49 protein-coding genes (1 of these 49 running past the window's edge) are annotated in these 50,331 nt (G+C 27.4%); 33 read left to right on the forward strand and 16 right to left on the reverse strand.

Going from position 1 to position 50,331, the window contains the following annotated elements:
• Positions 1-2,747, forward strand: the 3' portion of a protein-coding gene (locus tag KO488_RS07060) for a DEAD/DEAH box helicase (RefSeq protein ID WP_216058084.1). The gene continues 55 nt to the left of window position 1, outside the view; only the last 2,747 of its 2,802 coding nucleotides appear in the window; the start codon falls outside the window, past its left edge; it ends in the stop codon at positions 2,745-2,747.
• Positions 2,748-2,767: 20 nt separating this feature from the next.
• Here the strand turns inward: KO488_RS07060 and KO488_RS07065 are convergent, their stop codons facing one another.
• From KO488_RS07065 to KO488_RS07075, 3 genes are read right to left on the reverse strand one after another with little or no spacing between them, the layout of a single operon-like run.
• Entirely contained in the window at positions 2,768-3,736 is a 969-nt protein-coding gene (locus KO488_RS07065; protein WP_216058085.1) for a hypothetical protein, read from the reverse strand.
• The gene (locus KO488_RS07070) at positions 3,733-4,401 is read right to left on the reverse strand and encodes an ABC transporter ATP-binding protein (RefSeq protein WP_216058086.1); all 669 of its coding nucleotides are present in this window, start codon (positions 4,399-4,401) and stop codon (positions 3,733-3,735) included. Before KO488_RS07070 ends, KO488_RS07065 begins: the two co-directional genes overlap by 4 nt.
• A complete protein-coding gene (locus KO488_RS07075; RefSeq protein ID WP_216058087.1) occupies positions 4,398-5,576 on the reverse strand; it encodes an ABC transporter permease in 1,179 nt (392 codons plus the stop codon). The genes KO488_RS07070 and KO488_RS07075 overlap by 4 nt, the downstream gene beginning before the upstream one ends.
• A 442-nt stretch (positions 5,577-6,018) precedes the next feature.
• Between KO488_RS07075 and dksA the strand changes: the two genes are divergently transcribed.
• Positions 6,019-6,384 (forward strand): RNA polymerase-binding protein DksA, encoded by a 366-nt coding sequence (gene dksA, locus KO488_RS07080; RefSeq protein ID WP_216058088.1) that lies wholly within the window; start codon positions 6,019-6,021, stop codon positions 6,382-6,384.
• Positions 6,385-6,447: 63 nt separating this feature from the next.
• Here the strand turns inward: dksA and KO488_RS07085 are convergent, their stop codons facing one another.
• Together KO488_RS07085 and KO488_RS07090 are read right to left on the reverse strand one after the other, a co-directional pair.
• Positions 6,448-7,431 (reverse strand): hypothetical protein, encoded by a 984-nt coding sequence (locus KO488_RS07085; RefSeq protein ID WP_216058089.1) that lies wholly within the window; start codon positions 7,429-7,431, stop codon positions 6,448-6,450.
• A 9-nt stretch (positions 7,432-7,440) separates the two neighbouring features.
• A complete protein-coding gene (locus tag KO488_RS07090; protein ID WP_216058090.1) occupies positions 7,441-8,022 on the reverse strand; it encodes a hypothetical protein in 582 nt (193 codons plus the stop codon).
• A 114-nt stretch (positions 8,023-8,136) separates the two neighbouring features.
• Here KO488_RS07090 and KO488_RS07095 point away from each other — a divergent pair, with 114 nt between their 5' ends.
• The 9 genes from KO488_RS07095 to argS all read left to right on the forward strand — a co-directional run bounded on the left by KO488_RS07095 (position 8,137) and on the right by argS (position 15,469).
• A complete protein-coding gene (locus tag KO488_RS07095; protein WP_216058091.1) occupies positions 8,137-9,426 on the forward strand; it encodes a S41 family peptidase in 1,290 nt (429 codons plus the stop codon).
• An 11-nt stretch (positions 9,427-9,437) separates the two neighbouring features.
• Entirely contained in the window at positions 9,438-10,391 is a 954-nt protein-coding gene (locus KO488_RS07100; RefSeq protein ID WP_216058092.1) for a phosphoribosylaminoimidazolesuccinocarboxamide synthase, read from the forward strand.
• A 99-nt stretch (positions 10,392-10,490) separates the two neighbouring features.
• A complete protein-coding gene (gene purS, locus KO488_RS07105) occupies positions 10,491-10,736 on the forward strand; it encodes a phosphoribosylformylglycinamidine synthase subunit PurS (RefSeq protein ID WP_216058093.1) in 246 nt (81 codons plus the stop codon).
• Between the two features lies 1 nt (position 10,737).
• Positions 10,738-11,409: a phosphoribosylformylglycinamidine synthase I gene (purQ, locus tag KO488_RS07110; protein ID WP_216058094.1), complete on the forward strand. Its 672-nt coding sequence runs from the start codon at positions 10,738-10,740 to the stop codon at positions 11,407-11,409.
• A gap of 42 nt (positions 11,410-11,451) precedes the next feature.
• Positions 11,452-12,522: a hypothetical protein gene (locus KO488_RS07115; protein ID WP_216058095.1), complete on the forward strand. Its 1,071-nt coding sequence runs from the start codon at positions 11,452-11,454 to the stop codon at positions 12,520-12,522.
• Positions 12,509-13,195 (forward strand): lysophospholipid acyltransferase family protein, encoded by a 687-nt coding sequence (locus KO488_RS07120; RefSeq protein ID WP_216058096.1) that lies wholly within the window; start codon positions 12,509-12,511, stop codon positions 13,193-13,195. The genes KO488_RS07115 and KO488_RS07120 overlap by 14 nt, the downstream gene beginning before the upstream one ends.
• A complete protein-coding gene (locus KO488_RS07125; RefSeq protein ID WP_216058097.1) occupies positions 13,185-13,571 on the forward strand; it encodes a fluoride efflux transporter FluC in 387 nt (128 codons plus the stop codon). Before KO488_RS07120 ends, KO488_RS07125 begins: the two co-directional genes overlap by 11 nt.
• A gap of 62 nt (positions 13,572-13,633) precedes the next feature.
• Positions 13,634-13,870, forward strand: a complete 237-nt coding sequence (gene tatA / locus KO488_RS07130) for a twin-arginine translocase TatA/TatE family subunit (RefSeq protein WP_216058098.1) — start codon at positions 13,634-13,636, stop codon at positions 13,868-13,870.
• A 9-nt stretch (positions 13,871-13,879) separates the two neighbouring features.
• A complete protein-coding gene (gene argS, locus KO488_RS07135; RefSeq protein WP_216058099.1) occupies positions 13,880-15,469 on the forward strand; it encodes an arginine--tRNA ligase in 1,590 nt (529 codons plus the stop codon).
• A gap of 131 nt (positions 15,470-15,600) precedes the next feature.
• Here the strand turns inward: argS and rsfS are convergent, their stop codons facing one another.
• Both rsfS and nadD read right to left on the reverse strand, forming a co-directional pair.
• Positions 15,601-15,921: a ribosome silencing factor gene (rsfS, locus tag KO488_RS07140; RefSeq protein ID WP_216058100.1), complete on the reverse strand. Its 321-nt coding sequence runs from the start codon at positions 15,919-15,921 to the stop codon at positions 15,601-15,603.
• Between the two features lie 3 nt (positions 15,922-15,924).
• The gene (gene nadD / locus KO488_RS07145) at positions 15,925-16,473 is read right to left on the reverse strand and encodes a nicotinate (nicotinamide) nucleotide adenylyltransferase (protein WP_216058101.1); all 549 of its coding nucleotides are present in this window, start codon (positions 16,471-16,473) and stop codon (positions 15,925-15,927) included.
• An 89-nt stretch (positions 16,474-16,562) separates the two neighbouring features.
• Here nadD and gap point away from each other — a divergent pair, with 89 nt between their 5' ends.
• The 8 genes from gap to dxs all read left to right on the forward strand — a co-directional run bounded on the left by gap (position 16,563) and on the right by dxs (position 25,777).
• Positions 16,563-17,558: a type I glyceraldehyde-3-phosphate dehydrogenase gene (gene gap / locus KO488_RS07150; protein ID WP_216058102.1), complete on the forward strand. Its 996-nt coding sequence runs from the start codon at positions 16,563-16,565 to the stop codon at positions 17,556-17,558.
• 19 nt (positions 17,559-17,577) lie between these two features.
• Entirely contained in the window at positions 17,578-18,777 is a 1,200-nt protein-coding gene (locus KO488_RS07155; RefSeq protein WP_216058103.1) for a phosphoglycerate kinase, read from the forward strand.
• Positions 18,777-19,487 (forward strand): triose-phosphate isomerase, encoded by a 711-nt coding sequence (locus tag KO488_RS07160; RefSeq protein ID WP_216058104.1) that lies wholly within the window; start codon positions 18,777-18,779, stop codon positions 19,485-19,487. Before KO488_RS07155 ends, KO488_RS07160 begins: the two co-directional genes overlap by 1 nt.
• Complete coding sequence (gene fabI, locus KO488_RS07165; protein WP_216058105.1) at positions 19,488-20,312, forward strand: enoyl-ACP reductase FabI; 825 nt, start codon at positions 19,488-19,490, stop codon at positions 20,310-20,312. It begins immediately after the preceding gene.
• 216 nt (positions 20,313-20,528) lie between these two features.
• Positions 20,529-21,740, forward strand: a complete 1,212-nt coding sequence (gene lysA, locus KO488_RS07170; RefSeq protein WP_216058106.1) for a diaminopimelate decarboxylase — start codon at positions 20,529-20,531, stop codon at positions 21,738-21,740.
• A gap of 21 nt (positions 21,741-21,761) precedes the next feature.
• Entirely contained in the window at positions 21,762-22,829 is a 1,068-nt protein-coding gene (gene pheA, locus KO488_RS07175) for a chorismate mutase (protein ID WP_216058107.1), read from the forward strand.
• Positions 22,830-22,852: 23 nt separating this feature from the next.
• Complete coding sequence (hisC, locus tag KO488_RS07180) at positions 22,853-23,959, forward strand: histidinol-phosphate transaminase (RefSeq protein WP_216058108.1); 1,107 nt, start codon at positions 22,853-22,855, stop codon at positions 23,957-23,959.
• Positions 23,960-23,974: 15 nt separating this feature from the next.
• Entirely contained in the window at positions 23,975-25,777 is a 1,803-nt protein-coding gene (dxs, locus tag KO488_RS07185) for a 1-deoxy-D-xylulose-5-phosphate synthase (protein ID WP_216058109.1), read from the forward strand.
• Positions 25,778-25,808: 31 nt separating this feature from the next.
• On the opposite strand, the gene KO488_RS07190 is transcribed toward dxs, so the two are convergent.
• The 3 genes from KO488_RS07190 to maf all read right to left on the reverse strand — a co-directional run bounded on the left by KO488_RS07190 (position 25,809) and on the right by maf (position 28,653).
• Positions 25,809-26,666, reverse strand: coding sequence for a patatin-like phospholipase family protein (locus KO488_RS07190; RefSeq protein WP_216058110.1), 858 nt, complete (start codon positions 26,664-26,666; stop codon positions 25,809-25,811).
• A 6-nt stretch (positions 26,667-26,672) separates the two neighbouring features.
• Positions 26,673-28,019, reverse strand: coding sequence for a L,D-transpeptidase family protein (locus KO488_RS07195; protein ID WP_216058111.1), 1,347 nt, complete (start codon positions 28,017-28,019; stop codon positions 26,673-26,675).
• Between the two features lie 85 nt (positions 28,020-28,104).
• The gene (gene maf, locus KO488_RS07200; RefSeq protein WP_216058112.1) at positions 28,105-28,653 is read right to left on the reverse strand and encodes a septum formation inhibitor Maf; all 549 of its coding nucleotides are present in this window, start codon (positions 28,651-28,653) and stop codon (positions 28,105-28,107) included.
• A gap of 79 nt (positions 28,654-28,732) precedes the next feature.
• Here maf and KO488_RS07205 point away from each other — a divergent pair, with 79 nt between their 5' ends.
• The 4 genes from KO488_RS07205 (at position 28,733) to KO488_RS07220 (ending at position 32,980) form a co-directional block, all read left to right on the forward strand.
• Complete coding sequence (locus tag KO488_RS07205; protein WP_216058113.1) at positions 28,733-29,704, forward strand: ketopantoate reductase family protein; 972 nt, start codon at positions 28,733-28,735, stop codon at positions 29,702-29,704.
• The gene (locus KO488_RS07210) at positions 29,705-30,586 is read left to right on the forward strand and encodes a DMT family transporter (RefSeq protein WP_216058114.1); all 882 of its coding nucleotides are present in this window, start codon (positions 29,705-29,707) and stop codon (positions 30,584-30,586) included. It begins immediately after the preceding gene.
• A 6-nt stretch (positions 30,587-30,592) separates the two neighbouring features.
• Complete coding sequence (locus tag KO488_RS07215) at positions 30,593-31,888, forward strand: tellurium resistance protein TerC (RefSeq protein WP_216058115.1); 1,296 nt, start codon at positions 30,593-30,595, stop codon at positions 31,886-31,888.
• Between the two features lie 165 nt (positions 31,889-32,053).
• Positions 32,054-32,980, forward strand: a complete 927-nt coding sequence (locus tag KO488_RS07220) for an AEC family transporter (protein WP_216058116.1) — start codon at positions 32,054-32,056, stop codon at positions 32,978-32,980.
• Positions 32,981-32,986: 6 nt separating this feature from the next.
• Here KO488_RS07220 and KO488_RS07225 read toward each other — a convergent pair whose 3' ends face one another.
• Positions 32,987-33,565: an NlpC/P60 family protein gene (locus tag KO488_RS07225; RefSeq protein ID WP_216058117.1), complete on the reverse strand. Its 579-nt coding sequence runs from the start codon at positions 33,563-33,565 to the stop codon at positions 32,987-32,989.
• A 50-nt stretch (positions 33,566-33,615) separates the two neighbouring features.
• The gene (locus tag KO488_RS07230; RefSeq protein ID WP_216058118.1) at positions 33,616-34,134 is read right to left on the reverse strand and encodes an NlpC/P60 family protein; all 519 of its coding nucleotides are present in this window, start codon (positions 34,132-34,134) and stop codon (positions 33,616-33,618) included.
• 89 nt (positions 34,135-34,223) lie between these two features.
• Here KO488_RS07230 and KO488_RS07235 point away from each other — a divergent pair, with 89 nt between their 5' ends.
• The 3 genes from KO488_RS07235 to KO488_RS07245 all read left to right on the forward strand — a co-directional run bounded on the left by KO488_RS07235 (position 34,224) and on the right by KO488_RS07245 (position 36,246).
• Positions 34,224-34,805: a hypothetical protein gene (locus KO488_RS07235; protein ID WP_216058119.1), complete on the forward strand. Its 582-nt coding sequence runs from the start codon at positions 34,224-34,226 to the stop codon at positions 34,803-34,805.
• 83 nt (positions 34,806-34,888) lie between these two features.
• Positions 34,889-35,077: a hypothetical protein gene (locus KO488_RS07240; protein WP_216058120.1), complete on the forward strand. Its 189-nt coding sequence runs from the start codon at positions 34,889-34,891 to the stop codon at positions 35,075-35,077.
• A gap of 20 nt (positions 35,078-35,097) precedes the next feature.
• On the forward strand, positions 35,098-36,246 hold the full coding sequence (locus KO488_RS07245) for an MFS transporter (protein ID WP_216058121.1): 1,149 nt from the start codon (positions 35,098-35,100) through the stop codon (positions 36,244-36,246).
• A 31-nt stretch (positions 36,247-36,277) separates the two neighbouring features.
• On the opposite strand, the gene KO488_RS07250 is transcribed toward KO488_RS07245, so the two are convergent.
• Positions 36,278-36,757 (reverse strand): hypothetical protein, encoded by a 480-nt coding sequence (locus KO488_RS07250; RefSeq protein ID WP_216058122.1) that lies wholly within the window; start codon positions 36,755-36,757, stop codon positions 36,278-36,280.
• 2 nt (positions 36,758-36,759) lie between these two features.
• Complete coding sequence (gene alaS, locus KO488_RS07255) at positions 36,760-39,315, reverse strand: alanine--tRNA ligase (protein ID WP_216058123.1); 2,556 nt, start codon at positions 39,313-39,315, stop codon at positions 36,760-36,762.
• A 179-nt stretch (positions 39,316-39,494) separates the two neighbouring features.
• On the opposite strand from alaS, the gene trxA reads away from it, so the two are divergent.
• From trxA to purF, 7 genes are all read left to right on the forward strand, one after another.
• Positions 39,495-39,812, forward strand: a complete 318-nt coding sequence (trxA, locus tag KO488_RS07260) for a thioredoxin (RefSeq protein WP_216058124.1) — start codon at positions 39,495-39,497, stop codon at positions 39,810-39,812.
• 179 nt (positions 39,813-39,991) lie between these two features.
• Positions 39,992-41,404 (forward strand): DASS family sodium-coupled anion symporter, encoded by a 1,413-nt coding sequence (locus KO488_RS07265; RefSeq protein ID WP_216058125.1) that lies wholly within the window; start codon positions 39,992-39,994, stop codon positions 41,402-41,404.
• 103 nt (positions 41,405-41,507) lie between these two features.
• Positions 41,508-43,691, forward strand: coding sequence for an ATP-binding protein (locus KO488_RS07270; RefSeq protein ID WP_216058126.1), 2,184 nt, complete (start codon positions 41,508-41,510; stop codon positions 43,689-43,691).
• On the forward strand, positions 43,688-44,344 hold the full coding sequence (locus KO488_RS07275; RefSeq protein WP_216058127.1) for a response regulator transcription factor: 657 nt from the start codon (positions 43,688-43,690) through the stop codon (positions 44,342-44,344). The genes KO488_RS07270 and KO488_RS07275 overlap by 4 nt, the downstream gene beginning before the upstream one ends.
• A 149-nt stretch (positions 44,345-44,493) precedes the next feature.
• Entirely contained in the window at positions 44,494-45,423 is a 930-nt protein-coding gene (gene trxB / locus KO488_RS07280) for a thioredoxin-disulfide reductase (protein WP_216058128.1), read from the forward strand.
• A 17-nt stretch (positions 45,424-45,440) separates the two neighbouring features.
• Positions 45,441-46,214, forward strand: coding sequence for a 4-hydroxy-tetrahydrodipicolinate reductase (gene dapB / locus KO488_RS07285; RefSeq protein ID WP_216058129.1), 774 nt, complete (start codon positions 45,441-45,443; stop codon positions 46,212-46,214).
• A 77-nt stretch (positions 46,215-46,291) separates the two neighbouring features.
• Positions 46,292-47,641 (forward strand): amidophosphoribosyltransferase, encoded by a 1,350-nt coding sequence (gene purF, locus KO488_RS07290; protein WP_216058130.1) that lies wholly within the window; start codon positions 46,292-46,294, stop codon positions 47,639-47,641.
• 30 nt (positions 47,642-47,671) lie between these two features.
• On the opposite strand, the gene KO488_RS07295 is transcribed toward purF, so the two are convergent.
• Together KO488_RS07295 and KO488_RS07300 are read right to left on the reverse strand one after the other, a co-directional pair.
• The gene (locus tag KO488_RS07295; protein ID WP_216058131.1) at positions 47,672-49,195 is read right to left on the reverse strand and encodes a bifunctional GNAT family N-acetyltransferase/carbon-nitrogen hydrolase family protein; all 1,524 of its coding nucleotides are present in this window, start codon (positions 49,193-49,195) and stop codon (positions 47,672-47,674) included.
• A gap of 85 nt (positions 49,196-49,280) precedes the next feature.
• A complete protein-coding gene (locus tag KO488_RS07300; RefSeq protein ID WP_216058132.1) occupies positions 49,281-50,177 on the reverse strand; it encodes a LysR family transcriptional regulator in 897 nt (298 codons plus the stop codon).
• Positions 50,178-50,331 lie beyond the last annotated feature (154 nt).

Raw genomic sequence — 50,331 nt, forward strand, 5'->3', positions numbered from 1 at the left:
AATCGCTTCTTAAATGTAATAGTTTTATATTTAACGTGGCTTTTATAAACTTCTCAGGACTTCAACTCTTACTTGATACTTTAAAAACTTTAGAACAAAAAGGTGTAAAGGGTAGAGTTTTAACATCTACTTATTTAAATTTTACAGAAGTCAAAGCCTTAGAAAAAATAAAAGAGTTTAAAAATATTGAATTAAAAATCTATGATAGTAGCAAAACAAATATAGGCTTTCATTCAAAGGCTTATATCTTTGAACTAGATAGTAGTTATGAGTTGTTATTAGGCTCTTCAAATATAACAGCAAGTGCTTTTAAAACAAATATTGAATGGAATATAAAAACAATATCAAAAAAAGATGATGTGTTTTTAACTGAAGTAGTAAATGAGTTTAATATTTTATGGGAAAATTCTTATTTTGTAAATGAACAGTTTTTAAAAGAGTATAAAGAGTTTAAACAAACTCTAGAAAAAAAAGCTTTTAACAATACTTTTAATTTTGAAAAATTAAATATAAACTATATGCAAGAAGAGGCTCTTTTAAATTTAGAGAGTTTAAGAGAAAATGGACAAAGAAAAGCTTTAGTAATTGCAGCAACTGGAACAGGAAAAACATATCTTAGTGCTTTCGATGTAAAAAAGGCAAGACCCAAAAGAGTTCTTTTTTTAGTTCATAGAGAAAATATTTTAATAAAAGCAAAGCAGAGTTTTGAAAGTATCGTTGATTCTTCTTTTACTTGTGGTTTATACACAGGAAATAAAAAAGAGCTAAATAAAAAGTATTTATTCTCTACTATTCAGACTATGAGTTTAGACTTTTTAAAGTTTGAAAGAAAAGAGTTTGATTATATAATAGTAGATGAAGCACATCATGCAGTTTCTCCTTCATATAAGCGTGTTCTAGAGTACTTTGATACAAAGTTCTTACTTGGCCTTACTGCAACATCAAATCGCATGGATGGTAGCTCTATTTATAAAGTTTTTGATAACAATATAGCTTGTGATATTAGATTAAATGATGCTTTGGAAAATAAACTTGTAGTACCTTTTCATTATTATGGAATTACTGATATTAGTAGCATTGATTATTCAAGTCTTGATATGACAAAGATTGAAGAGATTACTAAAGTTTTAAAAGTGAACCAAAGAGTTGAATATATAATTGAAAAGATGAATTTTTACTCGTATTGTGAAAATGATGATAACTGTGGAAATAAAAGAAAAGTACTTGCATTTTGTGTATCAAAAGATCACTGTATCTATATGAGTGAGCAGTTTAATAAAGCAGGTATAAATTCTACATATCTTATAAGTAATAACACTATATCTCAAAGAGAAGAAGCTATAAAAAATCTTGAAGATGAGACAAATACTTTAGAAGTAATCTTTACAGTTGATATTTTTAATGAAGGAATTGATATCCCTTCAATAAATACAGTTCTAATGCTTCGTCCTACTTCCTCTCCAATTATCTTTACTCAACAACTAGGTCGCGGTTTACGTAAATATAAGGGTAAAGAGTTTCTAACAGTTTTAGATTTTATTGGTAACCATAATAAAGCATATTTAATAGCACTTGCTCTTATTGGAAATAAAGCAATTGATAAAGAGAGTATAAAAATATCTTTAAAGAATAATTTTGCAAATATGCAAAATGTATTTATCAAAATGGATGAGATTTCAAAACAAAGAATATTAGAACAAATTGATAAAGAAAACTTTAATCATTTAAAATATTTAAAAGAACAGTATTTTGAGTTTAAATCTATTTTAGGAAATAGAAGACCAAAATTAGTAGATTTCCTACAGTATGAAGATTTACTAACGCCATTAAATTTTATAAGTGATTCAAAGTCTTATATAGAGTTTTTATCTAAGGTTGAAAGAGATGAAGAGATTAATACTTTTTGTAAAGATGAGGTATTTACAAAAGCGATTAGATTTATAGAGTATTTACTTCCTGTAAAAAGAGTTTATGAGTTTGTTGTTTTAAGATATTTACTTTCAAATGATTATATAGATGAAGAAATTGCATTTGTAAATTTAAAAAAATATTTAAATAAAATCAATAGAGATATAATACTTCATAGTTTTAATTTTTTAAATCAAGACTATTTTGATAAAGCGCAAGTTAGCAGATATTTAAAACTTGTGGAGTTTAAAGATGACAAATTAGTAAAATCAATAGAGTTTGAATCCTTAGTTGAAAATAAAGAGTATAAAAAAATATTTGAAGATAGTTTAGATTATGGGATTATGCACTATGAAAAAGAGTTTGGAAGAGAAGATTATTCCCTACCATTTTTAAAATTATATACTAAATACAATATGTTAAATATCGCACAACTTTGTAATTTTAATAAAATACATTCTTCTTTTAGAGGAAGTGGATTTTTAAAGTATAAAGATGATTTCTTCTTATTTATAAATCTAGAAAAAGTGAAGTTCTCTAAATCTTCATATTATGATAATACTTTTTTATCAAAAGATACTTTTACATATCAAAGTAAGCCAAGTACTTCACAAGATAGTATTGATGGAGCTAAACTTATAAACAATAAAAAGTTAAATGTAAAACTACATATTTTTGTAAGAAAATTTGTACTAGTTGATAAAAAGACTCAAGGCTTTATTTATTTAGGTCTTGCAAATACTATTAAATATGAAGGAAATAAACCTATAAGCGTTCATCTAAAACTAGAAATTGCTTTAGATGATAAACTTTATGAAGAGTTTACAAAAATAGTTTAATAAAATATATTTTGTAAATACTATAAAAAAACACCATTTACAAAATAGTATTTAAGAGTATAAAAAGTACAAATAAGAACAAAAAGTGTATTAAAAATCAGTGAATACTTTAATGTATAATCAAGACTTTTATTTATAAGTAGTTTTAATACTGCATGTGCAAAAGCAAAAAATACACCTAAAAATAATGATCCCCAAATAAAATATCCAATATAAAAGTACTCATGTTGTAACATACAAAATGGACACTGATGAGTTGGAAGTTGATATACATAAGTGCCAAAAAAGTATGTAACGGCATAATATGCAATGTAAATAAATAAAATATTTACAATAATATTTAAATACGGATTTTTTTGAATATTTACAAAAATACTTAAAAAATATAATAAATAAAATAAAACTAAAAGCATAGGAATATTTAGATTAAATGGTATTTGTCCTCCTGTTGAACTTGCACCAAAAATTACAGAACAACAAAGTACTGGTTCTTGCGTAGAGATATTTGTTAAGTATAATATATCAACTGTTGTTTCAATAATTACAAGTAAAAAGATTAGAATAAAAAAATAAAACTTTTTCTTTGTATATGGATATGTTTTTTCTTTTAAATCTAGTGTATTTAAAATCATCCAAATACCTATAAAAAATAGAAGAACAACTTTAAAAGTTAAAAGAGGTTGTCCATACTCATTTGCACCAATAACTCCCGCTGCACACATAGCACCAGGTACTATATGCGATAAAATATCTATACTATATGCAAAATAGGGCATTAAAAATATTTTTATAAGCATTGTAAAACTAATTATTAGTATTACTAAATATGAACGTTTCTCAAGTTTATATTGTTCTTGAGTAGTCTTTGTATAATCCCAGTTTTTTATAATAGAAAGTGAATAAAAAAAAGAGATAGTAAGAAGTGATAAAAGTATTATTTGAGTAAACAAAAATACAATTATTTCATTTGATAAAAGTACATTATTCACGTAATTTTTCCATCCTTTATATTTATAGTATTATCAACAAAATCAAGATTATCAAAAATTGGATCATGTGTTGCTATTATAATTGTTTTATTAAGCTTTTTTAAGTTTCTCATAACTTCAATAAATTTTAATGAATTATCATTATCTAAATTAGCTGTTGGTTCATCACAAAGAATAATATCAGGATTATTAACTAAAGCTCTTGCTATTGCTGTTCTTTGTTTTTCTCCACCTGAAAGGTTTGATACAGTTTCATGTTTTTTATGTTCAATATTTGCAAGAGTTAAAGCAGTTAGAACTTTTTGATTAATTTCTTTTTGACTAAGACCTAAAGGAACTAAAGGAATCGAAACATTTTCTTCAACAGTTAATTCATTAAATAGATTATAAGATTGGAAAATAAATCCTAAATTCTTTGCTCTAAAAGCTGAACTATGTAAGTCAGGTAATTTTGCAATACTATCATTATTTATAATTACATCCCCAGATGAGGGTTTTGATAAAGCACCTAAAATAGAAAGTAAAGTAGACTTTCCACTTCCACTAACACCTTTTAATATAACACATGAAGAAGTTTGAATTTCTATATTTATATCTTTTAAAGCTTTGAACTCTTTTTTTGTATTTTGATTAAATACTTTATTTAAATTATTTACTTTTATCATTTCATACTCTCACTTGGCTCAATTACTGCAATTTTCCATGTAGGGATTAAAACAGCAGAAATAAAAGGAATTATAAAAAATAAAAACAGTGTTGTAATAGTTGAAAAATCAATATTTGGTGAAAATGAAACACTATTCTCTAAGTTTCCAAAACCTAAAAAGATATTACTTAATATGGGAGCATCTAAAAAGAAAACAAAAATATAAGCAATAATAACACCAATTAGAAAAGAAATAAAAGCAATGATAAAAGTTTCCCAAATCTTTAGTCTTATTACATCTTTTATACTCCAACCAACAGCTCTTAAAATACCAATTTCTTTTCTATCACTTGAACTAATCATCGTATATCTTTGGTAAAGAATTAAAACAAAAGTTATCATAACAATAATAAATAAAATCAAGAAAATACCACCTTTATAGTTATATAGATTTTCATAGGCTTTTTTAATATCCTCTTTTTGAATAACTCTTATATCTAGGTGTTTTAAAATAAGTTCTATTTTGATATTGGAATGTTCTAATTCATTTGGTATATTTAAAACTATATCAGTGGATTCATCTTCATTTATATTTAAAATCTCTTTAGCAAGAGAAATATCCATAATAATTAAATCATTTGCAATTATATTTGCATCTTTAGGTAAGGCTTTAAAAATTGATACTTCTTTTAATTCTCTATTATATAATTTAAATGAGTAATCATTAAAATAGTGAAATTCTTTGAGTACTTCTTTTACTCCATTTCCTATAATCATTGAATCTTTTTCTAAGAAATTCTCAATATCTAGTATTTTTAAAAGCTCTTTTATATTTTTATTAGTTGATTCTTCAAATAAATCAATACCTACAATTGTAAAATATTTTTCTGAAGGTTCAAAGAAATATTGTCCATAAACTCTTTGTTGGATATTTGAAATACCATTTATCTCTCTAAAATCTTCAATCCATGAGTTAGGTGTATTTACTATTTTACCTGATTTTATTCTTTGAACTACAAAATCGCTTTGTGCATCTAGAGTATTAAAGACTTCTTTTTGAACTGATGATGATATAAAAAGTATTGAAGATATTAAAAATACAATTAAAATTGATATTAAAGAAATTGCTATATGTTTTGATTTATGCTTATAAATCAATAAAAATAAAAAGTTTAAAAAAGTACTAGTTTTCATATACGAAATCCAAATAATTTATTTTTCTTTGTCCAGGATAAGTAATATGAGAAAAATCTTCATATACTCTAATCCTTGGCTCATATTCTGAAGTAGAAAGTGATATTCCAGGAATCTTTATAAGAGTTGAAATACTTTTTGTGAATAAATTACTTTTCTTTTCAAAATTAGCATGAATAAAAATAAAGAAAATTAATAAAGAAAATAATGATAATATTGTTAATAAAAAGTTTTTACTTAAAGTAGTGATTTAAAGCTCCTATAATTTATTAGTCATTTTATCTTTATAACATTAATAAAGTGTTAAATTTTTAGTTTTTATTACTCTTGAAGAATAAAACTTTTCTGTTTAGAAGTACCTAAAAATAGTGACTTGTAAAGCTCTTATATTATATATATAATAAAAAGTATATAATTATATATATAACTAAGGAGAACTTTAATGCCCAATAGACAACAGATTAGTGAATTAAAAGAGACATTAATCCAAAGACAAGAGACAATTCTAAAAAATATAAATGGAAGTAGAGATAATATTGATCAACTAAAAGATCAAGACATTAAAGATGATCTAGATTATGCGGAAGTAATAAGTGATTCATTTACAGAAGGTATGATAGCTAATCATCAATTAGCTGAGTTAAAACAGATTGAAGAAGCAATTAAGAAAATTGAAGATGGTTCTTATGGAACTTGTTCAATGTGTGGTATTACTATTCCTATTGGTAGATTAAAAGCTAAGCCATTTGCTAAGTTTTGTACAGAGTGTAGAGAAGTTTTTGAAAAAGAACAAGCTAAAAAACATTAGTAGTTAAAGATAGTATAAAATAAAATACTATTAGGTCTTATCCTAATAGTATTTTCTAGAAGATTATGGAAGTGTTATTACTCTTGAGTCAGTATATATTTTATTTCCAATAACGATTAATCTTTCTTCATTATCAAAATCAAAATTATAAACTTTATCATTTGTAAAATCATCATTTATATTTATAATAAATTCTTGTGATTCAATTGCATATAATGAATTTGTAAATGCAAGTGCATGAATTTTTGAGTACTTGAATTTTTTACTATGTATCTCTTCTAATGCTAGATTTAATTGAACTAGTCTTCCATCAATAGTTGCAATATAAACATTTTCTTTATTTACAATAATATCTCTAATCTCATAATCTTTTGAAAGAATATTTTTTGTAGATATTGTTACGATTTTATTTGCAGTTGCTGCAATTAAAGTTTGTTTATCTTCAATTACCTTTAAAAATATAATATTATTGAATTCATTGTCTAAGTCAACAGATATATTTTTTACAGATTCATTTGTTTTTGTTGATATAATAATAATCTTTCCATTTAATGTAGGGAAAAGAACTAAATTTCCCATAAAGTGTGGATTTGCAATTCTTGTATCATTTGCTAGAGATATTGATAAATATTCTTTAAAAAGTGTCTTCTTCGTTTCAATATCAAATAGTTCAATAGAATTATTTGAATAAACTAATGCAAGTTTATTATCTTTTAAAGAAGCAGCAACTACGATATTCTCTACTTTTAACTCTTCATTACCAATTAATAATGTATCTTTATAGTTAGTTGCAAGAATTTTTCCTGTATTACTAACATTTAAAAAATCAAAATTTTCAGGAAGTTTAAAGTCAGAAATTCCATCTCTTGTAAGAATCGTACCGTCTTCTAAAGTTGCACCATCTCTATTCATGGATTTTATAGAAGAAGATAAAGTTGACTCATCTACTTTTAAAGTACTTTTTACATTTTCTGGCTCAAAATACTTTTTACTTCCACATCCTGTTATTAAAAATAATGTAGCTAATAAAATTAAAAAGTGCTTCATAATATTCCTTTATTTTGTAAGTAAATAGTGTTCTAATAATGTAGATAATTCAGAGGCTTTTGATGACTTTTGGATTAGTGTAAGTGCAACTTTTGCCTCTTTATATTTTCCTTCATTAGCTAAAAGTAATGCTTTGTTAAATATTGCAAACTCTTTAAGTAAAAAATCACTTTTCATAGATAATTCATTTAACTTTGCAACATCATTACTTATTAATGCTTTTTGATATTCTGATAATTCTTTTAAATAAGGAATGTTTGTTTCAGGATAATTACCATCTTTTTTAGCTTGTAAATACATAGCTACTTCATAAAGTTTATTATTTGTTTCTTTTAAAGTATCTAGTGCTTGGGTATCTTTTGGATTGGCAATTACTTTGTCAAATGCAATATTTGATGCTGTTTTATTTCTTTCATTATTATAACTATTAATACCTATAGCAATTGCTGCAATTATTCCAATTGAAACAAGACCTATAATTAAAGCTTTATATCTTTTATAAAAGCTCTCAACTTTTACAACGCTTTCTAGGAATTTTTCTTCACTATTTAGCTCATCTTTAACAAAATCAACATTTTCTTTCATACTCATATTTATAAACCTTTTTTAAAACTAGATGATATAGTACAAAAAAGTTTATAAAACCTTACTTTTATAAACTTTTTTGTATAATTTATCTTTATAAATTTAAAAGGTTATATACATATGAAGAAATTATTAGTAGCAATATCTCTTGGATTATTATTCTCTCAATCTATCGTTGCAGATGAAGAAAACGAAGAGAAATCGAGATTTGAGTCATTATCAAAATTAACAAAAGTAATCGGTACAGTTGAAAAATACTATGTTGATGATATAAAATTAGAAGAAATTGTAAACAAAGCACTTAAAGGGCTTATGCAAGAATTAGATGCTCATTCAACTTTTTTAGATGCTAAATCTTCAAAAGAGATGAATATTCAAACAAAGGGTGAGTTTGGTGGTTTAGGAATCACTGTTGGAATGAGAGATGGTGCTTTAACTGTTATTTCTCCAATTGATGATACTCCAGCTTTTAAAGCAGGAATAAAATCTTCTGATATTATTTTAAAAATCGATGAAACATCAACTTTAAATATGACTTTGGATGAAGCTGTTTCCCTAATGAGAGGAAAACCAAAAACTGATATTTTATTAACAGTTGTTCGAAAATCGGAAAATAAACCCGTTAAAATTAAAATTACAAGAGATATTATTAAAATTCAATCAGTATTTTCAAAAACATTTGAAAATGAAAATTTATTATACTTAAGAGTTTCAAGTTTTGATAGAAAAGTAGTTGATGGTTTAGAAAAAGCTATCAAAGATAATCCAGATGTAAAAGGTTTAGTTCTTGATTTAAGAAATAATCCAGGTGGTTTACTTTCACAAGCAATTGGAGTAGTTGATCTATTCGTTGATAGAGGTGTTATTGTATCTCAAAAAGGTAGAGATGAGGAAGACGAAGAAAAATTTGAAGCAACAAGTTCTAACACTGCTTCAAGACTTCCTATGGTTGTTTTAATAAATGGTGGTTCAGCCTCTGCCTCTGAAATTGTTTCAGGAGCATTACAAGATCATAAAAGAGCTATTTTAATTGGTGAAAAAACATTTGGTAAAGGTTCAGTTCAAGCCATTTTACCTATTACAAAAGATAGAAAAGAGACTATAAAACTTACAATTGCAAAGTATTATTTACCAAGTGGTAGAACAATTCAAGCAGTAGGTGTTACCCCTGATATTATTGCCTTTTCAGGAAAAGCTACACAAGGTGAAGATTCTGAGTTTAAAATAAAAGAAGCAGATCTAAAAAAACATCTTGAAGGTGAATTAGAAAAAGTAGATGAAAAAGTAAAAAAAGAACAAGAAGAAAATAAAGAAGATAATAAGATTATTACTAAAGAAGATGTTTTAAATGATAATCAACTAAATACTTCAATTGGTATTTTAAAAAGTCTTATAATTATAAATGAATAACAGGAGAATAAATGAAAATTAGTGATATTGTTGCATTGGGGCTTTGGCCAGAATCAAAGAAAACAACATCAAAAAAAGGTATAGATGAACTTGAAGAATTAGGATATAACCTTTTTTATATTGGGAAAAATGCAGATTTATATACTTGTCCAGGTGAAGATCGAAAGGTTTTATTAGTAAGAAGTGATAGATGTTCAGTTTTTGATATTCCTTTAAATTTAGAAATTGAAGGTAAGGGTGTGTCTCAAACTGCAATTTCAAATAATGGTGCACTATTTGCAAAAAAATCTGGCATTAGAACTGCAATATTATCTGAAAAGATTGACCAAAGCTTAAGCATCGCTCCTAGATGTCAACTAATGGAATTATGTAAACCTTTGGAAGCTGAAATTGATGGTGAGCTTGTACAGTTTGAATTTATTTTTAGAAACTATTTAACAGGTTCATTATTTGATGCTTGTCAAAATGGAAGTGATCCTTATGGTTTAGATTTATCTTCTGATTTAAAACAATGGCATAAATTTGAAACTCCGTTATTTACTCCAACTACTAAGGGTATTAAAGATGTACCTTTAAACTCTAAAATTGTTAGAGAAAAATTTCCAGAAATCATTTCTAGTATGGAAAAATTATTTAAAGACTTTACAAAATTTGCATATGATAATGGAATTGTAGTTGTTGATACAAAATTTGAAATATTTATTGATGAATCTGGACAATGGGTTTTAGGGGATGAAGTTTTAACACCTGAAAGTTCAAGATTTATTGCACGAGAAGATTTTGAGAATGCAAATTATATTTCTATGGATAAACAAATTTTAAGAAATTTCGGTAAAGAAAATAACTGGAAAGAAAAATCAAAAGATTTAAAAGGCGGTGAAAAGTTAGAAGTAAATGTACCTGATTCTATTAAGAATACAATTTTAAATGGGTATACTACTATTCTAAATAGCTTAAGTAAGTAGCTTAAAAATAGATGTAGTCATAAATATAGAGTGTTTTTTTCTAAACTACCTAAAGGTAATTTTAGATATAATCGCAAAAATATAAATTGAAGGGAATAAATGAAAGCAATTGTAAATGTAGCATTAAAGCAAGGCGTATTAGACGATCAAGGTAAAGCAACTCATCATGCTTTAGATACTTTAGGATTCAAAGAAGTAGTAAAAGACGTAAGAATTGGTAAACAAATTATTATTGAATTAAACTCTTCAAATGAAACTGAAGCTAAAGAAGAAGTTGTAAAAATGTGTGAAAAACTTCTTGCTAATACTGTTATTGAAGATTACGATATCGAAATAGTAGGTTAATATGAAAGTTTCAGTATTACAATTTCCAGGAACAAATTGTGAGTATGATACACAATATGCTTTTGAACAATTAGGTGCAGACGTAGAAATTGTTTGGCACAAAGAAAAGAATATTCCAAAAGATACAGACCTTTTAGTAATTCCTGGTGGATTTTCGTATGGTGATTACTTAAGATCAGGCGCAATTGCTAGATTTGCAAATATCATGGATTCAGTTCAAGCGTATGCAGCTAGTGGTGGTAAAATTTTAGGAATTTGTAATGGATTCCAAATTTTATTAGAAGCTGGTTTATTACCAGGAGCTATGAAGAGAAATGATTCTTTACATTTTATTTCTAAATTTCACAATTTAAAAGTTATTGATAATAATAATACATTTTTATCACTACTTAAAAAAGATGAAGTTGTTAATGTTCCAGTTGCTCATCATGATGGTAATTATTTCATTGATGCAAAAGGTTTAAAACAATTAGAAGAGAATGGTCAAATATTATTAAAATATTGTAATGAAGATGGAACTACAAGAAATTTAAATGGTTCTGTTTCTAATATTGCAGGTATTTGTAATAAAGAAAAAAATATTTTTGGTTTAATGCCTCATCCAGAAAGAGCAATGGAAAATTTGCTTGGTGGTGATGATGGAGTAAGAATGCTTAAGGGTTTTTTACAATAAAGATATAGCTTTGGCTATATCCTTATTCTGAAAAAGCTAATTATGAAAAAAATATTATCTCTAATAATTTTAGCAAATATTTTATTATCAATAAACTTATTTGCTGCAAAAAACTTATATGTATCATATAAGGAAATTCCAAAACAAGTTTATAAAAATCAAAAGTTTGAAGTAACTATAAAAGCTCTAGTAACAACGAAAAACTTTGATTATATTACAACATCTTTTTCAAATGCAAGAAATATAAAAGTACTTAATCCAAATAGTAAGTGGGTAAATACATCTGGTGCAAATTATGAAAATAAGTTCTTTTTCAAAGCTGATAAGGGAAGTTTTAGATTACCAACTTTTTCTAATAAATTAGTAAAAGATGGAAATATTATTGAAGTATCAAATCTATCTTCACGAAGTATTGCTTATTCAGATATTGCAAAAGGTGATGAAAGATTTTCTAATGTAATTGCAAAAGATTTTAAACTAAAAGCATATAAAACCAAACAATATAATAATAAAGAATCATTAACAATAATTGATGTAGATGCAATCAATTCTAATCTTGAAGATTTCTCAATTTTTGGAATAGAAGAACAAGGTACTTCTAAACTAAATGATAATTATCCTAACCAGAATATGATTTATTATGTAGTTATGCCAATTCACAAGAAAAAACTTCAGTTTACTTATTATAATACTACTAGTAAAAGTTTTATAACTATTACTGTTCCATTGATTCTACAAAATGAATTAGTAAGCACTCAAACAGATTTAAATCCAAATGATTCGAATTTTGAAAAGTATAAAAAAATTGCAGTTGTTGTATTATTGGGCCTTTTTATATTACTTTATATTTGGAAAAGAAATAGAATATATTTAGGAATTTCTGTTATTCTATTAATTATTACTATTATATATTTAATGCCTAATAAAACTGGAGTTGTAAAAAAAGACTCTTATATTTATATTTTACCAACAAAAAATTCTACTATATTTTTTAAACTTGAAAATCAAGAAAAAGTTGAAGTGCTAAATGAGAAAAAAGAGTTTATTAAAGTAATGGGAATTGATAAAAAGTTTATTGGTTGGATTAAGGAAGAAAATTTTGGCAAGAATTAGAGGAATAATACTTTTCATACAGTTTTCAATTACAGTTGCTATTACAGTACTTGCAATGTATTTGTTTAGGAATCATACTCATAAAGTAATAAAAATTTGGATGAAAATACAAATGAAACTTTTAGGTATAAAATTACAAACACAAGGTACCTTAGATGAATCTTGTGATTTAGTTCTTATGAACCATCAATCTTTACTTGATATTATTGTAATGGAACATATTCACAATAGAGATTTAGCATGGGTTGCAAAAAAAGAGATATCTGATTTATTCTTTTTTGGACATATTATAAAAGCTCCTCGCATGATTTCAATTGATAGAGAAAATAAAGCAGGAATAATGCATTTATTTAAAGAAGTAAAAGATAGATTAGAAAAAGGTCGACCAATTGCAATGTTTCCTGAAGGAACAAGATCAGATGGGACAAAAATGCTTAAGTTCAAAGCTGGTGCTAAAATGGTTGCAAATAAATATAAATTAAGAGTTCAACCTGTTCTAATTTTTAATACTAGAAATATTGTAGATTCAAAAAAACTTGAAGCTAGTCCTGGTGTAGTTAAAGTAATATATTTAGATCCAATTCAAGCAGATAAATCAACATCATGGTTTGAAGATACTGAAGAAAAAATGAAAACTCTTTTTGAAGAAGAAATAAAAAAGTATGACTCTTAGTTGGCAAACTATTTTAGCAATTGGTGCTGGAGGCTTTCTAGGAGCAATTGCTAGAGCATATAGTGTTCATTTCTCTAATAAATATATTCCTTTAGATTTTCCTATGGGAGTTTTACTTGTAAATATAATAGGTTCTTTTATAATAGGAATTTTATTTGCATATTTTACTCATTTTACAGTTTCCGATACTCTAAAAGCATTTTTAACTACAGGCTTTTTAGGTGCACTTACTACATATTCAACTTTTGCAATTGAGTCATATTTATTATTCGGAACATCTATATACTTAGCAATTACAAATATGGTATTAAATTTATTTGGAACAATTCTAGCTGCTGGTTCTGGTTATAAAATTATCAATTTTCTTTTAAAATAAAGTACAAAAAATTTTAAGCATTAAAAAGTTATAATAAGTCCAAATTAACATAAGGATTAGTCATGGGTATGCCAGGCGGAATGGAATGGATATTAATAGCATTAGTAGTATTACTACTATTTGGAGGTAAAAAAATACCTGAATTAGCTAAAGGTCTTGGTTCTGGAATCAAAAACTTCAAAAAAGCTGTAAAAGACGATGAAGAAGCTGAAGTTGCTGACAAAAAAAATGATGAAATCGAAAAAAAATCTGAAACTGAAACTAAAGTAGATGATAAAAACGAAACTAAAACAGTATAAGAGTAAATATTGCAAAATTTAGTAAAAGAATATATTGAAAAGATATTAGAGGCAAGTGTTGTTCTAGAAAAACCAAAAGATGTTTCTTTTGGTCATTATGCAACGCCTGTAGCATTTTCACTTGCAAAAGAGTTAAGAAAATCACCAATGATTATTGCTGAGGAATTAGCTTCAAAATTTGATGATCCAAAGATATTTGAAAAAGTTGAAGCTGTAAAAGGTTTTATAAATTTTAAATTATCTGCAACTTTTTTACAAGAGTTAGTTGACAAATCGCTTGAAAGTGAAAGTGAATTTGCAAAAGAAGAAAAAAAAGATAAAAAGATTCTTTTAGAATATGTTTCAGCAAATCCAACTGGTCCATTGCATATAGGTCATGCACGTGGCGCAATTCAAGGTGATACAATTGCTAGAGTTGGAAGACATTTAGGTTTTGATATTACAACTGAATACTATGTAAATGATGCAGGTGCTCAAATGGATATGCTAGGGCTTTCAATTTCACTAGCTGCTAGAGAGTTTATTTTTAAAGAAGAGGTTGAATATCCAGAGACTTACTATAGAGGTGAATATTTAGAACAAATTGCACCACTTGTAATAGAAAAATTTGGGAAAGATGCTTTAAGAGATGAATCTAGATATAAAGAAATTGCATTTTTTGCAAAAGATTTAGTAATGGATATTATTACAAGTGATCTAAAAGATTTAGGTATTGAATTTGATACTTTTGTATCTGAAAAATCTCTATATTCTGCTTGGGATGAAACTAGAAAAGTATTAGAAGATAATGATTCACTTTATACTAAAGATGATAAAGTATGGATTCGTTCAACTAATATTGGTGATGATGTTGATAGAGTAGTTGTAAGAGATAATGGAATTCCAACATATCTTGCAGGTGATATTATTTACCATAAAAATAAATATGACAGAGGCTTTGACGAATATATAAATATTTGGGGAGCTGATCACCATGGCTATATTAAAAGAGTTAAAGCTGCAATTGAGTTTTTAGGAAATGATTCTTCTAAACTTGAAGTACTTTTATCTCAAATGGTTTCACTTTTAAAAGGTGGAGAACCATATAAAATGTCTAAGCGTGCTGGTAATGTAATCTTAATGTCTGATATAACAAATGAAATTGGTTCAGATGCTTTAAGATTTGTATTTTTAACTAAAAAAAGTGATACACATTTAGAGTTTGATTTAGATAGATTAACTAATCAAGATAGCTCAAATCCTATTTTTTATATTAATTATGCTCATGCTAGAATTAATCAAGTATTTAAAAAAGCGGAATTAACTTTTGAAGATATTAAAGATGAAAGTTTTGAGAATTTAAATCAAGATGGTTTAAATTTAATTTATGAATCTTTATTATTAGGTTCAGTTTTAAATGAAGCTTTTGAAAAAAGAGAAATGCAAAAAATCACTGAATATTTAACTTCATTAGCAGCTTCTATACATAAGTTCTACAATGATTATAAAGTTGTAGGAAGTGATGAACAAAATATGTACCTAAAAGCTCTTAGTATGGCTGCATTAAGTATTAGAGTTGGTTTAAGTTTATTAGGAATTAAAGCTAAGGATAAAATGTAATGAAATGGTTTATAATTATTTTAACAATTGCTGTTGCTATTGCAATTTTTACAGGTAATATGGGTGGAGCTAAAGATGCTGCAGGTAATTATAATAAAATAATGAGACAAGGGCAATAGAATTTTTAAATTCTATGCTCTTGAGTCTAATTGAGATAAGAAATCTTCTAAAGAGTACTTCTTTCTATAATCTTCACTCATTAAGTGAATAAACATATCTCCTAAATCTATAACAGTCCAATTATCATCTTCATTTACTCTTAAGAATTCTTCACCAAGTGGCTTTAATTCTTCTTTTAAGTAGTTTAATAATGCAAAACCGTGTTTTGAGTTTAAAGTAGTTGCAATTACAACATAATCAACAATATAATCTTTTGATGTTAAATCAATAACATCAATATTTTCTGCTTTTTTTTCATCTAAAAGCGTTTTAATAGTTTCTAATCTATTCAAGAATTAACCTTTTTCTTTTCTTTGAAGATTTATTATATCTTCTTTTATTTGTATTGGTATAAAATCTAAATCAATTTTATCTCTTAACATTGTAGAACTGATATTAATATCGATTTTTAGGTTCTTAAACTTAAAAAAATCATTATTAATAAAACCATCTCTTGAAGCAACAACAAAATGAACTAAGGATTTTAATTCATCAATTGAGTCCCATTTATCTAAATCTTTTACATTATCTGCACCAATAATCAAATATATTTTTGATGGATTATATAAATTTTTTAAATATTTGATAGTTTCAATGGAGTAAACTGCTCTATTTTGTTTTATCTCATAATCACTAATATCCACTTTAGGATTATTTGAAAAAACTTTTTTTAAAAGTTTTTCTCTGATTCTTGGCTCTAAATGAAAGCTATTTTTAAAAGGATTTAAATATGTAGGAACTACAACTATTTTATCAATATCTAGTTTTTCTATTGCTTGATTTACAATTGCTTCATGAGCTATATGTATGGGGTCAAAACTACCACCAAATACTGCAAGTTGCACTTAATTCATACCTTTGTTATATACTTAAATAATATTATAGCAATTTTTCGATAAAATATCTACAATTAAGATTTACACAAGGGAAAAATATGGCTATTAAAGTTGCAATTAATGGATTAGGAAGAATTGGAAGATGTGTAGCACGTATAGTTGCTAATAGAGAAGATGTTGAATTAGTAGCAGTAAATGCTAGTGGTAGTGAAGAAATGATTCAATACAATCTTAAGTTTGATACAGTACATGGAAATAGACAAGATATTAAAGTTGAAGATGGTTATGTTTATATTGCCAATGATAAAGCTAAACTATTAAGTGAACGTGACCCTGCAAAATTAGATTTTGCATCTTATGGTGCTGATGTAGTTTTAGAATGTACTGGTGCATTTTTAACAATGGATTCAGTTCAAGCTTATATAGATAATGGAATTAAAAAAGTTGTAATGAGTGCTCCTGCTAAAGATGATACTCCAACTTTTGTAATGGGTGCTAATGAAAAAACATATGCTGGTCAAGCTATTGTTTCAAATGCATCTTGTACTACTAATGGTTTAGCTCCTGTTGCTAAACTTTTAGATGATGAATATGGAATTGAAAAAGGATTAATGACTACAATCCATTCTTATACTTCATCTCAACCAATTTTAGATGCAAAAGATAAAAAAGATCCAAGAAAAGGAAGAGCGGGTGCAACTAATTTAATTCCTGCATCAACTGGAGCTGCAAAAGCTATTGGTAAAGTTATGCCACACTTAAATGGAAAATTAAATGGTCAAGCAATTAGAGTACCAACTCCAAATGTTTCTTTAGTTGATTTAACAGTAACACTTAAAAAAGATACAACATTAGAAGAACTTCAAACTGCATTTACAAAAGCATCAGAAGGATACTTAAAAGGTATTTTAGGTGTAGATACTGAGGGAAGAGTAAGTTCTGATTTTAATGGTGAAGAATTATCAAGTGTAGTTCCATTAGATACTATTCAAGTAATTGAAGGAAATATGGTAAAAGTTTTAGCATGGTACGATAATGAGTGGGGTTACTCGACAAGACTTGTAGACATGGGTGTACACGTAGTAAATAATTAATTTTAAATAAAGGCAATAAATGAAATTACAAGAACTAAAAAATATTGATATCTCCGGTAAAAGAGTATTTATTAGATGTGACTTTAATGTTCCAATGGATGAATATAATAATATAACTGATGATAGAAGAATAAGATCTGCCTTAAATACAATAAGATATTGTATTGATAATGATTGTTCAATTATATTAGCATCTCATTTTGGCAGACCAAAAAATGGTTTTGAAGAAAAATTCTCTTTAAAACCAATTGCTAAGAGACTACATACTTTATTAAAACAAGAAATTAAAATAGCAACAAGTACTATTTGTGATGAAACTATTGAAATGGCAAAAAATTTAAAAGCAGGTGATATTTTACTTTTAGAGAATATGAGATTTGAGGAAGGTGAAACTAAAAATGATCCACTGCTTAGTAAAACATTAGCTTCAATGGCAGATATTTTTGTAAATGATGCTTTTGGTGTTTCTCATCGTGCTCATGCATCTGTTGAAGGAATTGCACGTCACTTTGATATTGAACATAAAGCTGCTGGATTCTTACTGGCAAAAGAAATTAAATTTTTCCATCATATTGTTCATCAACCAAAACGGCCATTTGTATCTATTGTTGGTGGTTCAAAAGTTTCAGGAAAACTTCAAGCACTTTATAATCTTGTACCAAAAGTTGATAAAATTATTATCGGTGGAGGAATGGCCTTTACATTCTTAAAAGCCTTAGGTTATGAAGTTGGGAATTCATTAGTTGAAGATGATTTAATTCCAGAAGCTATTAAAATTATGGAACAAGCAAAAGAATTAGGAGTTAAATTTTACTTACCTGTAGATGTTGTTGCAGCTGAAGCCTTTGACGAAGAAGCTTTTGCTAAACCTACGACAGTTCAAGAAATTCCAAAAGGTTGGATGGGTCTTGATATTGGACCTGCTAGTTCTGTACTATTTGCACAAGCTTTAGAAGATGCTCATACTATTCTTTGGAATGGTCCAATGGGTGTTTATGAAATGGATAAATTTGCAAAAGGAAGTAGTAAACTTTCTCATGCCGTTGCTAGCTCGTATGCTACAACTGTTGTTGGTGGTGGAGATACCGCTGACTTAGTTAGAGTTACTGGTGATGAAGATGAAATGACATTTATAAGTACTGGTGGTGGAGCTTCTTTAGAATTAATTGAAGGAAAAGTATTACCAGGTGTTAAAGCACTTGTAATAGAGGAAGATTAATGTCTATTATTGCTTCAAACTTTAAAACTAATCATACAAGAAAATCAACAGCAACTTTTGTAAAAGAAGTAAATGATTTTTTAGTATCAAGTAAAATTACTAATGATGTATATATTTTCCCAACATCAACATCATTAGATACTTTTGATAGTGTTTCGAATCTTACTATGGGTACACAAAATGCATATGCAACAGTAAAGGGTTCTTTTACAGGTGAAATTGGAACAGAGCAATTAGATGAGTTTGGAATTAAAACTATTTTAATTGGGCACAGTGAAAGAAGGCATATTTTAGGTGAATCTCAAGAAGAAATAGCTAAAAAATTCGTTTTCTACAAAGAACTTGATTATAAAATAATTTACTGTATTGGAGAACCTTTAGAAGTTAAAGAAGCTGGATTAGAAAAAACATTAGAATATATTTATGAGCAATTTGTAGGAATCGATACAAATTATGAAAATTTAATCTTAGCTTATGAACCTGTATGGGCAATTGGTACGGGAGTAACAGCAACTAATGAGGATATTACATCGGTTCACTCTGCTATTAAATCTCAAATTGATAAACCTTTATTATATGGTGGTTCAGTAAAAGTTGCCAATGTAGCAGAAATATGTAAATTAGAAGGTGTTGACGGCGCATTAATCGGAACTGCTTCTTGGAATGTTGAAGATTTTAAACAAATTATTGAAAATACAAAGGATTTATAGATGTTTATGAAAGGCAAAAAAGGTGTTGTTTTAGGTGTTGCAAATAATAAGTCTATTGCTTATGGAATTGCTAAAGCATGTGCTGATCAAGGTGCTCAAATTGCATTTACTTATCTAAATGATTCTTTAAAAAAAAGAGTTGAACCAATAGCTCGTGAGTTTGAAAGTGAAAATTTAGTATATCCATGTGATGTATCAAATCCTTTAGAAATTAAAGCTTTAAAAGAATCTTTAGAGAAAGATATGGGGAAGATTGATTTTATTGTTCACTCAATTGCTTTTGCTCCAAAAGATGGATTAACAGGAAGATTTTATGATATTCCAAAAGCATCTTTTGATATTGCTATGGATGTATCTGTTTACTCACTAATTGAAGTTGTTAGAGAACTTAAACCAATTATGAGTGATAATTGTTCAGTGTTAACACTTTCTTATTATGGTGGGGTTAAATATATTCCAAACTATAATTTAATGGGTGTTGCAAAAGCAGCATTAGAGATGACTACAAAATATCTTGCAGAAGATTTAGGACGAGATGGAATTAGAGTAAATGCTATTTCAGCAGGTCCTATTAAAACTTTAGCAGCAGCTGGAATTGGTGAGTTTAGATTTATGCTTAAATGGAATGAAGCTCATTCACCTCTTAAAAAGAATGTAACAACAACAGAAGTTGGTAATTCTGGAATGTACTTACTTTCTGATTTAAGCTCAGCAGTAACAGGTGAAATTCACTATGTTGATTGTGGTTATAACATCATGGGTATGCCAGCAGTATCATTTGATGAGCAAGGTAAACAAACAATTGCCTGGGACGGAAATAAGTAGAAAGCGTAAGCTTTCGCACAATACCTACGTTGTCTAGAAAAGTCAAAACAATCACATACTTTAGTATGCTCTCGCTTTGACTTTTCTCTCCGCCTTGGTCTTGTACAAAATCTTACACTTTCTAAATACTTATTTATAAAGTAGAAAATTTTAATTTAGTATTTTTAGAATTTTAAATTAAAATTTAAATGAATAAAGAATAGGAAAAATATAAAAATGAATATAGATTTTAAAGAATTAGCAAACAAATATCAAACACCGTATTATGTATATGATTTTGATCATATTACTTCTCAATATGAGGAATTAAAAGGTGCTTTTAAAGCAAGAAAATCGATTTTAGCATATGCTGTAAAAGCAAATTCAAATTTATCAGTTATTAAACACCTAGCAGAATTAGGTGCAGGTGCAGATTGTGTATCAATTGGTGAAGTAAAAAGAGCCTTAAAAGTAGGTGTTGCTCCTTATAAAATCATTTTTTCAGGTGTTGGAAAAATTGATAGTGAGATTAAAGAAGCTTTAGATCTTGGTATTTTAATGATTAATGTTGAAAGTGCTGCAGAACTTGATAGAATAGAAACAATAGCAAAAGAGTTAGATGTAGTTGCTAGAATTTCTATTAGAGTAAATCCTAATATTGATCCACAAACACATCCATATATTTCAACAGGTTTACATGAAAATAAATTTGGTGTTGATATTGATACAGCAAAAAGAATGTATATTCAATGTAAAAACTCTAAAAACTTAGAACCTACAGGAATTCATTGTCATATTGGTTCTCAACTTACTCAACTTGATCCAATAATAGAATCGGTAAAAATTGTAGCTGATTTAGTAAGAAACCTTGCGGCAATTAAAATTGAACTTTCTTTTTTTGATGTTGGTGGTGGATTAGGTATTGTTTATAATGATGAAAAATTAATTAATACAAATGAGTATGCACAAGGAATTCTAGAGTGTCTATTTGGTTTAGATATCACAATTGTATGTGAACCAGGAAGATTTTTAGTTGGAAATTCTGGAGTATTTGTAACTAAAGTACTTTATGAAAAAGTAAATGGAAACAAAAGATTTGTTATTGTTGATGGGGCTATGAATGATTTAATTAGACCAGCCTTATATAATGCATATCATAAAGTTGAAGTATTAAATGATAATGAAGAATTAAGTGATTGTAATCTAGTGGGTCCTGTTTGTGAAAGTGGAGATTTCTTTGCTAAAAACATTAACTTACCTCAAACACAACATAATGATTTAGTTGCAATTTATTCAGCAGGAGCTTATTGTTTTACAATGGCTTCAAATTATAATACTAGAAATAAAGTAGCTGAAATTGCAGTAGAAAATGGAGAAGACAGACTTATTAGAAGAAGAGAAACTTTTGAAGATTTAATAGCACATGAAGAAGAGTTTTTAAATAATTAATTACTAGTAGAAAGGGTACTTATGAGTGAAGCAGGATTATTAGAATTAAGAGATAAACTTGATAATATAGATAATGAATTATTGAAACTTATTAATGAACGAATGGAAGTTGTTCATCAAGTAGGAGTTGTAAAAGCACATAGTGGTGGAGCAATTTATAGACCTGAAAGAGAAAAGGCTATTATTGATAGATTGGAATCTTTAAATACTGGAAAACTAAATAGAGCAGCTATCGAAGCACTTTTTTTAGAAATATTTGCAATTTCTAGGAATCTTGAACTTCCTGAAAATGTGGCTTATCTAGGACCTGAAGGTTCTTTTACTCATCAAGCAGCTGAAGGAAGATTTGGTGCAATGAGCTCTTATGTTTCAATTGCATCTATTAATGGAATCTTTAGAGAAGTTGATACAAAAAAAGCTAGATTTGGAGTTGTACCTATTGAAAATTCATCAAATGGAATAGTTACAGATACAATTAACTGCTTAAATGAATATAATTTGAAAATTATCGCAGAAGTTGTTCTTGATATTCATCATACGCTAGCTTCAACATGTGATAAAGTTGAAGATATAAAAAGAATTTATTCAAAAGATATTGCCTTTGAACAATGTAGAAAATTTTTAGCAAATTTTGGTTTAGATGAAGTTGAACAAATACCAATTGAATCAACTACTAAAGCTGCGAAAATTGCGATAAATGAGCCAGGAAGTGCTGCTATTTGTCCTCATGTTGGTGCAAAGTTAAATAACCTTCCTATTTTATTTGAAAATATAGAAGATAAAGATAATAATAGAACACGGTTTTTCATAATTAGTGATTTTGAAAATGGACAAAGTGGAAATGATAAAACATCAATTTTAGTAAAACTTTCAGATAAGCAAGGTGCACTTGTTGACTTTTTAATTGATTTTAGAAATGCTGGAGTTAATTTTACAAAAATTAAATCACATATTGCCGAAGGTAATTCAATGTTTTTTATTGATTTTGATGGACATAAAGATGATGATGGTATAAAAGAAATTTTAGATAAACATAAAGATTCAATAAAAATTTTAGGATCATATGTAAAAGAAATACACGATATTTAATAGTAATAAAAGTAGGAAGATAAATGAATTTTAATAAAGTATTAGAGAATGTTACAATTTATGAAGCTGGGAAGCCAATTGAATTAGTTGTGAGAGAGTATGGAATTGATCCTAAAGATATTATAAAATTAGCATCAAATGAAAACCCATATGGAACATCTCCAAAAGTAATTTCTAAGATTAAAGAGATTGCTGGAAATATGTTTGTATATCCAGATGATTCAATGTATGAATTAAAAGAAGCTTTAGCAAATAAGTTTGAAGTAAATGAATCAAATATTATAGTAGGTTCAGGAAGTGATCAAATTTTAGAGTTTTGTGTACATGCTAAATGTGATAGTAACTCAAAAATTTTAATGAGTAAAACTACATTTGCTATGTATGAAATTTATGGAAAGCAAACTGGTTCAAAAATTATAAAAACAAAAGATGATGAACATAATTTAGAACAATTCTCAGCACTTTATAAAGAACATGGTGCTGATATTATTTTTCTTTGTTTACCAAATAATCCTTTAGGGGAATGTTTAGATAAAGAAGATGTTTATGCCTTTTTAGAAACTATTGATAAAGATACATTAGTTGTAATTGATGGAGCTTATCAAGAATATGCTTCTTTTAAAGATGAAAAGAAAAAAATTAATCCAAAAGAATTAATAAATACATTTACTAATTGTATTTATTTAGGAACATTTTCTAAAGCTTATGCCTTAGGTGGTATGCGAGTTGGTTATGGAATAGCTCAAGAAGATATTATAAAAACTTTATATAAACTTCGTGCTCCTTTTAATATTACTACTTTAACACTAGCGGCTGCTATTGAAGCTTTAAAAGATGAAGAGTTTGTAACTTCTTGTATTGCTAAAAACTTTGATGAAATGAAAAGATATGAAGATTATGCAGAAAAAAAAGGTTTTGATTATATTGATTCATATACAAACTTTATTACATTAAAATTTGGGGATTTATATTCTTCAAAAGAAGTAGCTCAAAACTTACTAGAATTGGGTGTAATCGTACGGGATTTAACAGGTTATGGAGTTAATGCAATAAGAATTACTATTGGTTCAAATAGTCAGAATACAAGGGTATTTAAATTACTAGATAGTGTATTAGAAAAGTTAAAATAGACTTTGGGAGAAAGTATGAATATAAAAGATAAATCACTCGAAGAATTAGAAGAAGTATCTCAAAATATTAGAGATAGAATAATTGATGTAGTATCTAGAAAAGGTGGACATTTTTCTTCTACTTTAGGAGCAGTTGAATTAACTGTAGGTATGCATAAAGTATTTGATGCATTTAGTGATCCTTTTATATTTGATGTTTCTCACCAATGTTATCCTCATAAATTGTTAACAGGAAGATGGGAAGAGTTTGAAACTATTAGACAATTTGGTGGTCTAAGTGGTTTTACAAAACCAAATGAATCTAAAGCTGATTATTTTGTAGCAGGGCATAGTTCAACTTCTATTTCTCTTGCAGTGGGAGCAGCAAAATCAATAAAACTTAAAAATGAAAATAGAATCCCAGTTGTTATGATAGGAGATGGTTCTATGACAGCGGGAATGGTTTATGAGGCTTTAAATGAATTAGGTGATTTAAAACTTCCTGTTGTGATCATTTTAAATGATAATGAAATGTCAATTGCAAAACCAATTGGAGCGATTTCTAAACATCTTTCTAAATTACTTGCTGGGAAAACTTATCAAGGGTTCAAAGGTAGAGTTGATACATTTATAAAAAATAATATGCCAGATGGTACAACTTATATTGCTAAAAGAATGGAAGAAGCTATGAAGCTTATTACTCCTGGCATTTTATTTGAAGAAATGGGTATTGATTATATTGGACCTATTGATGGGCATAATTTAGAAGAAGTTATAGATACTTTAGAGTTAGCAAAGGGAATGAAAAAACCTGTAATTGTTCATGCTAGGACTGTAAAAGGGAAGGGCTATGAAATTGCAGAAGGTCAACATGAACATTGGCATGGAGTTGGTCCTTTTAATGTTGAAGATGGAACTTTTATAAAAAAAGCTGCGCCAAAAGCTGCAACAGCTGTATTTGCAGATGCTTTATGTAATCTTGCATGTAAGCATGAAAATATTGTAGGAGTTACTGCTGCAATGCCTAGTGGAACAGGTATAAATAAACTAATGGAAAAATTTCCAGAGAGATTTTGGGATGTTGCTATTGCTGAACAACATGCTGTTACTTCAATGGCTGCAATGGCAAAAGAAGGCTTTAAACCATATATTACAATTTATTCTACTTTCCTTCAACGTGGATATGATCAAATAATTCATGATGTATGTATAATGGATTTACCTGTAGTTTTTGCAATAGATAGAGCAGGGACTGTTGGAAATGATGGAGAGACTCATCAAGGTGCATTTGATATCTCATATTTAAGGTTTATTCCAAATATGATTGTGTTTGCACCAAGAGATAATGCAACTTTAGAAGAAGGATTATCTTTTGCTTATACTTTAACATCACCAAGTGCTATTAGATATCCAAGAGGTGCTTTTATAGAACTTGATTACCCTCTCGTTCCTTTCGAACTTGGAAAAGCGCAAGTGTTAAAAGAAGGTAAAAGCAAAAAACTATTTATTGGATATGGTGCAGCTGTAGGTCGTGCTTGTGAAACTGAAAAACTTCATGAAGAAGATATTGCAATTGTAGATTTAAGGTTTGTTAAGCCCTTAGATGAAGAGTGCTTAAAGGATTTATCTACAAGATATGATGATTGGTACATTTTCTCTGATTCTCAGAAACAAGGTGGAGTAGGAAGTGCTATTTTAGAATTTTTAAATGATGCAAATATAAATATTAAACTAACTACATTTGAGTATGAAGATAAGTTTATAGATCATGGAGATACAAAATTAATAGAAGAAAGTTTAGGTTTATTACCTGAAACCTTGGTAAATAGAATAAAATAATATGAATGATAAATATTTCAAATAAAAACTTTTACTCTGTATTTTCTAAAATCTCTTTTGTAATAATAGAACCATACTTTATTAATTCTTTTGCTTTATGGAAATCATAAAATTCACAAGTTTTATTTGAAATATTTATCATTATATCAGGTTGATGAGATGCTAATTGGTGTCTTGATATAACTTCTTGCATAGTTTCTATTGATTGATTAATGATTTCAAAATAACTAAGACTTTCTTTCTTTTTAATATTTTTCTGAAAAAAGTCTGTAATATTTTGTTTTATTTTACCTTTTGGTTTTTTTAATATACTCTTATGTTCTTTTTTTATATTTAAACTACTATTTAAATCTACAGCAATTACTAAATCAGAGAATTCAGAAATAGTAGGAACTATCGGTAGAGGATTTAAAATCCCACCATCAAAAAGCTCTGTGCCTTTTAGTGTAGTTGGGGTGAAAACAGTAGGAATAGAGATTGAAGCTCTTATAGCATCTTTTAGTGAACCTTTTTGAAGCCAAACTTCTTTTCTATTTTTTATATCAGTTGCTGTTGCTGTAAAAGATATTGGCAAATCTTCAATGTTTATATTACCTATCATTTCTTCAATTTTATTAAATACTTTATCCCCATTTATCATGCCATTTGCATTAAATGAAAAATCAACTAATTTTAAAATATCAAAGATATCAAAATTTGCAACCCATTCTTCGTATTCATCTAATTTTCCTGCGGCATAGAGACCACCAACTAATGCACCTATTGAAGAACCAGAAATTGATTTTATATCATAATCATTTTTTATTAGCTCTTTTATAACTCCAATATGAGCATAACCTCTAGCTCCTCCACTACCTAAAACTAAAGAGACGGTTTTTTTATTATTCATTTTATTTTAGAAATTTAACTTTTGGATTTTGTCATATCCATAAACATCTTTGTAAAAAGACAAATTACCATTTTTAACTTCAACTGTTTGATAAGTTAAGTGTATAGGTAACTTTTTATTTAATCTAATCGTATCTGTTTTCTCTTTATCAAAAATACTTCTTACTTTTTTATATGAGTATTTTGTATAGTTTTCAGATAAGTATTTCATTAGACTAATTGGATGCTCTAATCTTATACATCCATGACTTACAAATCGGATTTTTTCTTTACTTGATTTAAATCTCCAAGTTCCAATAGTGTCATGCATATAAACTGCATAGTCATTTGGAAAAATAAACTTCATTCTTCCCATTCCATTTGTTCTTGATGGAAGTTGAATAAATTTATATGGAATATATCTGACATTTTTCTTTAAATATTTTTTCCAATTTACATCTTTCCATTTTATTTTTTTTGAGCTAAGTTTATAGTTTTTTCTAATAACTATATTTTTCTTTTTTAAATAGTTTCTATCTTTTAATGCTTTTGGGATAATACTACTTTTTGCAATAGAATCTGGAATATTCCAAGTTGGATTAACAATAAAATATGCTAATTTACTTGAAAGTATCGGAGTTTGTGTATCTGCTGCACCGACAACTGTTCCAAAACTTTTTGTTTTCTTTCCTTCTTCATAAAAAGTAAAATCATGAGTTGGTACATTTAATTGAATAAAATTATCACTATTTGAATATTTAAGAAGCTTAAGTCTTTCAATATTTAATTTTAATTTATCTTGTTTCTGTTGTGAAAGTGATGTGTTGTTATTAAGCTCTTTTATAAGTGCAAAAAACTGTGGATGCTTTGGTGTATATGTTTTTAAGATATCTTTGATTGGAGTATTTGAATGATATTTCTTTAATAGTTCATTTTTATTTATATCTAAATTATAAACTTCATAATCTTGATTAACTTTTTTGTATTTACTTTTTTTTAATTCTTTTTTAAATGTACTTTGGTCAATACATGAATTACTTAAATTATTAGTATATGTATAAAAAAGATCTTCTAATTTTTTAGATTTTTCTATAGTATTTGCTAAGTTTAGAATATTAAGATATTCATCTTTACTTCCACATAATGATGAGTAAGTGTCATCTTTTAGTATTTCTAAAAATATAACTTCTTTATAAGTTAAACCAGCAAATTTATCAAAAGTGTCTTTTTTTACTCTCTCTTGAGATGATATAATTTCTTCGATTTCATTTTCAGTATTAATTGAAGTAGGTGCAACTTTTTGGGCTGTTTTACTTGAACAAGCACTTAATAGTACAAGAATTGCAATAGAGGATAAGATATTTGATATTTTCATTAGTAGTCCATAATTTGTTATTTAGCTTGTAGTATATACTAAAAAAGTAAACAGTTCTCTTATCAAGATAATAAGTATAATTATTTTAACCCATGAAAGCTTTCAATTTCTCTATACAAAGTCCCATAGCTGTACTTTCATATCCTTTAACCTTTTTGATATAAGGTTTACAAAACCCTTCAACCATTATAGCTCCTGCTTTTCCAAAGCATTCACCTGATTTTATATATTCATTCATGTTTTTTTCATTAAATTTCTCAAATTCATACGTAGTAATTGATATATCAATAATTTCTTTATCTTTTGATTTATAAATCATACAAGTAATTACAGAAGTTTCACTTCCGCTTTGAAGTTCAAGCATATATCTAGCATCATCTTCATCTTTTGCTTTTCTTAAAAGTAACCCTTTTGTTGTTACTACACTATCTGCTACTAATAAAGGCATATCTTCAATACCATATTTTTTATAAAGCTCATTAAATTTTCCTTTTGTAGCTTCATAACAAAAAGATTTAGGGTTTGTAGTTTTTATAGAATCTTCATCAAAATATCCACCATTTTGAATAAACTCTATTTTGGCATTATTTAGTAATAAAGCTCTAGTTTGAGAATTTGAACCAAGTCTTATCAAAGTAATCCTTTTATTGGAATTATACTTAATTTGTATATAATACAAATTTAATAATTATAAATAGAATTAGGATTTAAATATGAATGTTGTAGTAATTGGCGCTGGTGGAATTGGAGCTTACTATGGAATGATATTACATGAAGTTGGATGTAATATTACCTTTGTAGCAAGAGGTGAAAACTTAGCCTATTTAAAAGAAAATAAGTTAAAAATGACACATCCAGATTATATAATAGAAGATAAAATAAATACTTTAAGTATTGAAGAATTAACAGCATTAAACGCAGATGATTTTGATGCAATAATTATTGCTACAAAAGCAATGAGTACCCAAGGTATTTCCAAGACCTTAGCTTCATGGATTGAAAAATCATCTTCTGCTTTAAAAATACCATATTATATTTCATTACAAAATGGTGTAGAAAATGAAGATGTGATGCTTGAATATTATCCAAATGATTTTGTAATAGGAGGACTTACCCGTCTTATTGTATCTCACACAGTAAAATTAGGACATGTTCATTGTTCAGGCGAGGTTCAAACTCTAATAGGTGCAATAAAACACACAAAAGAGAATAAGAATTTCTTAGGAAAATTAAAAACTATTTTAGATAAAACACAAACAACTACTTTTATATGTGAAGATATAAAGTTAGAACTTTGGAATAAACTGATTATAAACAATGGTGTAAATGCCATTTGTGCACTTATTGAAGAAGAATCAGGTCCTTTATTGGAAAATGAAAAAACAGCAAAGCTTATATATGGACTTATGAGTGAAGCTGCGACTGCATCAAATGCAGTTGGAGTAAATTTATCACAAGATGATGCAGATAAAATGTTTGAATTAATGAAAACATTTCAGTCAGTTAAGCCATCTATGTGGGTTGATACACAAAATAATAGAGATTTGGAACTTGATGAAATTTGTGGAGTTGTTATAAAAAATTGTGAAAAACTTGGACTTGATGCTCCATATACAAGAACAATAGCTACTATACTAGAATATACATATAATAGGAAAAGAACTAATCTTCTTGAAACTATATAGATGAAATATTATGTGTTTTTAACGCTTACTGTTTTATTTTGGTCAGGAAACTTTGTCTTTGGAAGATTAATTTCACCAGAAGTAGAACCTGTAGAGCTAGCTTTTTTTAGATGGTTTTTTGTTGCATTGATTTTATTACCATATTTTATTTATAGATTTAAGTATATTATGCAGGTTTTTAAAAAAGAGTATTTTATAATTATCACATTTTCTATTTTAGGTATCTCTTGTTTTAATACACTATTATACATAGGTCTTCAAACAACAACTGCTACGAATGCCTTATTGATAAATTCCAGTATACCTATTATGATTATTGTGTTATCTGCCATTATCTTAAATAAAAAGATTACTAAAATACAAAGTGTTGGAATTGTTCTTTCGACTTTGGGTGTAATATTTTTAATATTAAAAGGTGATATAGATAATTTTATTACTTTAGAGTTTACAAGTGGAGATTTATGGATACTTGTTGCATGTGTTACTTGGGCTTTATATACAGTACTTTTAAAATATAAACCAAAAGAGTTAAATGCCTTTGATTTTTTGAGTATTACTGTATTTATAGGAATAGTTGTACTTGCTTTTGTATATTTCTCTTTAGGTTATAGTTTTGAGTTAGATTTTATACATAAAGATGAGGTTTTATATTCACTAATTTATATAGTAGTTTTTCCTTCATTACTTTCATTTTATTTTTGGAATATGTCAATTGTAGAAATTGGAGCAAATAAAGCTGGACAATTTACACATCTAATGCCAATATTTGGAGCTATCTTAGCTTATATCTTTTTAGGTGAAACATTAGAATTTTATCATTTAGTAGGTATTTTATTTATAGGAATTGGAATTTATTTATCAATATTTCTAAAAAAGGCATAAGTTTTAATGAATAGTATTATAGGTTTTTCTGGAATATTAATATTTTTATCTTTCCTATCTACTCTCTTTGCATATTTCTTTAATACAGAATTATTAGTATATGCAGGAGCTTTAGCTTGGGGTTCACTTCTAATTTTATTTTCTACAATTAAGAAAAAGAAGATGTTATTAATTCTTTTTGCATTAAGTTTTGTAGCTTTTCTTATTTCCTATATAAATGATTTTGATGTAAATATAGTAAAAGTATTTACAGTAAATCAATACTTATTAACTCTTTTAATAGGTGTTGGTTTTTTAAGACTTATTGCTATTCCAAAGCAAGAGCAGATAAGTCAAAATATATTGCCAAAAGGTAAAAACTCTTTTTTTAAAACATATTTAAGTGTTCACTTATTTGGCTCAGTAATAAACCTATCTTCATTAATTTTAGTTGCTGATAAACTATATAAAAAAGCACCTTTGACAAATATACAAATAATTCTTCTTACAAGAGCTTTTGCTTCTGATGCTTATTGGTCTCCCTTTTTTGTAGCTTTTGCTGCTGCTATTACTTATGCACCAAATTTATCTACATCAACCATACTTGTAAATGGAATCTTTTTAGCTCTAGTTACATTTGGTATTTCTTATTATGAGATTATTAGAAATAAAGATTTAGATATAGATGAGTTTAGAGGTTATCCATTATCTTTTAATAGTTTGTACTTACCAATTTGCTTGGCCTTTTTAGTTTTAATTACAAATCATTTTTATCCAGAGCTAAAAGTGATTATATTAGTTGCTACTTTTGCAATATTATTTACATTAATTGTACTACCAATAAAAAAAGGTTTTAAAAAAGCAAAAGAGAAGTTTTTAAATCACATAAATAACGACCTTCCAAATATGAAAATGGAGATGTCACTTTTTTTAGTAGCAGGTATGTTTGGTATTTCTGTAGGTTCAATTTTAATTGGACTTGATATTGCTTTACCTTTTGAAAAGTTTAATTGGTTTATTGCTTCAATACTTTTAGCTATTTTTATTGTTTTAGCATTTGTTGGAATTCATCCAATTATTACAATAGCAATTATTGGTGATCTTTTATCAAGTGTAAATCATACTTTATTAGCTATTACTTTTTTAATGGCTTGGTCTACAACGGTTTCAACTTCTCCTTTTAGTGGATTAAATCTTACAATTGTTGCTAGATATAATGTTGAGGGAAAAAGAATATTTAAATTAAATATTTTTTATGCTTTAAAAATGTATGTTATTTGTGTGATATGTTTGTATTTTTTATCTAAATATTTAAATTTGTAATAAAATCATACAATTATCATATTACTAATATATAATTTTCATATAAAAGGTAGATGCAAACTCATTTGTATCCTTTCTGCTTCCTAAATTATAAATATTTGCATTTACCCTTTTTTTTACTTATATTGGTTACAATTATCTCATCTTACAAAAAGTGACTATTCCATGAATCTATTTCTAATATTATTATCAAAAATTTCACCTCTATATTTAAATATTGTACTTGGATATATTTTAACAAAATATTTAAAAGTTAGAAGAGATTATGTTGCTTTTATTCTTATATATATTTTAGGGCCAATTGTAATATTCTTTGCAACATTATCAATTAATATTAATATGCAACTTTTGTTTTTACCTGTGTTTGTATTTATTTTTGGTTCAAGTATTGCCTTTTTTGTCCTTTATAGATATAAAAATGAATGGAAAGATGCTAGTATAAATACTCTTGCTTTTACATGCGGAACTGGAAATACAGGTTATTTTGGTATTCCTCTTGCTATGATTTTATTAAGTCCCCAAAATGCTAATATATTTATTTTTGCTACTTTAGCTTCTTTATTTTATGAAAATACTACAGGCTTTTATGTAACAGCAAAAGGCTCTTTTACTGCACGTCAATCAATAATTAAGATTATAAGATTACCACTTCTTTATGCTTTTATTGCTGGACTTTCTTTAAATATAATAGGTGTTGATGTTCCTTCTTTTGTTGTACCATATTTTGAAATAATAAAGTGGGGATATGGAATACTAGGAATGATGATGCTTGGTATGGGAATGAAAGGCTTTAATTTAGCAGAAGATATGGATAAAAAATTTATAAAAATTGCATATTTCTTTAAATTTTTCTTTTGGCCAGCTGTAATACTCTTAATCATTTTTATTGATAAAAACTTCTTTGGTTTATTAAGTGAAGATATTTATGATGTTTTATTCTTATTTTCAATTGTACCACTTGCAGGGAATACAATAACACTTGCAGTTTTATTAAATGCAAAACCACAAAAGGCATCTTTTACAGTATTGTTAAGTAATTTAATATCCGTAATTTACATACCAATTATGTTGTATTTATATGGTGGTGTCTAGAAGAAATTAATCTATAATTCTTCTAGACGTCCAGTAAGTTTTTTTATAAAAAGGCTTATCTACTTTTGAGAATTTCACACCTTTAATTGAGGCATGCATAAAATCTCCATTACCCATATATACACCAACATGTCTATCAACTTTTCCAGTTTTAAAGAAAATTAAATCTCCTAATTCAAGCTCAGATTTAGCTACTTCTGTACCTACTTTAACTTGAGTTCTAGTGCTTCTTGGAATTTTTATATCGAATTTCTCTTTATAAATTCTTTGTGTGAAAGCAGAACAATCAATACCTTTTTTAGAGTTTCCTCCAAATCTGTATTTTACGTGCTTCCATTCATTATAAAAGTCCATAAATTGTTTATTCATATCTATTGCATCATTTTTAGATAAGGTATCATCTTCTTCTAGTAATTCTTTATATTCTTTTGGATTTATGATTGGTTCATACTCTAAAGTAGCTTCTTTTTCTAGAACTAAAGGCTTTGTTTTGTATAAAGTGTTTTCTACATAAATATCAGATTTATTTTGGCAGGCTGTAAAAAATAGAAATAAAGGTAAAGTTAAATAAAATTTTCTAATCATTCATATTCCTTGTAATAATTGGTATATTACTAATTATAACGTTTAATCACTTAATCAAGAATCCTTTGAGACTTCCAATAGTGCTTATGAAAGTAGGTATTATCAAGTTTTGAAATAGTTACACCTTTTTTTGTAGAAGCATGCATAAACTTTCCTTTTTCTAAATATATGCCAACATGACGTGAATTTCTACCCGTTTTAAAAAATACCAAATCTCCTAATTTTAACTGAGATTTTTTAATACTTTTTCCTTTTTTTGATTGTTGCAGTGTTGTTCTTGGGATTTTTATACTAAGTGTTTTTTTAAAAGCTTTTTGAATAAAAGCAGAGCAATCTATACCTTTTTTAGAGTTTCCTCCATATTTATATTTTACTCCTTTCCATTCACTATAGAAGTTTGTGAAATTTTTGTTAATACTATCTTTTTTACGTTTATTTTGAAGAATTGTCTTTTGTAAAGAAGCACTAGGATATGGCAAATTTGTTGGACTTAATTCAGTATTCTTTTTAGAACAGCCAATAAAGAGATATATAAATAGCGCAAATAATATTATTTTCTGAGTTTTCATATAAACATGATAATTTAAATTTATAATTATGTCAAGCTATACTTTTATAGTGCTATAATAAATGATAAATTTTTTATAAAGGATACAATATGTTTAAATTTATTAATTTATTCTTTATTGTTTTAATGACTTTATTTTTTACAGCATGTATTTCAAAAAGTGTAAATAGTTTACATAGTGTAGAAAATTATATCGATTTATCAAAGTCAGAAAAGCAAAATACAATAGATAGATGTACTTATAGTTCTTATATTTTAAATACTTCAAATGTTGAATATGGGGATATATTTATTGAGGAAGTTAATTTAAATAATAATTGCCAATGGAATGGTTTTCAAAGATCATTTTTTGATGATTTATTTAAAGAAAAGACGGCTATTAAAACAATGGTTGCACTTGAAAGATTAGATTTTCCTTCATACGAATTTAGTACTTATTTAATCAATAATAAATATGTAATGAATTTAATATATGAATTTTCTATGAATGGAAATAAATTTATAGTAGATTATAAAGGAAAACTTTTTTCAGAAATGATTAAACAATTTGATATAAGTTATAAAAATAAATATTTGGATAAACCAAGATTTTCATCAAAATACAATAGTAGTTTAGTAAATCAGAATATAATTAAAAACTATTTTAATGTAGAAATTGAACCTTTAGATTAGAAATTGGATAAATAATTTAAATATACAATTCGTGCACAATCTTTACTAATAATGTATAAATAGAAATTAGTAAAGGAATCAAAATGCTAAAAAATATATTTTTATTATTTATTACAATTGTCTTTTTTTCAGGATGCCATAGATATCACCATAATGTTAGAACTATAATTAGTCCTACAATAATTTTTAAACCTTTTCATTTTAATAGTAGCTATCACCATAATTATAGAGGACATTATCCTTCATATCATAAAAGAGGAAGAGCTCATTAAGGTTTTGCTATAATCTTTTAATGAAAAAGATTAATTTATTTATAATTATATACTCAATTATTGTAATTTTATCAGTTATGTATGCAACACAGCCTTTACAACCTTTACTTGCAGAAAAATTTAATATCTCAATTATTAAAGCCTCTCAATTTACTGCAATTATTATGCTTTTTCTAGCAATTTCTCCTATTATCTATGGATATATACTAGAGAAAGTTTGTGCAAAAAAGATGCTATTGGTAGCTACATTTACACTTTTAATTACAAATATGTTCTTAGGATTTTCAACATCTTACGAAAGCTTTCTTTTTTTTAGAGTTTGTGAAGCTATTGTAACTCCAGCAATTTTAACAGCACTTATGTCAATTTTAGCAAACATAGATAAAGAAAATATAAAATTTAATATGTCTATTTATGTGGCTTCTACAGTGTTTGGAGGTCTTGTAGGAAGACTCTTTTCCGGTTTTATTGCCACAAATTTTTCTTATGAGTATGTTTTTTATTCTTTAAGTTTTGCTCTTTTTATATCATTATTTTTAATTCAAAAACTTTCATATGAAGGTGAAGCAAAAATTGTAAAACCAAAATTAAAAGATATAAGTAATATTTTAAAAGATAAACGTTTTACTCTTGTCTATTTTCTAATGTTTTGCATGTTCTATGTTTTTGCTGGTGTTTTAAATGTTTTACCTTTTAGAGTAAAAGATATTTCAATGGACATTTCTGAGTTTCAGATAAGTTTATTGTACTTAGGATATGGAATGGGTATAGTTGTATCTTTATCTTCAAAGAAAATAATAAGTTTTTTTAAAAATGAGCATAATACTATTATCTATGCCTTACTTTTCTTTTGTTTTATTGCCTTTTTCCTTTTGACAACAAATCTTATATTTTTATTTATAATGCTTTTTTTATTTTGTATTGGAATGTTTACTATTCATACTGTAAGTACTGGTTTAGCAAATTCTATGAAATCTTCACAAAAAGCACTAACTTCAGGAATGTACTTAAGCTTTTATTACTTCGGAGGAGCAACAGGTTCTTTTATACCTTCAATTATTTACGAAAAATTTGGATGGGATATGATGATTTATAGTTTTATAGGAATTCTGTCTTTGTTAATTTTAATAGTATTTAAATCTAAAAGTTTATTTTTGAAAGAGGACTAATTTTAAATTAGCCCTTCTTTTTAAGTTTTTTCTAAAATCCTCTTAATGTAACACCTAAGTAAATAGCTATAATTCCTAAAATAATATTGGCAGGAATATAGTATTTTGCAATTGGTGCCAAGTTATTTTTAGCAGCTAAAAAATCACCTTGAATAAAAGCTTTTTCTGCTTTGTTTCTTTTTATATAGATAGTGATAAAGATTATAGTCATAACAGTCCAGATAGCTTCTTTAACTATTACAAAACTGTATAAAGCTGTTCCTTTAAATCCTAACGCTATTATCATGATAACAGCTGTTATAAGTAAAATCAAAATGGCAGGGATTACCATATTAAAAAATCTTTTTAAATTTTCTAGTGTTCTTTCAATTTTTATTTTTGGTTCTGCAATATTTTGAATAGAGTAATGAACTGCAAATCTAATTGCAATCATTCCTCCAACCCATAATACTGCTGATATTACATGTAAAAAAACTATTAATGATGAAAAGTTATTAAATAATTCTGTCATTATTAAATATTCGCTTTAGCATATTCTAAAGCTTCAGTTTTAGCTTCTTTTATTTTGCTAATATCTTTTCCACCCGCTTGAGCAAAGTCAGGACGACCTCCACCACCACCACCAACGATTGGAGCAATTGCTTTAATCCAATCACCAGCTTTTACATTTGTATTTTTACTTCCAGCAACAAGCATAACTTTGTCACCTTTTGCTTGAAGTAATAATACTGCTAATTTTTCATTTGCATTTTTTAAATCATCAACGATTTTTTTAATATCACCATTTTCTACAATATCAACAACAACTTTTGTATCACCAATCATTTCTTCGTAAACAGGTGCTGCTGTTTGACTTTGTGCTATTTCAACTTCTTTTTTAAGATCTTTTACTTGTTCTTTTAATTTTTTAATTCCAGATATTGCATCTTTATTTTTAAGTTCAGCTTGTACGTCTTGGTATTTTTTAATAATAGAGTTTGTATATTCAATTGCAGCTAATCCACAAACTGCTTCAATTCGACGAACTCCTGCACTAACTCCTGATTCTTTTGTTATATAAATAGAGCCAATATCTGAAGTGTTATTTACGTGCGTTCCACCACAAAATTCTACTGAAACATCTCCGAAGCTTACTACTCTAACACTTGAGCCATATTTTTCACCAAACATAGCAATTGCGCCTTTGTTTTTTGCTTCCTCAATTGGTAACTCTTCAACATCACCAGAAATTCCTGTTGCAATCATAGTATTAACTAAATCTTCAACTTCTTTGATTTGTGCTTCTGTCATAGCTTTTGGATATGTAAAGTCAAATCTTAGTTTTGAAGTATCATTTAAAGATCCAGCTTGTGCTACAGTATCACCTAAAACCATTTTAAGTGCACTTTGTAAAAGGTGAGTTGCACTATGATGTTTTTCAATTTCTTTTCTATTTACTACTACAGCTTGAACTTTTTCACCTTGTTTTAGTGTTGAATTTTCAACTTTTACCTTTGAAAGGTTGATATCATAGAATTTTGAAGTCTCAGAAATTATAGCAATATGCTCATTATCTTCTAACGCTCCAGTATCTCCACTTTGTCCACCTGATGTTGCATAAAATGGAGTTTTATCTAACATAACCCAACCAATTTGTCCAGCATTTAAAGTAGTAACTTCTTGAAACTTTTCATCAAGTAAAGCTACAATTGTAGAGTTTTCAAATGTTTTTTCATATCCAACAAAAGTATTTTTACCATACTTTTCTAATAATGTTTTAAAATCACCTTCTGTAGCTGCATCTCCACTACCTTTCCAAGCAGCTTTTGCTTTTGTTTTTTGCTCACTCATTAACTCATCAAACTTAGTATTATCAACTTTTAAATCTTTATCTCTTAACATATCTTCTGTTAAGTCTAATGGGAATCCATAAGTATCATAAAGTTTAAAAGCAACAGCTCCTGAGAATACCTCTTTTGTTTTTGCTAATTCATCATTAAAAATACTCATACCTAAATCAATAGTTTTAAAGAATCTTTCTTCTTCAAGAGTTAATTGTTCTTTTATATAATCTGCTTTTTCATTTAAATCAGTATAGTGAGAACCTAAAATATCACATAAAGTATCATAAACTTTTGCTAAGAATGGTTTTCTAAATCCTAATAAATATCCATGTCTTACTGCACGTCTTAAAATTCTTCTAGAAACATAAGGTCTTCCTTCATTCCCAAATAAAATTCCTTGAGATAACATAAATGATGTTGCTCTTAAATGGTCTGCAATTACTCTGTATGAACCTATTGTTTCATCATTTGCAGTTTTTCCTGCTAACTCTTCAATCTTTTTGATTATTGGTTGAAAGTTTGATGAATCAAAGTTATTTAAAACACCTTCTTTGATAGCAATTACTCTTTCAAGTCCCATACCTGTATCGATTGAAGGTTTAGGAAGAGGAACTAATGTTCCATCTTTTTGTCTATCATATTGCATAAATACAAGGTTCCAGATTTCTAGGAATCTATCACCTTCTCCACCTAAGCAATCTTCATCTGAATTGAAGTGTTCTGAACCTTGGTCATAGAATATTTCACTACAAGGACCACATGCTCCTGTATCTCCCATAGACCAGAAATTATCTTTATCACCAAATCTTTTTATTCTAGAAGCATCAATATGTTCTTGCCATAATTCATATGCTTCATCATCACTTTTATGAATTGTTACCCATAACTTATCTATTGGAAGTTCAAGATTAACAGTTATAAATTCCCATGCATAAGCAATCGCTTCTTTTTTAAAATAGTCTCCAAAAGAGAAGTTTCCTAACATTTCAAAAAGTGTATGATGCCGTGCTGTATATCCAACATTTTCTAAGTCATTATGTTTACCACCAGCTCTTATACATAATTGACAAGAAGTTGCAGTTGGGTTCGCAGGTCTAGGAATTGCTCCTGTAAAAATATCTTTAAACTGAACCATTCCAGCATTTGTAAACATAAGTGTTGGGTCATCAGGAACTAATGGCATTGAAGAAACAATGTCATGTCCTTTATTTTTAAAAAACTCTAAATACTCTTTTCTAATATCCATGTGAATCATCCGTGTTAAATTTTTAAATATATTATCAAAAATTTGATTTATAAAAGATTAGTGAACTATTAATATAGAGATAAAACTTATTTTAAGTTATATAGGGTTATAATTAATACGTTTAATTTATAATTATCTTAAATACGAGAAATAAACTTTAATAATAAAAAGGAAATAAAATGGCAAAATATACAGAATTAACTCCAGCAAACTTTGAAGAAATCACTAATAGTGGTGTATCGATGGTTGATTTTTGGGCTCCATGGTGTGGACCTTGTAGAATGATTGCTCCTGTAATTGAAGAATTAGCAGAAGAGTTTGAAGGTAAAGCAAACATTTGTAAAGTTAATACAGATGAAGAGCAAGACTTAGCAGTAAAATATGGAATCAGATCTATTCCAACTATCATTTTCATGAAAGATGGTGAAGTTGTTGATCAAATGGTTGGTGCTTCTTCTAAACAAGCATTCACTGACAAAATCAATTCTTTAATTTAATAAATACTATCAATTTTTTTAAAAAAGGTAAGACTTTTGTAGTCTTACCTTTTTTTATGTCTAAAAACTAGCAAAATAATAAAATAAAAAATATTTTTACAAAAAGTCATATTAAGGTCATTTCTCTTCTTTATCATTTCAGTATAAATAAATTTAATACAAAAAATAAGGAGTTTATTATGACACTAAGTAACAACATGAAAATGGCACTGCCAATTGTAATTGCAATTATCATTGCTATTTTACCAACACCAGAAGGATTAAGTGTAAATGCACATTATTTCTTCGCGGTATTTTTAGGAGTGATTGTAGGATTAATTTTAGAGCCCATACCAGCTGCTTTAATTGGTTTGACAGGAGTTTCTTTTGCTGCTACTTTTGGTCTTGTTGGAGATACAGCAACAGCAAGTAGAAATTGGGCTTTAAGTGGTTTTTCAAATGGAGTAATTTGGTTGATTTTTGCAGCATTTATGTTTGCACTAGGTTACAGAAAATCAGGTTTAGGAAAAAGAATAGCTTTACTATTAGTAAAAGCACTTGGAAAAACAACACTAGGGCTTGGATATGCTGTTGCTTTTGCAGATGGTATCTTAGCACCATTTATGCCTTCAAATACGGCAAGAAGTGCAGGGACTATTTTCCCAATAGCTATTAATATTCCTCAAATGTTTAATTCAACTCCAGAGAATGAACCTAGAAAAATTGGATCATATATTTCTTGGGTTGCAATTGCAGCAACTTGTGTAACTAGTTCTATGTTTTTAACTGCACTTGCACCAAATTTACTTGCAGTATCTTTAGTAGAGAAAAGTACAGGAATTACAATTGCTTGGGGACAATGGTTTGGAACATTAGCAATTATCATGATTCCTTTATTTCTTTTAGTGCCTTATTTAACATATATTGTTTATCCTCCAGAACAAAAAAAATCTCCTGAAGCACCTGCTTGGGCGGCTAAAGAGTTAGTTTCTATGGGTCCTATTAGTAAAAAAGAATTAATCATGTTAGGTCTTGGTTTATTAGCACTTGTAATGTGGATATTTGGTTCACAAATTGGAGTAAATGGTACAACAGCTGCATTAGCAGTATTATGTTTACTTGTATTAACAGATGTAATTACATGGGAAGATGTAATTACTAATAAAGCTGCTATAAATGTGTTTATTTGGTTTGCTACATTAGTTGCAATGGCTTCTGGTTTAAAAGAAGTTGGCTTCTTAAAATGGGCTGCAGGTTTAATTGCTGGTGGTTTAGTTGGAATGGATCCTTTCTCTATTGTAATACTTTTAGTTGTATTATTCTTTGTGTTCCATTATTTCTTTGCTAGTGTTACAGCTCATACAGTTGCACTGTTACCATTATTTTTAGGAGTTGCTATAAATCTACTACCAGCTGAGATGATTCAACCTTTAGCTTTATTATTAGTAGGGTCATTAGGACTTATGGGAATTTTAACACCATATGCAACGGGACCATCACCTATTTGGTATGGAGCAGGATATATTTCACAAGCTACATGGTGGAAATTAGGAGTGATCTTTGGAGCTATTTATTTAGGAGCTTTGGTTATTTTAGGATTTGTAATTCTTTAAAGTACTAAGGGCTTTAATATAATATGCTTAATATAAGGTATCAAGTTTTTCTTGATACCTTTTTTATATCTAATAGTTAGCAATAATCTACTATAATTATTTAATGAAAAAACTAACAATCATTTATTTCCTTATATATACTTTCTTTTTGTCAACTTTTCTTTTTGCAAATAGTTCTATTCTAATTATTAACTCGTATCATAAAGGTTATGAATTTAGTGATAATATAATTTTAGGATTAGAAAAACAATTACATAAACATGAAGATATTGATTTTACACTGTTATATATGGATGCAAAAAGAATAACATCTGATGAATATTTCAAGAATTTAAAAAATTTATATAAAGTTCAATTACAAAGTCGTAATTATGATTTAGTAATAGCCATAGATAGATTTGCTTATGATTTTGTTTTAGAAAATTATAATGATTTTTTCCTCAACGAAGCTATTTTAGCTGTTGGGATTGAGAACTTCTCTCCAATTAAAGCTAAAAAATATGGAATTGAAAATAAAGTATCAGCTTTAATTGAAAAAAGAGACTTATCTGCAAATGTAAAATTAATAGAAACGATAATACCAACTATTAAAAAATTGTATGTAATAGATGATAAAAGTATAAATGCAAAGCATACAGAGCCTTTGATAAAAGAACTATTTAATGAATTTGATAATAGGTATGAATTAATTTATTTAAGAGAGGATACTTTAGCAAACTTGGAAAAGAGATTTGCAAAATATGAAGAAAATAGTGCTATTTTATTTATTCGTTTTTATAAAAATAGTGATGGAAAGCTAAATAAAAATCAAGCTATAAAAGAGTTTATTAATAACTCTAAAGTACCAGTATTTATTACTGATTCAATTTTTAATAAAAAAGGTGCAGTTGGTGGGAAAATAGTTGATTTAGAAAAGTTTGGAAATAAAGCAGGCCTAATAGCCTTAGATATTTTAGAAAATAAGAGTTTTTCAATTGAAAAATTTAATGACTTTGATTATGTATTTGATGCAAAGAAATTAGATCAATTTACACTTGCCGTAAATCAAGTTCCTTATGATTATAAAATAGTAAATAGAAGACTAACTTTTTACGATAAAAATAGAGGTTTAATAGATTTTGTTTTTACAATATCACCTATATTAGTTCTTTTGATAATTGGATTATTTCATAACATATATCTACGAAAGAAAACAGAAAAAATGCTAATTCAAAGAATAGAGTTTGACTCTGTACTTTTAAATGCAATTGAGAGTCCAATATTTTGGCAAAACAAAGATGGTAAAATAATTGATTCAAATAAAAAGTTTTGTAATTTTATTAGTTTACAAAGTAAAGAGATTTATGGTAAGAAGTTAAATGATTTTAAAGAGAATGAAAATGCTTCAAAACTTTTATATATTTTAGATAAATATAAAGAGAATGAAAAAGAAAATACTATTTTTAAATTTCAAATTTCAAAAAATGTAAAAAAGATATATTTTATAAAGCAAACTTCATATTGCGATAGTAAAACAAAAGAGACAGGAACGGTTACCATTTTCACAGATATTACAAAAGAAAAAGAGTATGAAGTTGAAAGAGAAAAAAATCAAGAGTTTGTTATCCAGCAATCAAAATTAGCAGAAATAGGAGAAATATTTTCTTCAATTGCACATCAATGGAAATCACCATTAGTTGAAATTACTACAATAGCTCAAGAGAGTTTTTATTCTTCAAATACCACTACTAATGAAGATGAATCATATGTAAAAGATATAATGACGCAAGTTGATTATATGAATAAAACTATAAATGACTTTCAAAACTTTATAGTGCCTTCAAATGAAAAGAAAGTGTTTGATGCAAAAGAATCGCTTGATTCAATTTTACAAATTGTAAATCATAATATAAAATATAACTATATAGATGTAACTATAAAAGTTTTTGAAAATACTAATACAAATATTTATGGATATAGAAATGAGTTTATGCAATCAACTCTAAATATAATTAATAATGCAAAAGATGAACTTTTAAAAAATGATTTAAAAAACAGAAAAATAGATATAGAGTTTTATAATAAAGAGAATAAACTTTTTATAACAATCCAAGATAATGCAGGTGGAATTGAAACATCTAAATTAAAAAAGATTTTCAAGCCATATTATTCTACTAAAAAAGATGGACATGGAATTGGTTTATATATGGCAAAAATGATTATTGAAGATAAAATGAATGGTAAAATAGAAGTAGAGAATATAAAAGATGGAGCTTGTTTTAAAATGATTTTTGGAAATGTCAAATGAAAATATTAATACTAGAAGATAATGAAAGACTATTAAATGTAATGAAAATGGCTTTAGAAAAAGAGAGTTATAGTGTGGATACTTTTATAGATGGAGATGAAGCTCTAAATGTACTTGATAATGGATATAATTGTTTTATCTTAGATATTAATGTACCTCATATTGATGGTATTTCTTTACTTGAATTATTGAGAATTAATCATAAAGAAACTCCTGTAATTATAATTAGTTCAAATCATGACTTGGAAAAAATCCAAAAATCATATGAATTAGGGTGTAGTGATTATATTAAAAAACCTTTTTATATTTTAGAATTAGTTCAAAAAGTTAAAAAACTATGTGTAATTCAAAAAAGATTTTTAAAATTTGATGAGGTTTATGAGTTTGATTTTATAAATCATATTTTATATGAAAATAAGAAAGAAATAGAATTAACAAAAAAAGAGATACTTTTTCTAGAACTTTTTTCAAAAAACTTACATCATGTTGCAACATATGAAGAAATTGAAGAGTATGTATGGGAAGGGGATGATACAAATCTTACAAACATTAGAGCAATGATAAAAAGGCTAAGAAAGAAAATACCAAATGATGCAATAGTTATAACAAAAGGAATGGGATACTCTTTAAATAAGAATGTAAAACTAATATAAAACAATTTAAGTTGGATATAAATTAGTAGATGATAAACTTTATCCAATAGTTTAAGGTTTGATTAAACTGTAACTTACAAAAATTTTAGTATTATTAGCTTTTTAATAAATACTATAAATTATAAATAATAGAATAAAAGGAATTTGATATGTTAGATTTAGCAATTATTGGAGGAGGACCTGCAGGATTAACAGCAGGACTTTATGCAACTAGAGGTGGTTTAAACAACGTTACTATGTTTGAAATGGGAATGCCTGGTGGACAAATTACAACTTCATCAGAAATTGAAAATTATCCAGGACAAAGTGAAATCGTAACTGGAATGGATTTAATGGAAAATTGGCCAGAACAATGTAAAAGATTTGGTTTAAAACATGAAATGAATCAAGTTACATCAGTAACAAAAAAAGATGAAGTTTTTACAATTACTACAGCAGATGGAAAAACACAAGAAGCTAGATCTGTATTATTAGCAACTGGTTCAGTTCCAAGACGAGCTGGATTTAAAGGTGAAGATATATTATTTGGAAAAGGTGTTTCTACTTGTGCAACTTGTGATGGTTTTTTCTATAAAGGAAAAGAAGTTGCTGTAATTGGTGGTGGAGATACTGCTTTAGAAGAAGCTGTTTATTTATCAAAAATGTGTTCAAAAGTATATGTAGTACATAGACGTGATACTTATAGAGCAGCTCCTTCAACTATTGAACATATGAAAAATGCAGAAAATATTGAAGAAGTTACAAATTGTGATATTGAAGAAGTTTATGGTGATAATATGGGTGTTACTGGATTAAAAGTTAAATCTAAAATCACTGGTGAAATTAGAGATTTAAAAGTTCCTGGAGTATTTGTTTTTGTAGGTCGAGATGTATTAAATGATTCATTAAAACAAGAAGATGGGTCTTTTTTATGTGAAACAAATAAAGCTGGTGAGATTGTTGTTGATTTAAGAATGAGAACAAATGTACCAGGTTTATATGCAGCTGGAGATGTTAGAATTGAAGCTTCAAAACAAGTTGTTTGTGCAGCTGGTGATGGTGCAACGGCAGCTGTTAATATTATTGAATATCTTGGATAAAAGGGAAATTATAAAATATGATTAAAGTAGGAATTCTAGGTAGTACAGGAAGAGTTGGTTCATTATTAATTGAAGATTTAAAAGATGACGAACAAGCAAGAGTTGCAGCTGTTCATGTTTTTGATAAATTAACAAAGCAATTACCTGAAGATACAGTTGTTACAAATGATATGAAAATATTATTTGATTCTTCTGATGTAATTATTGATTTTTCAGCTCCTGGTGCAACTGAAGCTTTATTAACAGAAGTTGTTGAAAATGGTGCTAGAAAACCTTTAGTAATAGCTACAACAGGTTTTACAAAACATCAACAAAACTTATTATTTGAAGCTAGTAAATTAGTACCTATTTTATATGCAACTAATATGAGTTTAGGTGTTGCAGTTTTAAATAAACTAGTGCACTTGGCATCTAAAACTTTAAGAGATTTTGATATTGAAATTGTTGAACAACATCATAAGCATAAAGTTGATTCTCCTTCTGGAACAGCTTTAACACTTGCAGAACATGCGGCGAATGCTAGAGAATTAGATCTTGATGAAGTTAGAGTTTCAGGACGTGATGGACAAATTGGCGCAAGAACTAAAGATGAAATAGCAGTTATGGCACTAAGAGGTGGAGACATTGTAGGTCGTCATACTGTTGGTTTATATAATGATGGTGAGTTTTTAGAATTAAATCACACTGCAACATCAAGAAATACTTTTTCAAAAGGTGCTATAAAAGTTGCTAAATGGATTATTGGTAAAGATCCAAAATTATATTCAATCAATGATGCTTTAGGTCTATAAGAATTAAAAAAATAAAATAAAACTAAAAGAAAAAGATATTTTCACTTTCACTTTTTCTTTTTTATAAGGTTAAATAAATGTGCGCAATAGTTGGAATTTACGGTAATGATAATGCTGCTAGACTAGCTTCTTTAGCTTTGTTTTCAATGCAACACAGAGGTCAAGAAGCTACAGGTATTTCATCATCATGTGATGGAAAGATTCATACGATTAAAAACAGAGGTCTTGTTTCAGATGTATTCAATGAGTCTGCATTAAAAGTACTAAAAGGTAATATGGCTATTGGTCATAACAGATACTCAACAGCTGGTGGAGACTCTATTTTAGATGCTCAGCCAGTATTTGCTAAGTATAAACTTGGTGAAATATCTATTGTTCACAATGGTAACTTAATCAATAAAGACGAGGTGAGAAAAGACCTAATTGATAAAGGTGCTATTTTTCAAACAGGAATGGATACAGAAAACTTAATTCATCTGATTGCTAAAAATACAAAAGATAGATTAAGATATAGAATTAAAGAAGCATTAGAGCGAACTGTTGGAGCATATTGTTTTATCGTTCAATCACGTTCAAAACAGTTTGTAATTAGAGATAAACATGGTATTAGACCATTATCTTTAGGAAAATTAAAATCAGGTGGTTATATAGTAGCTTCTGAAACATGTGCCTTTGATTTAGTAGATGCTACTTTTATAAGAGATGTTAAACCAGGTGAAATGTTGATTTTTAGTGAAGATTATGATGAACCAGAATCAATTCAACTTTTTGAACCTGACTTTAGACCTTGTGCTTTTGAATATGTATATTTTGCACGTCCTGATTCTGAAATAGATGGTAAAAATGTATATAAAACAAGAGAACATATGGGTAGAGCACTTGCAAGAAATGATTCTAAATCAAAAACTAAATATGATATGGTTATTCCAGTTCCTGATTCAGGTGTTCCAGCAGCACTCGGTTATGCAGCTGAAAGTGGAATTTCTTTTGAATATGGAATAATTAGAAATCACTATGTAGGTAGAACATTTATTGAACCAACACAAGAAATGAGAAACTTAAAAGTAAGAATGAAACTTTCACCTATGAAATCTTTAATTACAGGAAAATCATTACTTGTTATTGATGATTCGATTGTAAGGGGTACTACATCTAAAAGAATTGTAAAAATGCTTAAAGATGCTGGTGCAAAAGAAGTTCACTTTAGAGTTGCAAGTCCAGAAATTAAATTTCCTTGTTATTATGGTATTGATACTCCTAACAAAGAAGAACTTATTTCTAATAATATGACAAAAGATCAAGTAAAAGATTATATTGAAGCTGATTCTTTAGAATATTTATCTATTGATGACTTGGTAAATGCTATAGGTAATGATAGAAATTATGCCTTAGAAAGTTTTGATGGCGACTATTTCGTAAAAAATTAAAGTCTAAATATTAGGGTTTACCCCTAATATTTATTTTTTTAATTCTATCTCATATAAATCAGTTCTTCTATCTTTTAAATTTGTTACACTTCCTAAACTATGTAATTCTTTTAATAATTCTAAATCCACATCAGCAATAAGAATCATCTCAGTATTTGGAGTTGACTCAGCTTTTATTCCATTTGGTGGAAATGCAAAATCACATGGTGTAAATACAGCAGATTGCGCATATTGGATATCCATATTAGTAACCTTTGGAAGATTTCCTACGCATCCTGCAATTGCAACATAACATTCATTTTCAACAGCTCTAGCCTGTGCACAAATTTTTACTCTTGAATAACCATTTTGAGTATCCGTTAAAAATGGAACAAATAAAATATCCATTCCTTCACGTGCTAGAAGTCTTCCAAGTTCTGGGAATTCGCTATCATAACAAATAAGTACTCCTATTTTTCCACAATCTGTATCAAATGTTTTTATTTCATTTGAACCTTTTAATCCCCACACTTTCTTTTCATCAGGAGTAACATGCATTTTTGAATATTTCTCAATAGAACCATCACGTCTACATAAGAATCCAACATTATATAAATCCCCATCTACAAGTTCTGGCATACTCCCTGTAATAATATTTATATTATATGCAATTGCTAATCTTGAAAATTCTTCTTTAAATTTTGGAGTAAACTTTGCTAGTTCTCTAATAGCCTCAGCTTCACCTAAATGATTAAAAGCAGCCATTAAAGGTGCATTAAAGAATTCAGGGAATAGGGCAAAGTCACTTCTATAGTTTGAAACAGCATCAACAAAATATTCAGCTTGCTCAAGTACTTCTTCCATATTTTTATAGGGTCTTACTTGCCACTGTATTAGACCTAATCTAATAACAGTTTTTTGTTGCATTGGCGCTTTTGAGGGTTTTGAATAATAAATATTATCCCAGGCAAGTAATGAAGCATATTCGCAACTTTCTATATCTCCTTCAAGATAATTTTTTAAAACTCTTTTTACATAAAAATCATTTGAAAGTTGGAAGTTTAATACAGGATCATAGATTTCTCTTTCTCTAACTTTTGAGATATACTCTTTAGGTGTTAATTTATCAGAATATTTTTTATAATTTGGAAGTCTTCCTCCAAAAATTATACCTCTTAAGTTTAACTCTTCACAAAGTTCTTGTCTAAATTCGTATAATCTTCTACCAAGTCTTAATCCTCTATATTTTTTACTTACAAAAACATCTACACCATAAAGTGTATCTCCATGGTCATTATGAGTATCAAATGAGTAATCTCCAGTAATTTCTTTGTATGTATGTGAGTCATCAAACTTACTATAATCAACAACAATACTAAGTGCAAATGCAGTTAGTTCTCCATCAACTTTAATTCCAACTTGTCCTTTAGGAAACTTGTTTAGTAAAATTGAAAATTCTTTTAAAGTCCAAGATGAATCATCTAAATGTCTATATTCATCATTCATAAGAAGTACTATTTTTTCATGGTCTTCTAAAGTAAGATATGTAAGTTCTATTTTATCAATTGCATCCATTTTATGCCTTTAATTTTAAGTACATATATAAGTAGTTATATAAGGATGCTATTATAAGATAATTATTAGGAATTAATCCTAATAATTATTTGATTTTAAGTAGATAATCAACCACATTGTCAATAAATGCATCATGTTTTCTATCTTTTCTATATGCAATATATAGTTTTCTTACCATTTTTTGATTGTTAATTCTTGATTCATATAATGCGCCAGATTTTAATAATGAATCAATTGCATTTCTAGATACAATTGAAACAGTAGGTGTAATGGTTTTATCTGAGTGTAAAACAGTTTGTACAATAGTTGTGGCACTTGTAACTTCACTTGTAACATCAAATGTATCACAATCAGGGAAATTAGCTTTATCAAGATTCTCTTTAAATAATAATCTTGTATTTGATTCTGGATTTCTACAAACCCATTTATAAGATAATAAATCTTCAGCTTTTGCTTTTACTGGTAATTTTTGATTAGAGAAGATTACTATTTCATCTTCCATCCATTCTCTGTAAATAATATCATCATTAGCTACATAGTTTTCAACTAGAGCTATATCAATTTTTTTGTCTAATAAGTCTTTTATCGCTTCATGTGAAACGGAAACGTTTATTGAAACTTCATTGTTAATATTTTCTTTTAAATTGTTTAAAAATCTTGGTAATATATAGTTTCCAATAATAAACGATGCCCCAAATATAAAAGTTACATCTTTGTTCATAATTTTAAGTAATTCTTTTTCTCCATTAGTAACACATTTTTCTATTTTTAAAGCAATTGAATAAAGCATCTGACCTTCTTTAGTAAGTCTTATACCATTCTTTTTTCTGTCAACTACTTGAACATCTAAATAGTCTTCAATAAATCTCATTTGTTGTGTAACCGCAGGTTGTGAAATACCAAGTTTTGCTGAAGCTTTTGAGAAAGACTTTTCTCTAACAACTGTTAGAAAAGTTTGTAATTTAGCAAAATCTGTAAGCATTATATCCTCCGTAAAATAATTTATATTTATCATAACATTTATTTATAAATAGAATAATTAAGAAGAATAATAAATTTATTTAATATATGATATAATTAATATATTACGGGAGAGAAGATGTCTGAAAATTTATTATCATTATTGAATGATTCGC

This window comes from Poseidonibacter lekithochrous, from assembly GCF_018861145.1.
GTDB lineage: Bacteria > Campylobacterota > Campylobacteria > Campylobacterales > Arcobacteraceae > Poseidonibacter > Poseidonibacter lekithochrous_A.

What these genes read in the sequence shown, in the direction of transcription:
- KO488_RS07265 (WP_216058125.1), top strand. Translation starts at nt 39,992, where the DNA reads ATGACACTAAGTAACAACATGAAAATGGCACTGCCAATTGTAATTGCA.
- KO488_RS07190 (WP_216058110.1), bottom strand. Translation starts at nt 26,666, where the DNA reads ATGAATAATAAAAAAACCGTCTCTTTAGTTTTAGGTAGTGGAGGAGCT.
- dksA (WP_216058088.1), top strand. Translation starts at nt 6,019, where the DNA reads ATGCCCAATAGACAACAGATTAGTGAATTAAAAGAGACATTAATCCAA.
- hisC (WP_216058108.1), top strand. Translation starts at nt 22,853, where the DNA reads ATGAATTTTAATAAAGTATTAGAGAATGTTACAATTTATGAAGCTGGG.
- KO488_RS07270 (WP_216058126.1), top strand. Translation starts at nt 41,508, where the DNA reads ATGAAAAAACTAACAATCATTTATTTCCTTATATATACTTTCTTTTTG.
- KO488_RS07095 (WP_216058091.1), top strand. Translation starts at nt 8,137, where the DNA reads ATGAAGAAATTATTAGTAGCAATATCTCTTGGATTATTATTCTCTCAA.
- KO488_RS07115 (WP_216058095.1), top strand. Translation starts at nt 11,452, where the DNA reads ATGAAAAAAATATTATCTCTAATAATTTTAGCAAATATTTTATTATCA.
- trxB (WP_216058128.1), top strand. Translation starts at nt 44,494, where the DNA reads ATGTTAGATTTAGCAATTATTGGAGGAGGACCTGCAGGATTAACAGCA.
- KO488_RS07155 (WP_216058103.1), top strand. Translation starts at nt 17,578, where the DNA reads ATGAAATTACAAGAACTAAAAAATATTGATATCTCCGGTAAAAGAGTA.
- purQ (WP_216058094.1), top strand. Translation starts at nt 10,738, where the DNA reads ATGAAAGTTTCAGTATTACAATTTCCAGGAACAAATTGTGAGTATGAT.
- purF (WP_216058130.1), top strand. Translation starts at nt 46,292, where the DNA reads ATGTGCGCAATAGTTGGAATTTACGGTAATGATAATGCTGCTAGACTA.
- KO488_RS07210 (WP_216058114.1), top strand. Translation starts at nt 29,705, where the DNA reads ATGAAATATTATGTGTTTTTAACGCTTACTGTTTTATTTTGGTCAGGA.
- trxA (WP_216058124.1), top strand. Translation starts at nt 39,495, where the DNA reads ATGGCAAAATATACAGAATTAACTCCAGCAAACTTTGAAGAAATCACT.
- KO488_RS07245 (WP_216058121.1), top strand. Translation starts at nt 35,098, where the DNA reads ATGAAAAAGATTAATTTATTTATAATTATATACTCAATTATTGTAATT.
- KO488_RS07195 (WP_216058111.1), bottom strand. Translation starts at nt 28,019, where the DNA reads ATGAAAATATCAAATATCTTATCCTCTATTGCAATTCTTGTACTATTA.
- KO488_RS07300 (WP_216058132.1), bottom strand. Translation starts at nt 50,177, where the DNA reads ATGCTTACAGATTTTGCTAAATTACAAACTTTTCTAACAGTTGTTAGA.
- dxs (WP_216058109.1), top strand. Translation starts at nt 23,975, where the DNA reads ATGAATATAAAAGATAAATCACTCGAAGAATTAGAAGAAGTATCTCAA.
- KO488_RS07225 (WP_216058117.1), bottom strand. Translation starts at nt 33,565, where the DNA reads ATGATTAGAAAATTTTATTTAACTTTACCTTTATTTCTATTTTTTACA.
- KO488_RS07215 (WP_216058115.1), top strand. Translation starts at nt 30,593, where the DNA reads ATGAATAGTATTATAGGTTTTTCTGGAATATTAATATTTTTATCTTTC.
- KO488_RS07075 (WP_216058087.1), bottom strand. Translation starts at nt 5,576, where the DNA reads ATGAAAACTAGTACTTTTTTAAACTTTTTATTTTTATTGATTTATAAG.
- gap (WP_216058102.1), top strand. Translation starts at nt 16,563, where the DNA reads ATGGCTATTAAAGTTGCAATTAATGGATTAGGAAGAATTGGAAGATGT.
- KO488_RS07235 (WP_216058119.1), top strand. Translation starts at nt 34,224, where the DNA reads ATGTTTAAATTTATTAATTTATTCTTTATTGTTTTAATGACTTTATTT.
- lysA (WP_216058106.1), top strand. Translation starts at nt 20,529, where the DNA reads ATGAATATAGATTTTAAAGAATTAGCAAACAAATATCAAACACCGTAT.
- KO488_RS07220 (WP_216058116.1), top strand. Translation starts at nt 32,054, where the DNA reads ATGAATCTATTTCTAATATTATTATCAAAAATTTCACCTCTATATTTA.
- KO488_RS07160 (WP_216058104.1), top strand. Translation starts at nt 18,777, where the DNA reads ATGTCTATTATTGCTTCAAACTTTAAAACTAATCATACAAGAAAATCA.
- purS (WP_216058093.1), top strand. Translation starts at nt 10,491, where the DNA reads ATGAAAGCAATTGTAAATGTAGCATTAAAGCAAGGCGTATTAGACGAT.
- KO488_RS07085 (WP_216058089.1), bottom strand. Translation starts at nt 7,431, where the DNA reads ATGAAGCACTTTTTAATTTTATTAGCTACATTATTTTTAATAACAGGA.
- KO488_RS07275 (WP_216058127.1), top strand. Translation starts at nt 43,688, where the DNA reads ATGAAAATATTAATACTAGAAGATAATGAAAGACTATTAAATGTAATG.
- KO488_RS07070 (WP_216058086.1), bottom strand. Translation starts at nt 4,401, where the DNA reads ATGATAAAAGTAAATAATTTAAATAAAGTATTTAATCAAAATACAAAA.
- pheA (WP_216058107.1), top strand. Translation starts at nt 21,762, where the DNA reads ATGAGTGAAGCAGGATTATTAGAATTAAGAGATAAACTTGATAATATA.
- KO488_RS07125 (WP_216058097.1), top strand. Translation starts at nt 13,185, where the DNA reads ATGACTCTTAGTTGGCAAACTATTTTAGCAATTGGTGCTGGAGGCTTT.
- fabI (WP_216058105.1), top strand. Translation starts at nt 19,488, where the DNA reads ATGTTTATGAAAGGCAAAAAAGGTGTTGTTTTAGGTGTTGCAAATAAT.
- KO488_RS07205 (WP_216058113.1), top strand. Translation starts at nt 28,733, where the DNA reads ATGAATGTTGTAGTAATTGGCGCTGGTGGAATTGGAGCTTACTATGGA.
- KO488_RS07250 (WP_216058122.1), bottom strand. Translation starts at nt 36,757, where the DNA reads ATGACAGAATTATTTAATAACTTTTCATCATTAATAGTTTTTTTACAT.
- alaS (WP_216058123.1), bottom strand. Translation starts at nt 39,315, where the DNA reads ATGGATATTAGAAAAGAGTATTTAGAGTTTTTTAAAAATAAAGGACAT.
- KO488_RS07240 (WP_216058120.1), top strand. Translation starts at nt 34,889, where the DNA reads ATGCTAAAAAATATATTTTTATTATTTATTACAATTGTCTTTTTTTCA.
- KO488_RS07230 (WP_216058118.1), bottom strand. Translation starts at nt 34,134, where the DNA reads ATGAAAACTCAGAAAATAATATTATTTGCGCTATTTATATATCTCTTT.
- tatA (WP_216058098.1), top strand. Translation starts at nt 13,634, where the DNA reads ATGGGTATGCCAGGCGGAATGGAATGGATATTAATAGCATTAGTAGTA.
- KO488_RS07100 (WP_216058092.1), top strand. Translation starts at nt 9,438, where the DNA reads ATGAAAATTAGTGATATTGTTGCATTGGGGCTTTGGCCAGAATCAAAG.
- KO488_RS07090 (WP_216058090.1), bottom strand. Translation starts at nt 8,022, where the DNA reads ATGAGTATGAAAGAAAATGTTGATTTTGTTAAAGATGAGCTAAATAGT.
- dapB (WP_216058129.1), top strand. Translation starts at nt 45,441, where the DNA reads ATGATTAAAGTAGGAATTCTAGGTAGTACAGGAAGAGTTGGTTCATTA.
- KO488_RS07295 (WP_216058131.1), bottom strand. Translation starts at nt 49,195, where the DNA reads ATGGATGCAATTGATAAAATAGAACTTACATATCTTACTTTAGAAGAC.